Source organism: Bradyrhizobium sp. JR4.3 (genome assembly GCF_040547695.1).
Taxonomy (GTDB): domain Bacteria; phylum Pseudomonadota; class Alphaproteobacteria; order Rhizobiales; family Xanthobacteraceae; genus Bradyrhizobium; species Bradyrhizobium canariense.
Window position 1 is genome coordinate 337,429 of sequence record NZ_JBEPQF010000004.1, and the last position, 50,608, is coordinate 388,036.

The 50,608-nt window shown below is 63.7% G+C and carries 51 protein-coding genes (1 of these 51 cut by a window edge); 39 read left to right on the plus strand and 12 right to left on the minus strand.

The genetic code is table 11. The features are described 5' to 3' along the window. The 15 genes from fliK to ABIB91_RS10255 form a co-directional block, all read left to right on the plus strand. A protein-coding gene (gene fliK, locus ABIB91_RS10185; protein ID WP_354160458.1) for a flagellar hook-length control protein FliK crosses the window boundary here: on the plus strand, positions 1-749 show its 3' portion. 583 nt of this gene lie to the left of the window's left edge; the window shows 749 of its 1,332 coding nt (coding positions 584-1,332); its start codon lies beyond the left edge, outside the window; its stop codon occupies positions 747-749. Beyond that, positions 700-1,281, plus strand: coding sequence for a transglycosylase SLT domain-containing protein (locus ABIB91_RS10190; protein WP_026232641.1), 582 nt, complete (start codon positions 700-702; stop codon positions 1,279-1,281). Before fliK ends, ABIB91_RS10190 begins: the two co-directional genes overlap by 50 nt. Positions 1,282-1,376: 95 nt before the next feature. Next, on the plus strand, positions 1,377-2,624 hold the full coding sequence (locus ABIB91_RS10195) for a flagellar hook protein FlgE (protein WP_354160460.1): 1,248 nt from the start codon (positions 1,377-1,379) through the stop codon (positions 2,622-2,624). A 34-nt stretch (positions 2,625-2,658) separates the two neighbouring features. Continuing rightward, positions 2,659-4,137, plus strand: coding sequence for a flagellar hook-associated protein FlgK (gene flgK, locus ABIB91_RS10200; protein ID WP_354160462.1), 1,479 nt, complete (start codon positions 2,659-2,661; stop codon positions 4,135-4,137). 3 nt (positions 4,138-4,140) lie between these two features. After that, positions 4,141-5,187 (plus strand): flagellar hook-associated family protein, encoded by a 1,047-nt coding sequence (locus ABIB91_RS10205; RefSeq protein WP_354160464.1) that lies wholly within the window; start codon positions 4,141-4,143, stop codon positions 5,185-5,187. 67 nt (positions 5,188-5,254) lie between these two features. Continuing rightward, complete coding sequence (flaF, locus tag ABIB91_RS10210) at positions 5,255-5,599, plus strand: flagellar biosynthesis regulator FlaF (RefSeq protein ID WP_007595854.1); 345 nt, start codon at positions 5,255-5,257, stop codon at positions 5,597-5,599. Continuing rightward, positions 5,599-6,009 (plus strand): flagellar biosynthesis repressor FlbT, encoded by a 411-nt coding sequence (flbT, locus tag ABIB91_RS10215; RefSeq protein WP_354160466.1) that lies wholly within the window; start codon positions 5,599-5,601, stop codon positions 6,007-6,009. Before flaF ends, flbT begins: the two co-directional genes overlap by 1 nt. 12 nt (positions 6,010-6,021) lie before the next feature. Then, the gene (gene flgD / locus ABIB91_RS10220; RefSeq protein WP_007595852.1) at positions 6,022-6,444 is read left to right on the plus strand and encodes a flagellar hook assembly protein FlgD; all 423 of its coding nucleotides are present in this window, start codon (positions 6,022-6,024) and stop codon (positions 6,442-6,444) included. Beyond that, complete coding sequence (fliQ, locus tag ABIB91_RS10225; RefSeq protein ID WP_018453982.1) at positions 6,441-6,707, plus strand: flagellar biosynthesis protein FliQ; 267 nt, start codon at positions 6,441-6,443, stop codon at positions 6,705-6,707. Before flgD ends, fliQ begins: the two co-directional genes overlap by 4 nt. Positions 6,708-6,801: 94 nt before the next feature. Beyond that, positions 6,802-8,883 (plus strand): flagellar biosynthesis protein FlhA, encoded by a 2,082-nt coding sequence (gene flhA / locus ABIB91_RS10230; RefSeq protein WP_007595850.1) that lies wholly within the window; start codon positions 6,802-6,804, stop codon positions 8,881-8,883. Next, complete coding sequence (fliR, locus tag ABIB91_RS10235) at positions 8,880-9,632, plus strand: flagellar biosynthesis protein FliR (RefSeq protein WP_219681265.1); 753 nt, start codon at positions 8,880-8,882, stop codon at positions 9,630-9,632. Before flhA ends, fliR begins: the two co-directional genes overlap by 4 nt. 5 nt (positions 9,633-9,637) lie before the next feature. Then, positions 9,638-10,057, plus strand: coding sequence for a hypothetical protein (locus ABIB91_RS10240; RefSeq protein WP_035995241.1), 420 nt, complete (start codon positions 9,638-9,640; stop codon positions 10,055-10,057). Continuing rightward, positions 10,054-10,533, plus strand: coding sequence for a rod-binding protein (locus ABIB91_RS10245; RefSeq protein ID WP_219681263.1), 480 nt, complete (start codon positions 10,054-10,056; stop codon positions 10,531-10,533). The genes ABIB91_RS10240 and ABIB91_RS10245 overlap by 4 nt, the downstream gene beginning before the upstream one ends. 42 nt (positions 10,534-10,575) lie before the next feature. Next, a complete protein-coding gene (locus tag ABIB91_RS10250; protein WP_088940978.1) occupies positions 10,576-11,088 on the plus strand; it encodes a flagellar biosynthesis protein FlgN in 513 nt (170 codons plus the stop codon). Continuing rightward, positions 11,085-11,543 (plus strand): hypothetical protein, encoded by a 459-nt coding sequence (locus tag ABIB91_RS10255; protein WP_007595846.1) that lies wholly within the window; start codon positions 11,085-11,087, stop codon positions 11,541-11,543. Before ABIB91_RS10250 ends, ABIB91_RS10255 begins: the two co-directional genes overlap by 4 nt. A gap of 175 nt (positions 11,544-11,718) precedes the next feature. On the opposite strand, the gene ABIB91_RS10260 is transcribed toward ABIB91_RS10255, so the two are convergent. Continuing rightward, the gene (locus ABIB91_RS10260) at positions 11,719-12,489 is read right to left on the minus strand and encodes a response regulator transcription factor (protein WP_007595845.1); all 771 of its coding nucleotides are present in this window, start codon (positions 12,487-12,489) and stop codon (positions 11,719-11,721) included. An 818-nt stretch (positions 12,490-13,307) separates the two neighbouring features. Between ABIB91_RS10260 and ABIB91_RS10265 the strand changes: the two genes are divergently transcribed. Further along, the gene (locus ABIB91_RS10265; RefSeq protein ID WP_354160470.1) at positions 13,308-14,312 is read left to right on the plus strand and encodes a hypothetical protein; all 1,005 of its coding nucleotides are present in this window, start codon (positions 13,308-13,310) and stop codon (positions 14,310-14,312) included. A 17-nt stretch (positions 14,313-14,329) separates the two neighbouring features. On the opposite strand, the gene ABIB91_RS10270 is transcribed toward ABIB91_RS10265, so the two are convergent. Further along, on the minus strand, positions 14,330-14,908 hold the full coding sequence (locus tag ABIB91_RS10270; protein WP_354160472.1) for a MarR family winged helix-turn-helix transcriptional regulator: 579 nt from the start codon (positions 14,906-14,908) through the stop codon (positions 14,330-14,332). 426 nt (positions 14,909-15,334) lie between these two features. Here ABIB91_RS10270 and ABIB91_RS10275 point away from each other — a divergent pair, with 426 nt between their 5' ends. Both ABIB91_RS10275 and ABIB91_RS10280 read left to right on the plus strand, forming a co-directional pair. Continuing rightward, positions 15,335-16,624 carry an MFS transporter gene (locus tag ABIB91_RS10275; RefSeq protein WP_007595841.1) on the plus strand — a complete coding sequence of 430 codons (1,290 nt, stop codon included), beginning with the start codon at positions 15,335-15,337 and terminating at the stop codon, positions 16,622-16,624. 113 nt (positions 16,625-16,737) lie between these two features. Then, entirely contained in the window at positions 16,738-17,625 is an 888-nt protein-coding gene (locus ABIB91_RS10280; RefSeq protein WP_354160474.1) for a dienelactone hydrolase family protein, read from the plus strand. On the opposite strand, the gene ABIB91_RS10285 is transcribed toward ABIB91_RS10280, so the two are convergent. Next, a complete protein-coding gene (locus ABIB91_RS10285) occupies positions 17,600-18,487 on the minus strand; it encodes an SDR family oxidoreductase (RefSeq protein WP_354160476.1) in 888 nt (295 codons plus the stop codon). The two genes, ABIB91_RS10280 and ABIB91_RS10285, sit on opposite strands and share 26 nt — an antisense overlap. Positions 18,488-18,632: 145 nt before the next feature. On the opposite strand from ABIB91_RS10285, the gene ABIB91_RS10290 reads away from it, so the two are divergent. Beyond that, on the plus strand, positions 18,633-19,349 hold the full coding sequence (locus ABIB91_RS10290) for an HAD family hydrolase (protein ID WP_219681255.1): 717 nt from the start codon (positions 18,633-18,635) through the stop codon (positions 19,347-19,349). 66 nt (positions 19,350-19,415) lie between these two features. Here ABIB91_RS10290 and ABIB91_RS10295 read toward each other — a convergent pair whose 3' ends face one another. Next, complete coding sequence (locus ABIB91_RS10295; protein WP_018453996.1) at positions 19,416-19,823, minus strand: nuclear transport factor 2 family protein; 408 nt, start codon at positions 19,821-19,823, stop codon at positions 19,416-19,418. 99 nt (positions 19,824-19,922) lie between these two features. Continuing rightward, the gene (locus ABIB91_RS10300; protein ID WP_354160478.1) at positions 19,923-21,407 is read right to left on the minus strand and encodes a mannitol dehydrogenase family protein; all 1,485 of its coding nucleotides are present in this window, start codon (positions 21,405-21,407) and stop codon (positions 19,923-19,925) included. Between the two features lie 145 nt (positions 21,408-21,552). Here ABIB91_RS10300 and ABIB91_RS10305 point away from each other — a divergent pair, with 145 nt between their 5' ends. From ABIB91_RS10305 to ABIB91_RS10335, 7 genes are all read left to right on the plus strand, one after another. Then, positions 21,553-22,362 carry a FadR/GntR family transcriptional regulator gene (locus ABIB91_RS10305; protein ID WP_354160480.1) on the plus strand — a complete coding sequence of 270 codons (810 nt, stop codon included), beginning with the start codon at positions 21,553-21,555 and terminating at the stop codon, positions 22,360-22,362. A gap of 104 nt (positions 22,363-22,466) precedes the next feature. After that, complete coding sequence (locus tag ABIB91_RS10310; RefSeq protein ID WP_354160543.1) at positions 22,467-23,426, plus strand: sialic acid TRAP transporter substrate-binding protein SiaP; 960 nt, start codon at positions 22,467-22,469, stop codon at positions 23,424-23,426. 137 nt (positions 23,427-23,563) lie between these two features. Further along, entirely contained in the window at positions 23,564-24,142 is a 579-nt protein-coding gene (locus ABIB91_RS10315) for a TRAP transporter small permease (protein ID WP_354160481.1), read from the plus strand. A 4-nt stretch (positions 24,143-24,146) separates the two neighbouring features. Further along, positions 24,147-25,553: a TRAP transporter large permease gene (locus tag ABIB91_RS10320; protein ID WP_354160483.1), complete on the plus strand. Its 1,407-nt coding sequence runs from the start codon at positions 24,147-24,149 to the stop codon at positions 25,551-25,553. Continuing rightward, a complete protein-coding gene (locus tag ABIB91_RS10325; protein ID WP_354160485.1) occupies positions 25,550-26,599 on the plus strand; it encodes an L-idonate 5-dehydrogenase in 1,050 nt (349 codons plus the stop codon). Before ABIB91_RS10320 ends, ABIB91_RS10325 begins: the two co-directional genes overlap by 4 nt. 13 nt (positions 26,600-26,612) lie before the next feature. After that, the gene (gene uxuA / locus ABIB91_RS10330; RefSeq protein WP_354160487.1) at positions 26,613-27,803 is read left to right on the plus strand and encodes a mannonate dehydratase; all 1,191 of its coding nucleotides are present in this window, start codon (positions 26,613-26,615) and stop codon (positions 27,801-27,803) included. A gap of 262 nt (positions 27,804-28,065) precedes the next feature. Beyond that, positions 28,066-28,977: a lipase family protein gene (locus tag ABIB91_RS10335; RefSeq protein WP_354160489.1), complete on the plus strand. Its 912-nt coding sequence runs from the start codon at positions 28,066-28,068 to the stop codon at positions 28,975-28,977. A gap of 61 nt (positions 28,978-29,038) precedes the next feature. Here ABIB91_RS10335 and ABIB91_RS10340 read toward each other — a convergent pair whose 3' ends face one another. Beyond that, positions 29,039-29,977, minus strand: coding sequence for a LysR family transcriptional regulator (locus ABIB91_RS10340; protein ID WP_354160491.1), 939 nt, complete (start codon positions 29,975-29,977; stop codon positions 29,039-29,041). 213 nt (positions 29,978-30,190) lie between these two features. On the opposite strand from ABIB91_RS10340, the gene ABIB91_RS10345 reads away from it, so the two are divergent. The 6 genes from ABIB91_RS10345 to ABIB91_RS10370 are packed head-to-tail and all read left to right on the plus strand — an operon-like array spanning position 30,191 to position 36,104. Further along, complete coding sequence (locus tag ABIB91_RS10345) at positions 30,191-31,273, plus strand: ABC transporter ATP-binding protein (RefSeq protein WP_354160493.1); 1,083 nt, start codon at positions 30,191-30,193, stop codon at positions 31,271-31,273. 35 nt (positions 31,274-31,308) lie between these two features. Continuing rightward, positions 31,309-32,025, plus strand: a complete 717-nt coding sequence (locus ABIB91_RS10350) for an HAD family hydrolase (protein ID WP_354160495.1) — start codon at positions 31,309-31,311, stop codon at positions 32,023-32,025. Between the two features lie 16 nt (positions 32,026-32,041). Further along, positions 32,042-33,349 (plus strand): NAD(P)/FAD-dependent oxidoreductase, encoded by a 1,308-nt coding sequence (locus ABIB91_RS10355; protein ID WP_354127246.1) that lies wholly within the window; start codon positions 32,042-32,044, stop codon positions 33,347-33,349. 28 nt (positions 33,350-33,377) lie between these two features. Then, positions 33,378-34,436 carry an ABC transporter substrate-binding protein gene (locus ABIB91_RS10360; RefSeq protein ID WP_007595811.1) on the plus strand — a complete coding sequence of 353 codons (1,059 nt, stop codon included), beginning with the start codon at positions 33,378-33,380 and terminating at the stop codon, positions 34,434-34,436. A gap of 28 nt (positions 34,437-34,464) precedes the next feature. Continuing rightward, entirely contained in the window at positions 34,465-35,322 is an 858-nt protein-coding gene (locus ABIB91_RS10365; protein WP_354160497.1) for an ABC transporter permease, read from the plus strand. After that, entirely contained in the window at positions 35,319-36,104 is a 786-nt protein-coding gene (locus ABIB91_RS10370; protein ID WP_354160499.1) for an ABC transporter permease, read from the plus strand. Before ABIB91_RS10365 ends, ABIB91_RS10370 begins: the two co-directional genes overlap by 4 nt. Before the next feature lie 120 nt (positions 36,105-36,224). On the opposite strand, the gene ABIB91_RS10375 is transcribed toward ABIB91_RS10370, so the two are convergent. From ABIB91_RS10375 to ABIB91_RS10385, 3 genes are read right to left on the minus strand one after another with little or no spacing between them, the layout of a single operon-like run. After that, entirely contained in the window at positions 36,225-36,857 is a 633-nt protein-coding gene (locus ABIB91_RS10375) for a hypothetical protein (protein WP_354160501.1), read from the minus strand. An 8-nt stretch (positions 36,858-36,865) separates the two neighbouring features. After that, a complete protein-coding gene (locus ABIB91_RS10380; RefSeq protein WP_354160503.1) occupies positions 36,866-39,118 on the minus strand; it encodes a xanthine dehydrogenase family protein molybdopterin-binding subunit in 2,253 nt (750 codons plus the stop codon). 1 nt (position 39,119) lies between these two features. Then, entirely contained in the window at positions 39,120-39,584 is a 465-nt protein-coding gene (locus ABIB91_RS10385) for a (2Fe-2S)-binding protein (protein WP_354160505.1), read from the minus strand. A 411-nt stretch (positions 39,585-39,995) separates the two neighbouring features. Here ABIB91_RS10385 and ABIB91_RS10390 point away from each other — a divergent pair, with 411 nt between their 5' ends. From ABIB91_RS10390 to ABIB91_RS10420, 7 genes are all read left to right on the plus strand, one after another. Further along, a complete protein-coding gene (locus ABIB91_RS10390; RefSeq protein WP_354160507.1) occupies positions 39,996-40,160 on the plus strand; it encodes a hypothetical protein in 165 nt (54 codons plus the stop codon). Between the two features lie 267 nt (positions 40,161-40,427). Beyond that, on the plus strand, positions 40,428-42,089 hold the full coding sequence (locus ABIB91_RS10395) for a thiamine pyrophosphate-binding protein (protein WP_354160509.1): 1,662 nt from the start codon (positions 40,428-40,430) through the stop codon (positions 42,087-42,089). Between the two features lie 3 nt (positions 42,090-42,092). Further along, a complete protein-coding gene (locus ABIB91_RS10400; protein WP_354127250.1) occupies positions 42,093-43,358 on the plus strand; it encodes an NAD(P)/FAD-dependent oxidoreductase in 1,266 nt (421 codons plus the stop codon). A 9-nt stretch (positions 43,359-43,367) separates the two neighbouring features. After that, the gene (locus ABIB91_RS10405; RefSeq protein ID WP_354160511.1) at positions 43,368-44,111 is read left to right on the plus strand and encodes an aspartate/glutamate racemase family protein; all 744 of its coding nucleotides are present in this window, start codon (positions 43,368-43,370) and stop codon (positions 44,109-44,111) included. Positions 44,112-44,436: 325 nt separating this feature from the next. Next, entirely contained in the window at positions 44,437-44,976 is a 540-nt protein-coding gene (locus ABIB91_RS10410) for a thiamine pyrophosphate-binding protein (RefSeq protein ID WP_354160513.1), read from the plus strand. Continuing rightward, positions 44,976-45,566 carry a thiamine pyrophosphate-dependent enzyme gene (locus tag ABIB91_RS10415; protein WP_354160515.1) on the plus strand — a complete coding sequence of 197 codons (591 nt, stop codon included), beginning with the start codon at positions 44,976-44,978 and terminating at the stop codon, positions 45,564-45,566. The genes ABIB91_RS10410 and ABIB91_RS10415 overlap by 1 nt, the downstream gene beginning before the upstream one ends. A 57-nt stretch (positions 45,567-45,623) precedes the next feature. Continuing rightward, positions 45,624-46,406, plus strand: a complete 783-nt coding sequence (locus tag ABIB91_RS10420; protein ID WP_007595793.1) for an SDR family NAD(P)-dependent oxidoreductase — start codon at positions 45,624-45,626, stop codon at positions 46,404-46,406. A gap of 148 nt (positions 46,407-46,554) precedes the next feature. Here the strand turns inward: ABIB91_RS10420 and ABIB91_RS10425 are convergent, their stop codons facing one another. The 3 genes from ABIB91_RS10425 to ABIB91_RS10435 are packed head-to-tail and all read right to left on the minus strand — an operon-like array spanning position 46,555 to position 50,322. After that, positions 46,555-47,349 carry an IclR family transcriptional regulator gene (locus ABIB91_RS10425; RefSeq protein ID WP_354160517.1) on the minus strand — a complete coding sequence of 265 codons (795 nt, stop codon included), beginning with the start codon at positions 47,347-47,349 and terminating at the stop codon, positions 46,555-46,557. A gap of 17 nt (positions 47,350-47,366) precedes the next feature. Continuing rightward, complete coding sequence (locus tag ABIB91_RS10430; protein WP_354160519.1) at positions 47,367-49,100, minus strand: FAD-dependent oxidoreductase; 1,734 nt, start codon at positions 49,098-49,100, stop codon at positions 47,367-47,369. 7 nt (positions 49,101-49,107) lie between these two features. Further along, complete coding sequence (locus ABIB91_RS10435; protein WP_354160521.1) at positions 49,108-50,322, minus strand: ABC transporter substrate-binding protein; 1,215 nt, start codon at positions 50,320-50,322, stop codon at positions 49,108-49,110. Positions 50,323-50,608 lie beyond the last annotated feature (286 nt).

The window sequence follows — 50,608 nt, forward strand, 5'->3', positions numbered from 1 at the left end:
AGGCCGCGACTTCGCACGCCGGAGTTACCGACCAGGCGTCATCGCCGGAAAGCAGTGTGCCGCCGACGGCAACGGCACCCGGCTTCGAGGCCATCGCGGCCAATGTCGAGCGTGCCGCCAAGGCTTCGGCGCGGGATACATTGCCCGGAACGACCAAGGTCACCGTGGTCCAGCAGGAGACCCATCTGCCGCCGGCGCAGTTCAACGCTCCGCAGCAGGTTGCCAACGCTGTCGTCGCCGAGCTGAAAGAAGCTCCGGCACCGACGGCCTCCGCAGCTCCAGATCTTACCACGTCCCAAGCCAATGCGCCGGATCAGCCGCTCAAGATCCTGACTATCAATCTCGAGCCGGCCGCGCTCGGCAATGTCACCGTGCGCCTTCGTCTCGTCGGCAACGAAGTGTCCGTCCACCTCGCCGCCGAGCGCAAGGACACGAGCCAGATGCTGGACCAGCAGCGCGATTCGATCCGCGACCTGATGCAGTCGGCGGGCTACGTCGCCGATGTTGCACCCGTCCAGCACGGCTCGCTGGATGGTTTCCAGAGCGGCTCCGGCCAGTCGCAGCCGCAGCTTTCGGGCCAGCAACAGCCCTCGTCGCAGTCGCAAGGCACGTTCGACGGTACCAGCAATTCGTCGGGACAAGCGGACAGCGGCGCGAAGCAAGCCCGACAGGAGCGCCAGTCCAACCAGGAGACGCGTCATGACCAGGACGTGGCGCCGCAGATTCGTCGCGGCCCTGTTTATCTGTAACGCCGGCGCTGCGGCTGCAGCAACCGACAATTCGCGCCCGTGCGAGCGCGAGATGGCGCGTGCGTCCCAGCAGCACGGAATCCCGCTCGGCATTCTCTACGCGGTCGGCTTGACCGAGACCGGGCGGCGCGGCGCACTTTATCCTTACGCGCTCGGCGCCGAAGGACAGACCGTATTCGCCAAGGACATGAACGACGCGATCGCCAACTTTGAAGCCATGCGAGCCAAGGGGATCAAGCTGATCGACCTCGGCTGCATGCAGATCAACCATTACTATCACGGCGACAAGTTCGCCTCGGTGCGGGCGATGTTCGATCCCGCAGGGAATGTCGACTACGCCGCGCGCTTCCTGAAGGAGTTGAAGCAGCGCGAGGGCAGCTGGACCATGGCTGTCGCCCGCTACAATGCAGGCCCCAACAACCAGCCGGCACAGAAGCGCTACGTCTGTCACATCGTCGCGCATCTCGTCTCGAGCGGCTTCGGCGCGTGGACCGACAAGGCGCGCTCGTTCTGTCAGCCGAAGACGACCTGAAGGGCCGACACCAAGTTGTGCATTGGCCTCCATCATCAGCCCCGCGCAAGCAACAGCCTCCATTGTAACTGCAACCTATCAAAGGAGCCTAATTCATGAGCCTGTATGGTGTTATGCGCACCGGCGTTTCCGGGATGAGCGCGCAGTCCAACAAGCTGTCGACGGTTTCGGACAACATCGCGAACGTCAACACCACTGGCTACAAGCGGGCTTCGACCGAGTTTTCCTCGCTGATCCTGAAGAGCGGCTCGGGCAATTACGATTCCGGCGCGGTCGAGACCACGGTGCGTTACGCGATCTCCGATGCCGGCAATTACCAGTTCACGACCTCGGCGACGGATCTCGCGGTTCAAGGCAACGGCTTCTTCGTGGTGCAGGATCCGAACGGCAACAACTTCCTGACGCGCGCCGGTGCGTTCGTGCCCGACAGCACGGGCAATCTCGTCAACGCCGCCGGCTTCCAGCTGATGGGCTACAACATCCAGAACGGAGCCGTGCCCAATACTGTCGCCAACGGTTTCGGCAACCTGCAGGTCGTCAACGTCAACCAGATGGCGCTCCAGGCGTCGGCTTCGACCAAAGCGACGGTGGCTGCCAACCTGGATCCCAGTGCTGCGGTCGTCGCGTTTCCGGCCGCGCCTGCAGGTCCGGGCAACTATACGTCGAAGACGTCAATGGTGACTTACGACAACATCGGCAACCCGATAACTCTCAACGTCTATGCGGCAAAGACAGCGGCCGATACATGGGATATCGAGGTTTACGATCCGACGGGAGCTATGATTTCGACGCCGGGTCCTGCTACGACTTTCACTTTCGACGTCACAGCCGTCGGCAAGGGTGCGCTCGCTGCGGCGAGTACAAAAACGATGCCTCTGACCGTCCCCAGCGGTTCGACGAGTTTCCCTCTCACGATCGACCTCTCGGCGATGACCCAGGTCGCTTCCAGCTTCGACTTCAAGGCCACGGTCGACGGCAACGCTCCGTCCGCGGTGGACAAGGTGAACATCGACAGCAAGGGCGTGGTCACCGCCGTCCTCAAGAACGGCACCACGCTGCCGAGCTTTCAGATCGCGCTCGCGACCGTTCCGAGCCCGGACCATCTGACGCCCGAAGTCGGCAACGTCTATTCGCCGAACCTGGATTCTGGAAACGTGCAGGTCGATGTGTCTGGCAAGAGCGGGCTCGGCACGATCCAGTCCGGTGCTCTGGAAGATTCCAACGTCGATCTCGCGGACGAGTTGACCTCGATGATCGAGGCGCAGCGAGGTTTCACCGCGAATTCGAAATCATTCCAGACCGGCGCCGATCTGCTGGACGTCGTCGTCAACCTGAAGCGCTGAGTCTCTCAGCGCTCGTTCCCGGCAAGAGCAGATCATGAACCTTACCGCCGCTCTCGAATCCGCCCGCTCCTCGCTGATGGCGTCGGGCATCCAGTCGTCGGTCATTTCGCGCAACATAGCCGGTGCCAGCTCCACCGGCTATTCGCGCAAGATTGCCGTGCTGGACAACCTCCCGGGAACCGGCGTCTACGTGGCGGCGATCCAGCGCGCCGCGAGCTCGGGTCTCTACACCAACGTGCTGACCGCAACCTCGACGTCGGCCAAGCAGAGCGCGATCCTTGACGGTCTCCAGAAGATCGCGTCTGCCACGGTGGACGATCCGGAACTCGACCAGTCGCCGACGGCGCAGCTCAATGCGCTGAAGAAGGCGCTCCAGCAATATGCCAACGCCCCGGATAACACCACGCTGGCGCAGGCAGCGGTGACGTCCGCCAAGGACATGGCGACCGCGCTCAATCAGGCGACTCTGACCGTGCAGTCGGCCCGTGAGGGCGCGGATGCCGACATGCAAACGTCGGTTCAAAACATCAATCGGTTGCTCTCCCAGTTCCAGACCGTCAACACCGCGATCGTGAAGGGGACGATCTCCGGCGACGACATCACGGACTACCTCGACCAGCGCGACAGCATCGTCTCGCAGATGTCGCAGGAGGTCGGGGTCTCGATGTCGCTCCGTCCCAACGGCGACGCGGCGCTCTATACCGACAGCGGCGTCGTGCTGTTCGACAAGACGGCGCGAACGGTGAGCTTTGCGCCGACGAACGCCTATACGGCCGGCACCACCGGCAATGCCGTCTATATCGACGGTGTTCCGGTGACCGGCGCCAATTCCGTGATGCCGCTCAAGTCCGGCAAGCTTGCTGGCTTGGCGCAGCTGCGCGACAATGACACGGTTACTTACCAGAGCCAGCTCGACGAAATCGCGCGCGGCCTGGTCGACGCCTTCAAGGAAAGTGACCAGTCGGCTGTTCCGACGCTGCCCGATGTCCCCGGTCTCTTCACCTACCCCGGCGCGCCGGCGATGCCGGCGAGCGCCACCGTCCTGGTGGGCCTCGCTGGTACCATTTCGGTCGCTGCATCGGTCGATCCGGCCCAGGGCGGCAATCCCAATCTGCTGCGCGACGGCGCGATCAGCGGCAACGTCGCGTACCAATACAATACCGCCGGCAACGGCGGCTACTCGGCCCGGCTGCAGCAGCTCATCGGCGCCATGGATGCGTCGCAGCCGTTCGATGCGACCACGCAAGGCAAGCCGAGCGGCAGCTTGATCGACTTCGCGTCGTCGTCGGCGAGCTGGATCGAAAACCAGCGCAAGACCGCGGACTCCAACGTCACCTACCAGAAAACGCTGCTCGACCGCAGCACCGCGGCGCTGTCGAACGTCAGCGGCGTCAACATGGATGACGAGATGTCGTTGATGCTCCAGGTCGAGCGCACCTATTCGGCCTCGTCGAAGATCATCTCGACCGTCGACGAAATGTTGCAGAGTCTGCTGGCTGCCGTGGGAAATTAAGTCATGATGAGCGCGAACTACATCTCGACCTTGATGCTGTCTTCGTCGTTGAGATCCTCGATCACCAACAATCAGGCCGCGCTGGCCAAGGCTTCGAAGGAAGCCACCACCGGCCGCTTCGCCGATGTCGGCCTCGAGCTTGGTGCCACGACGGGAGGCGACGTCACCCTGCGGGCGGATTTGAGCTTCGCCGATCAGCTCGTCGATACCAATGGGCTCGTCGCGGGGCGACTGGACATAACGCAGAGCCGGATCACCCAGCTTGGATCGACCGCGACGGACTTCCTCAAGGACCTGATCGCGGCGCGCAGTACCGATGGCGGCGGGCGCATCATCCTGCCACCTGCGTCCTCCAACCTCCAGGATCTGATTGGCGCGCTGAACGTCTCCTATAACGGCTCGTCTCTCTTTGCGGGCATCAACACGCAGAACACGCCGATCACGGCCTACACCGCGGGCTCGGCCAGCAAGAACCAGGTCGACGCCGACTTCCTTGCGACCTTCGGCTTCTCGCAATCATCGCCCAGCGTGAACACCATCACCCCGGCCCAGATGCAGACCTTCCTCGACACCACCTTCGATGCCGAGTTCGCGAGCCCGGCCTGGAACACGAATTGGTCATCGGCGACCGACCAGGTGATGCAAAGCCGCATCTCCACGACCGAGATTGCCGATACCTCCGTCAGCGCCAATCAGCCGGGCTTCCGCAAGCTCGCCGAGGCCTACACCATGATGGCGGATCTCGGGAACGCGAACTTGGACCAAGCGACGTTCCAGGTCGTCGTGGACAAGGCCATCGGCCTTGTCGGAAACGCCATCACTGACCTTGCGACCCTCGGCGGCGACATCGGCACGGTCCAGCAGCGGATCACCTCCGCAACCGACAAGCTCAAGACCCAGCAGGACATTCTGAACAATCAGATCGTCGGCATAGAGAAGGTCGATCCGACGGAAGCCTCGGTCAGGGTCAACACTTTGCAGACGCAGATCCAGACGGCGCTTGCGCTCACCTCGCAGCTCCAGAAGATCAGCCTCATCAACTATCTCTGAATCCAGCTCCTTCGTAAGGCGCGTAACCCTTGTCTTGCTGTTCGGTCTCCTGCGCAGAGTTGTCCTGATGACGTTTGAAGCCTATGAATCGGTCGTCGACGAGAGCGGCTATGAGGCGCGGGGCCGCGAGCGGCAGGCGCTCAGCCTCGGCATCGACCGGCTCGAGCGGATCCAGTCGGACCGCTTCAGCCTCGAGGATCTGGTCGAGAGCCTGCTCTATGTGCGGCGGCTGTGGACGATCTTCATCGAGGATCTCGCGCATCCGGAAAACGGACTTCCGGAAAAGCTGCGCGCCGACATCATCTCGATCGGCCTGTGGGTGGTCAAGGAAGCCGACCGCCTTCGTGAAGAAAAGTCGAACGACGTGATCCAGCTCATCGAAATCAACCGCCTGATCCGAGACGCACTTTGATGAAGATATCCTTGCGTGCGGGCGAACGGGTCTACATCAACGGCGCGGTGCTGCGCGTGGACCGCAAGGTCTCCGTCGAGCTCGTCAACGACGTGATGTTCCTGCTCGAAGGGCAGATCATGCAGGCCTCCGACGCCACCACGGCGCTGCGGCAGCTCTATTTCATCGTCCAGCTCATGCTGATGAATCCGACTGACGTCCGCGATGCTTCGGCTCTCTACGCGCAGCATCACGCGGCCCTGCTCGCGGTGTGCGAGAGCCAGGAGATGCTGGTCGGGCTTGGCGCGGTCGACGACCTGGTCGGAGCGACCCGTTACTTCGAGGCGCTCAAGCGGATCCGGGCACTGTTTCCAGTGGAGCAGGCCATCCTGGCCGGCGCCACGATCGATTCCCCATTCGAGGCTGCCTGACAGGAGAACTACATGAACGTCACCAGCGCGACCGATAGCACCAGCAAGTCGTCCAGTTCGACCAGCTCGACGACGCCGAAGTCGAGCACCGGCGTCGACTACAACACGTTTCTTCAGCTCCTCATCGCGGAGATGAAAAACCAGGATCCGACCAATCCGATGGATACCTCGCAATATATGAGTCAGTTTGCACAGCTCTCGTCGGTCGAGCAGGCGATGCAGACCAATACCAAGCTCGACGCTCTGCTGTCTTCGCAGTCGCTGTCGCAGGCCGACGGGCTGATCGGAAAGACCGTCAGCTTCACGGACGCGACCGGAGCGAGCTTCAGCGGCAAGGTCGCTTCGATCTCCATCAACAGCGACGGCTCGGTCGCGACGCTCGAGAACGGCACCAAAGTCGCGATCGGCCCCGGTCTCACGATCAGCCAGTCATGAACGAACGGGATGCTCTCGACATCGTCCAGGCGGCGATCTGGACCATCATCGTCGCCTCCGGGCCTGCCGTCGGTGCCGCGATGCTGGTCGGCACCATCATCGCGCTGATCCAGGCGCTAACCCAGATCCAGGAGGTGACGCTGACCTTCGTTCCGAAGATCATCGTCATTCTCGTGGTCGTTGCCGTCTCCGGCTCCTTCATCGGAGCCCATCTCTCCACCTTCACCGAGATGGTCTATTCGCACATCGAGCGCGGCTTCTGATCCGGACGGTCCCGGCCGCCTCTGCCACCCCTGCCACCACCCCCGCGTAAGCTTTGCACGGCAGATTACGGGCCGGATCCTCTGCCGGTGACCCATGTCCGATACGTTAGCCGCTAGCCTGCCGACCCCGCGACGATTGGGCGCCGACGCCTTTTTCGCGGGCGGCATCGTGGCCATGCTCACGATTCTGTTCCTGCCCATACCGCCGATCCTGATCGATCTCGGCCTCGCGTTCTCGATCGCGCTCTCGGCACTGATCCTGATGGTCGCGCTGTGGATCCAGCGGCCGCTCGATTTCTCGGCCTTCCCGACCGTGCTCCTGATCGCGACGATCCTGCGGCTTGCGCTCAACGTCGCAACGACCCGTCTCATCCTGTCGCGCGGCGGGGAGGGGGAAAACGCCGCGGGCCATGTCGTTGCCGGTTTCTCGAAGTTCGTCATGGGCGGTGACTTCGTCATCGGCCTGATCATTTTCGCGATTCTGGTCACGGTAAACTTCGTCGTGATCACCAAGGGCGCAACGCGTATCGCCGAAGTCGGCGCCCGTTTCACTCTGGATGCCATCCCCGGCAAGCAGATGGCGATCGACGCGGATCTGTCCGCGGGCCTGATCGACGACAAGGAAGCCCAGCGCCGGCGCCGCGAGCTGGAAGAGGAGAGCGCGTTCTTCGGCGCCATGGACGGTGCCTCGAAATTCGTCCGCGGCGACGCCGTCGCCGGCCTGATCATCACCGCGATCAACATTTTCGGCGGTATCATCATCGGCGTGACGCATCACGGGTTGACGCTGGCACGCGCCGCCGACGTCTACACCAAGCTCTCCGTGGGCGACGGTCTGGTAACGCAGATGCCGGCGCTGATCGTGTCGCTGTCGGCGGGCCTGCTCGTCTCGAAGGGCGGCACCCGGGGTTCGGCCGAGCAGGCGGTGTTGCGGCAGCTCGGCGGCTATCCGCGCGCGGTGTCGGCCGCCGCGCTGATGATGTTCGTGCTCGCCTTGATGCCGGGGCTGCCGACGGCGCCCTTCCTGCTGCTCGGCGGCGTCATGGCCTTCGTAGGATACTCGTTGCCCAGGCGGCAGGCAGCCCTGAAGCAGAAGGAAGATGCGCGCAAGGCCGACGAACGTGCCCAGGTCGATGCCAAGGAATCCGTCAAGGAATCGCTCAAGACCGCGGAGATCGAGCTGGCGCTCGGCGGGCACCTCTCGGTCCATCTGCTCGGGTCGCGCAACGAACTGGCGCACCGCGTGGCCAAGATCCGCAAGAAGTTCGCCAAGCAGTACGGCTTCGTGGTTCCCGAGATCAAGCTCACCGACAATCTGTCGATCGATCCCAAGGGATACCAGATCCGGATCCACGACACTCGTGTCGCCCAGGGCGAGCTCCGGCTCGGCGAAGTGCTGGTGCTGGTCGACAAGGACGGCAAGCCCGACGTGCCCGGCGAAGAGGTGATCGAGCCGGCCTTCGGCATGAAGGCGCTGTGGGTGACGGACGCGTTCACCGACGAGGTCAAGCGTCAGGGCTGCAAGCCGGTCGACAATCTGTCGGTGCTGCTCACGCATCTGAGCGAAGTGATCAGGGCCAACCTCGCCCAGCTGCTGTCCTACAAGGACATGCGCGGCCTGCTCGACCGGCTCGATCCCGAATACAAGCGCCTGGTCGAGGATCTCTGCCCGTCGCAGATATCGTATTCGGGGCTGCTGGCGATTCTGAAGATCCTGCTGGCCGAGCGCGTGTCGATCCGCAACCTGCATCTGATCCTCGAAGCCATCGCCGAGATCGCGCCCCATGTGCGGCGCTCCGAGCAGGTGGCAGAGCATGTGCGTACGCGTCTTGCCCAGCAGATTTGCGGCGATCTCTCCGACAACGGCGTGCTCAACGTCGTCCGTCTCGGCAACCGCTGGGATCTCGCGTTCCACCAGAGCTTGAAGCGCGACGCCAAGGGCGACGTCGTCGAATTCGACGCCGATCCGCGCCTGATCGAGCAGTTCGCGACCGAAGCCAGCGCCGCGATCCGCAAGTTTACCGAGAACGGCACCAGCGTGGTGCTGGCCGTGACCCCGGAAGCGCGTCCCTACGTCCGGATGATCCTGGAGCGGGTCTTTCCGACACTGCCGATCCTGTCGCATGTCGAAGTCGCGCGCAGCACCGAAATCAGGGCCCTCGGAGCGATATCGTGATCAGCGGCCTCACCGACAGCGTGCTGGTGACGTTCATCGTGTTCTGCCGCATCGGTGCCTGCCTGATGCTGGTCCCCGGCTATTCCAGCGTCAATGTTCCGGCCCAGGTCCGCTTGTTCGTTGCGCTGGTGACGACGTTCGCACTGACGCCGATCCTGGCCGCCGTCCTGAAACCTCTCACGGACAACGCGGCGCCGCTGACGCTCGCGCTCCTGATCTGCTCCGAACTCGTGGTCGGTGCCGTCATCGGGCTCGGCGGTCGCGTGTTCTTTCTCGCACTCCAGACCATGGCCACCGTGATGGCCAGCGCGATCGGGCTGAGCAACATCCCGGGGACGCCGGTCGGCGACACCGATCCGGCGCCGGCCCTGGTGCCGCTGATCATGACGTCGGTCACGACGCTGTTCTTCATGACCGACCAGCACTGGCAGGTCCTGCGCGGGCTGATGAACTCCTACGACGTCTGGCATCCCGGCGACCGGCTCGGCGGCAGCATGCCGCTCGACCAGCTCGTCGGCCGGCTATCGGAGGCATTCGTGCTGACGCTGCGGATCGCCAGCCCTTTCATCGTCTATTCGGTCGTCGTCAACCTGGCGGTCGGCCTGATCAACAAGCTGACGCCGGCGATTCCGGTCTATTTCATCTCGGTGCCCTTCGTGCTGTTCGGCGGCTTCCTGCTGCTCTACCTCACCAGCGACGAGCTCCTGAGGCAATTCATGCTCGGCGTCTCATCGTGGCTGGCGGAGTGATCGCCATGACGTCGCGCGCGGACAAGCTCGGCCGGATGGTCTCGCTCGTGAAGCTCCAGCTCCGGTTGTCAGAGTGGCAGCTCGCGCAGCTGCGGCAGCAGGAGCGCAGCTTGCAGGACGAACAGGAATGGCTGGTCGGAACTCTCAACGAGGGGAAGCCGCCGGCGGGATCATCGAGCGAATCGATCGCGCGGCGCCTGACCAGAACCAGCGTCGGCGCGCGCGCGATTCAGGCCCAGGCCTCGCAGCAGCTCGACCAGGTTCGCGCGGAGAGCCGCCGTGTGAAGCAGTTCGAGCAGGTCGCGAAGGCGGCGCTCGCGGACAAGCTTCGCGACGTCGAGAAGCGATCGCTCGAGGAGATGACGGGAACAAGCCTCACCGTGCGCGAGTGGACGCCACGGCCAGCCAATCGGACCAAGACATGATCGTGACCGCGACACCCGACCTCGTTCTCGACGTCCTCGACGCCGCCGATCCCGTGACGCAGCGCGCGGCCACAGCGAAGCTCGACGCGCTCAAATCATCGGACACGGATTTCGCCGCCACGATGGATGCGGAGGTCGGCAAGGCCAAGGCGGCGGCAGCCGATCAATCCGCGACGAAGCTTTCGGAACCGCAGTCGGGTGCGGTGAACGGGGCGCCGGTGCAGGTGATCAAGGCGCCGGCATCCGGCGAGGTGTACCGCAAGTTCGAGGCCTTCATCCTCCAGACCTTCGTCGAGACGATGTTGCCGAAGGAGTCGGAGGAGGTCTTTGGAAAAGGCACGGCCGGCGGCGTCTGGAAGTCGATGCTGGCGGAGCAACTTGGTGCTCAGCTGGCAAAGGGCAAGGGCATTGGCATTGCCAAGCAGCTCGCCGCCGCGCATCCGGCGGGGCCGGATGCTACGGGCAAGGCCGGATGACGATCCGGGAATGGATGACAGAAGTTGAAGGGTGACTTTCCTATGCAGGCACAAGAAGGCGCGGCGGCCATGGTGATGGAACAGCCGGCCGTGGACACCGAGGCGACGACGATGGCAGCCGTGTCGGGCGATGGGCTGTTGCCCGTCCTGCTGCCGAATGTCGGTGGTGAGGTGGCGAACGACGGTGCGGACCCGGCGAGATCGGACGAGGTACGCGGCCTGTTAGCCGCGATCCGCCGGCTCGAAGCCATCGTCGAAGAGGAGACGGCAGCGCTCGCGACGGGCAAGAAAATCGACTTCGACGAGTTCAGCGCCCGGAAGAGCCGGAGCATGCTGGAATTCGTCCGCCTGATGCGGGCACGAATGCACCTCGGCGGCGAGGTCGAGATCACTGAGGAGATCCAGCGGCTGCGCGAGAAGCTCGAGCGAAACCGTTCCATCCTCGAAATGCATTACGATGCGGTGCGCGAGGTCGCGACCATCATAGTCAAGGCCATCAAGGACGCCGAGTCGGACGGCACCTATACCGGTCGCGCAGCACAGGACGGAAAATGATCAGACTCGTGCTAGCCGGGCTCTGGGTATGCATCCTCACCGCGGGAACGAGCTACGCCGTGGCCTATTGGAAGGAAAATGGCAGCCTGCTGCCGGCAAAGGACGAATACCTTGACGGGCTGCAGTACCAGAAGACGCGGGCGCTGAGCGTGCCCATGGTCGAGGGTGGCAACGTTCAGGGCTACATCGTCGCGCGGTTTGTCTACACCGTTGAGGCGCGAACCATGCACCAGCTCAACGTGCCGCCCGAGCCGTTCGTCGTCGATGAAGCCTTCCGCAGGATCTATGCCGACGACCGCCTCGATTTCAGAAAACTCGCTCGTTACGACCTCTCCATCCTCACGACGGCCATCAAGCAGCGTGTCAACGAGCGAATGCAGGCCGAAGTCGTCCAGGACGTCCTTGTCGAGGACTTCAATTACGTGTCGAAGGAAGAATTCCAGCAGAAGCCCTAGGGCATTACCGGTTCTGATTGAATCGGAAGCGAGCCTCTAGAATTATACTTAGACGCGAGCCGCAGCGCCGGTACTGCCGCGGCTCTGTTCGCCGTTGACGTCGCCGAAACTATAACGGCCTCTGCGAAGATGGTTCGCAGAGGCCGTTATCGGTTGCGTGGCAGCGCCCTGCCGATCAGTTTCCGGCTGGATACGCCACTGGGGCGGTATGCGCCCTGTTCAGCAGGATGCCGACCTCGTCGAGCTCCTGCATCGGCACGTCGATGGTTTCGCCGGCCGGGATGTCGAGGCGGTACCCGACGTAACGGCGGGCCACGATCGCATCGAAGCCGAGGCGGTCGCGGAGTTTCTTGCGCAGCTTGCTGACGTGGCTCTCGATCACGCTCTCGTCGAACGTCGCTTCGAAGATGCCGTAGACCGCGTTGAAGATCTGCGTCTTGGTGACCCACTTGCCGTGGTTGCTGACCATATATTCGAGAATGCGCAGTTCGCGGCGGGGCAGGGTGAGAGCGTGGCCAGCGATCTCGGGGTCACGTCCGTTGAAGAAGACCTGGATCCTGGTCTCGCAGGGCCGCGGCAGTTCCCCGACCCGGCGGCGCGCAATCGCGGCCGTTCGGGCGAGGATCTCGCGGAGGTGAATCGGCACGTGGACGACGTCGTCGACGCCCGATTCGAAGAGCTCCAGCGTGTTCTTGAGCATCTTCTGGCCGCTCATGGCGATGATGGGAGCCGAGGAGCGCTTGCGCATCGCCCGCGGCAGGCTTCCGCGGGTGTCGCAATCCCCGAGGAGGAAGGCGTCCACCGCGGCCAGATCCGATTCACTCGCAGATTGCAGCCAGTCCCAGAATTCTCCGGAGGAGAAGCCGATCGACGATACACCTTCGCGAACGAGCCCTCCGACATAGCTGTTCGTGACGCTCTCGCGATCATCAACGATAATATACATCAGTTTTTCGCCCCTGTTTCGCACTTGTTACGGCCGGTTGGTTGTTGTGATGCCCGGCTCGGCAACTGTGCTGTTTGACGATATTCCTTCCCGCGAACCGTTATTATGGTTTCGATATTCGCGGGCAGCCCTACGCATTCAGTGCCTGCGTCTCGCAGGCCTGCTACTTCGACTCGATACTGAACGCTTACTGCGTGAGGCTCGGCGGGTGTCTTGCGGATCACCTCGCGGAGCGGATTGAGAAAGCGACCTAGAACAGTTGCGCCAAGTTGCTCATGCGTCCGAACGCCACTGTACTTTGTCGATCTCCTCGCTAACTGGCGAGAATCACTTGAGTAGGACCGTAACAATTGCCGATTTCCGATCAAGCGTGCGCAACTAAGCGTTTGCTACACGTGCTTGATGCTGTTGATTCGTTTCGAGTTGTTTCTTTGTATGTTCAATCGCATCAGTTGATTTGGAATTCGAACTAGTTTTGCACCTTGGCGGTTCTAAAGTTCCGCATCCCCGTATGATTACAGCTATTTTGGGCGGTGCTGCGCTTCATGCAAATTGAGAAGTTTTCAACCCGGGATTGACTCCCGTCATCGTCTTTCCACATGCGACAATTCGACTCATGTATGGCGAGGCGACTCCAGCTTGGCGAAATCTTGGCGAGGGTGTGTCTTTCGAGTCGCACTCTCGCCACGTGCGTGACGCGTTTGACTCATGTGACGTCGCACCGCGCGTGATGAAGAGTTTTCGATGCGCACGTTTCAGGCAAGCTTCGGCAAATAACGTCACCGTTCGACAGATCGAACCGAACGGAGCATTCTCGCATGTTGTCCGATGGACAAGCTCGTCCCAACGCGACCGCGGATGTCTCCGCAGCGGCGAAACCGGCTGCGGAGACGCGCGATGCCAAAGACAATGCGGCGCCGACGGCCAAGCCTTCTGCAAATACCAAGCTTTTTGCAAACACCAAGCCTTTTGCAAATACCAATCCTTCTGGGACTAGCAAGCCTGCTGCGAACACCAAGCCTGCGCCGGCAGCAGCGAGTGATGAAACTCTGGCGAAAGAGGCGCTTGAGGGTCTGAAGCGTATTCGCGCCAAGGCGCGCCTCGACAAGATGGCAATCCCCAAGCCTACGCCCATCGTGATCAAGCCGGCCGTGATCGTGGCCAAGCCGCCGCCGCCGCGTCCGACATGGGTCGCGCCGCTCGCGACATTGGCGGTCGCTGCGATCCTGGTCGTCTGTGCCTGCACCGGCGTGATCGCCTATTTCGCCATGCAGCCCGCCCAGAACAACGTCGCGGCCAATACTGAGATCAGGAATCTGCGCGAGACGGTGGCACAACTGCGCAGGCAGGTGTCGGGCGTGTCCGACAATCTCGACGGCCTGCGCACCGCGGTCGATCAGTCGAGCAAGGCGACCAATGACCGTTTTGGCCGTTTTGGCGAGAATCTGGATCGCATCGAACGGGTGAGCTCGTCCTCTACGGTGAAGCTCGACAAGCTTGCCCAGGTGCAGGCCCAGGCTCCGGCGCCCGTCGCTTCACAGCCAATGCCGATGATGGCCTCGGCCGCTACGCCCGAGGTCACGGGATCGGTAGCACCGTCCGAGCGCATTTCGGCTCCGCGCAAGACGGTCAAAGGCTGGTCGGTCCGCCAGGCCTACGAGGGGATTGCGATCCTGCAAGGCCCGAACGGCGTCGTCGAGGCGGTGCTGGGGCAGCAGGTGCCCGGCCTTGGCCGCATCGAGGAGATCAAAAACGAGAACGGACGTCTGGTGGTCGAGTCCAGCGGGGGCGTCATCTATTCGTCACGCAAGGCAACGCCCTGATCAAGGGCCGCCGCCTTCTATTTACGGTGATGCTCGAAACTGGTGCATAGCAGATCGACCTCAGCCTCCGCGATCGGCGCGCGAAACAGGCGGCAGCTGAACTCGGCGGTCGTCCTGCTGTCCGTGGTGCTGCGATCTTCGCGGAGGAAGATGCATCGCTTGCAGACGTCGGTATGGTGCCGCTGTTCGGCTGCGTCCGACTGATCCAGCACGTGGCGGAGCGCGTCGCGGAAGCTGACTTTCGCCTCGTCCTCGAGCACGGCGATGGACTCGACGAGGACGTTGACGGGGTCGCGCACCAGGAACTTCTTGCCCTGTTGTGTCACGCTCAGCATCACTGACCGCTTGTCCTGGGCCGAGCGCTTTCGCTCGAGATAGCCGAGCCGCTCCAGCTCGCCAATGATGAACGAGGCGGTGCCGCGCGTGGTGCCGACGTAACTCGCGAGCGCCGACGGCGTCCGGGAAAACCGGTTGGCGCGGGAAAGGAAACGCAGCGCCATCCACTCGCGGTCGCGCAAGCCGTGCTTGGCGCCTTCGAACCACAGGATACGGGCGACCTGTTCCAGCAGTTCGATCGATTCGCGAGCCAAGTTCATTTCAATTCCAGGTCGGATAAATCTTGATTCAATTGAGCTTTTGGTAGCGCAATCCGGGCGGCTGATAATGAAGATCCCGAGGGATGCGGAACCTTCCGACCGTGGAACTAGAGTGTCACGAAGAAAGTTCGAGTAAATCGCCCGGCTCAACTCTTCTGAAAATTTCAGTCAAATGACCGCGGCTTTGCGTGCAAATTCCGCTAGCGCGGGATGTGCGTGCGGCACGATGTGTCGTTGCGACTACCGCAAAGCCCATTTGTTGCGCGATGGGCCTCGAATTGCGCGAGCGGACGGGGCGGCCGCAACTGGGGCAGCGGAAAAGGGGACGGGGGAACCACCGTTTTCGGTTAATGAATGTTGCGTTGCAATGCGGCCAGGCGGTTAAATCGAAATAGGATCGAGCCCGGGAATGCCAGAGTGTCGTCCGTGATCGAGCAAGTGAAGCCGTTCAGCGTCAAGCGCGCAGCATTGGCCGCCACCGTCGGCAACATGCTCGAATTCTACGACTTCATCACCTACAGCTTCTTCGCCATCCAGATCGGCCATACCTTCTTCCCGACGGGAAGCGAGTACGGCAGCCTGATGCTGTCGCTGGCGACCTTCGGCGCCGGCTTCGTGACGCGGCCGATCGGCGGAATCGTGCTCGGGATCTATTCCGACCGGATCGGCCGGCGGCCTGCCATGCTGCTGAGCTTCGCGCTGATGGGGCTATCGATCCTGACCATCGCGCTCACGCCGTCCTATCAATCGATCGGCCTTGCAGCGCCCGTCATCGTGATCGCGGCGCGTATGGCGCAAGGCTTTGCTTTGGGCGGGGAGGTTGGACCGACCACCGCCTATCTGATCGAGATCGCCCCGCCCCAGCATCGCGCGCTGGTGGTGGCTTGGCAGCCGGCGAGCCAGGAGATCGCCGCGACCGCGGGCGCACTCGTCGGCGTCATCCTGAGCAGGACGATGGCGCCAGAGATGCTCGACGCCTATGGCTGGCGGGTGGCGTTTCTGATCGGAGCGGTGTGCCTGCCGTTCGGGTTCTGGATGCGCCGGACGCTGCCCGAGACGATCCCGCAGGCCGAAGCCGGTGCCCGCACCGTCGAGCACACCAGTCATCTTTCGCAGGCGAGACGGCACCTTGGCGTCATCGGACTTGCACTGATGATCCTGGCAAGCGGCACGATCTCGACCTACGTCACCCAATATATGACGACCTATGCGCAGAACACGCTGCATGTGTCGTCGACACTGGCTTTCGCCGTGTCGCTGGTCAGCAATGGCATCCAGTTTGTCGGTGCGCTGGTCGGGGGCTGGCTGGCAGATCGTCTCGGTCGCAAGCCGGTGATGATCTGGCCGCAGCTCGCAACGCTGCTGCTGACCTACCCGACCTTCCTGTGGATCGTCCATGCCCCCGGCGCGTTGTCGCTCCTGGTTGGTTTCGGTGTCCTGTCCGTCATCGGCTCGCTGCCGTTCACTGCGTTCTACGCGACCTTCACCGAGGCGCTGCCCCAGAGCATCCGCGGCGGTGTGTTCGCGACCGTCTATGCGGTCGCGATCGCCAGCTTCGGCGGTACGGCGCAGCTCGTGGTCACCTGGCTCCTCCACGTCACCGGCAATCCGCTGGCGCCGGCCTGGTACCTGCTGCTTGCGGCGATCGTCGGACTAGTCGCGATGAGCCTCATGCCCGAGACTGCGCCAGTGAAACAGCGTCAGAACAAGACCTGAAAACAAGGCCTGAAAGCGGCGCGCTCGCAGGCTGGTGATTTGCGTTTCGCTGGCAATTATTGGCGAATGCGTCGCCTGAAGGATCAGGGGCACGCATCAGGAAGGACGAACCGATGAGTATCGAGACCACCATGACATCCGACGTCGTCGGGCTGACCAAGGTCGCCCCTGTCTCGCGCCGCGGGTTCATGAGCGCGACTGCGGCCGTCGCCGCCGGCTACACGCTTGCAGCCGGGCCCGTGCGCGCCGAGGCGATCACGACCGACACCGGCGGCCTCCAGACCGGCGACGCCAAGATCAAGGTCGGCTCCGAGCAGATGCCTGCGTATTTTGCCCGCCCCGCCGGCAACACCAATGCGCCGGTGATCATCGTGGCGATGGAGATTTTCGGCCTGCACGAATACATCAAGGACGTGACGCGGCGCCTCGCCAAGCTCGGCGCATTCGCGATCGCGCCCGACTATTACTTTCGCAAGGGCGTCGATTTGACCAAGGTCACCGAGATCAAGGACCTGCTGCCGATCGTCAATGCCAAGCCGGACGCCGAGCTGCTGTCCGATCTCGACGCGACCGTGGCGTGGGCGGGATCGCAAGGCGGCGACACCGGTAAGCTCGGCATCATCGGCTTCTGCCGCGGCGGACGCACCGTGTGGGAATATGCCGCCCACAGCGGCACGCTCAAGGCCGGCGTCGCCTTCTACGGTCCGCCCGTCGATCCAGCCAATCCGCTGTGGCCGAAGAGCCCGATGCAGCTCGCACCCGAGATGAAGGCACCGGTGCTCGGCCTCTATGGCGGCGCCGATACCGGCATTCCCGTCGCCCAGGTCGAGCAGCTCAAGACAGCCTTGGAGCAGAACAAGAAGACGGCCGAGTTCAAGATCTATCCGGAAGCGCCGCACGGCTTCCATGCCGACTACCGCGGCAGCTACCGCAAGGACGCCGCCGAAGATGCCTGGAAGCAGGCCCAGGCCTGGTTCAAGAAGTATGGCGTGTTGAGCTGAGGTCGAAGCATGATCCTCGTTCCCCCGCTTGCCACAACGTCTCTAGGGCGTGACGGTAGGTCGGATAAGCAAGCGTGACGCCGAGCTCGCGCTTCATTTTCGCGTTGGAGACGCGGGCGCTGCTGGCATAGAAGCTGCGGGCCATCGCCGACATCTCGGCGGTCTCGAACGGCTCTTCCGGCGGCGGTGCAACGTTCATCAGCTTCGCCGCGTAAGCGATCACGTCCTGCGGCGGCGCCGGCTCGTCGTCACAGACGTTCCAGATGCCGCCGCTCGGGTGATGAATCGCGGCCATGATCGCGCTTGCGATGTCGTCGACGTGGATGCGGTTGAACACCTGTCCCGGCTTGATGATGCGCCGGGCCGTTCCAGCGCGCAGCGTCACCAGTGCGTTACGGCCGGGGCCATAGATACCCGCAAGCCGCAGGATCGCGGCGTCGCCACCGGTCGTGTCGGTCCATGCCTGTTCCGCCGCGACCCGCATGCGCGTGCGGTCGAGGCCGGCCTGCGGCGGCGTGCTCTCGTCGACCCATCCGCCGGCGTGATCACCATACACGCCGATCGTGGAGAGATAGATGATCCTGCGGTGGCGGTCCGCCGCCAGGACGTCCGAGAAGGTCGCGATGGCAGGATCGCCGGCGCTGCCAGGTGGGATCGATATGAGAAGGACGTGGGCGTCTCTCATACGTTCGACCGTCTCGCGTGCCGGACTGCTCCCGGAGAAGGCGTGTACCTCGATGCCGGCGAGGTCGCCCCGCTGCGCGGGATCGCGCACCGTGCCGGCGATATGCGAGAAGCCGCCACCGAACAGGCGGACGAAGTGCCGGGCACTGTAGCCGAGACCCAGGATAAAGAGCCGCATACGTCTTCCTTGCAGGTCGGAGTTCCCGTTCGCGCCGCAGCGCGCCCTCCGCTCATAAGAGATTTTTGGGTCCGGCAAAAGATATTGCGATTTGTCCCGCCCGCCTGTGCGGGCGATGGTCGCTCGTCGGAGGGACGCATCGAACATGCAGGCAGAAGCGCCCGCCATAATGGTATCTGACGCGGCTGAGCTGGTCCGCCGCGCCGCCGCGCTGATCTTCGATGTCGACGGCACGTTGGCCGAGACCGAAGAGCTGCATCGGCAGGCCTTCAACCATGCCTTCGCCCGCCACGGTCTCGACTGGCAGTGGGACCGGGCCGTCTACAAGGACCTGCTGCGGGTCACCGGCGGCAAGGAACGGATCCGCGCCCATCATGAAAGGCTGAGGATCGCCGCGCCATTATCGGATGTGGACATCGCGGAACTCCACCGCATCAAGACTGCGCATTTTGCCGAACTGGTCGAGACCGGCTGCTGCCCCTTACGGCCCGGGGTGACGGATCTGTTCGCTGCTGCCAAGGCGCGCGGCCAGCGGCTCGCGATCGCGACGACCACGTCACACGGCAATATCGATGCGCTGCTGTCGCGGGCCTTGGGAAAAAGCTGGGCCGCGGATTTTGATGCGATCGTGGCCGGGGATGACGTGCGGCATAAAAAGCCTGCGCCGGATGTCTATTTCGAGATCCTGGCGCGGCTGAAGCTCAACGCGTCCGACTGCATCGCGATCGAGGATTCCGCCAACGGCCTGATCGCGGCCTCACGAGCGAACATTCCCGTGCTCATCACCAGAAGCATGTTCTTCCGGGACGACGATTTTAGCCAGGCGCGGGTCGTGCTGGATGATCTGTCCGGGCTCGGGTGAGGCCAAAACAAAAAAACCGAAAAACAACCCCATGCACAGTAGAATGTGCCTGCGGGCCGGCCGCCCTCAATGGACGCGGTGGCTCGCTCTATCGTCCTCAGCTTGCTCGACAATCTGCGCGATCGGGCTGGACTGGTGGTGCACCAGGCGCCAGTCGTCGCCGACGCGCCGAAAATGGTTGGCCGCAGCCAATGCCGTGCCGTCGACGATCTCGATGCAGAGCACGCGCGCGCTGTCGCCATCGACGATGGCCTGCGGTTCCGCGCACACGATCTGCGGCCGTTCCGGGCTCTGCAGGATATCGCGCCAGCTTCCGATCACCGTGGCCCGGCCGATGATGGCCGGCCAGCCGGGATGAATGCAGGAAATGGCGTCATCGTCCGCCCACATCCGCTCCATTTCGTCGAAATCGCCGGTCGAAAAGGCGGCGTAGAACGCTGCGTTCGCCGCGATCACCTTGCTGTCCTTTGCCATGCCTCTCGGGTGGGGCAATGACAGACAAAAATCAAGCAAGACTTCCGTCGACTTTCCGTCGATCTGGACCGCAATGCAGCATTGCTGCCCGTTTTGTGGTCACGCCGAGACCAGAGTCTCCACCGCACGCCGCGCGCCATCCTGGTAGAGTCGGCCGAGTGCTCCGGTCACGGCCTCGCGCAGGCGCGGCTCCGCGCCCAGCGACCCGAACACTTTTCCGACGCCGAGCAGTGCGGGCGCCAATCGTTCGGCAACGGGACCTGCCTCGCGCGCCAAGCCACCGAATTCGGCGGCGAGCGGATCGCGCACGTCGATGGTGCGGCCGTTCTCGTCGAGACCGGTGACGTAGCGCATCCAGCCGGCCACCGCGAGCGCATGCGTCGCGATCGGTAGGTTGCCGGCGAGACGATCCTGGATCGCGCCGAGCAGGCGCTGCGGCAGCTTTTGGGAGCCGTCCATCGCGATCTGCCAGGTGCGGTGATGCAGTGCCGGATTGGCGAAGCGCTTGAGCAGCGAGGCGCGATAGGCGGCCAGATCGGTGCCCGCGGGCATCGTCAGCGTCACCGCGGCCTCTTCCATCACCTGCGCGGCGAGGCGCGCGAAATGCGGATCCTGCATGGTGTCGGCGATGGTCTCGTAGCCGGCCAGATAGCCGAGATAGGCCAGCGCCGAATGGCTGGCGTTGAGCAGCCGCAGCTTCATCAGCTCGAATGGCTTGACGTCGTTCACCAGTTCGACCCCGGCGGCGGCAAGATCGGGCCGGCCCGCCGTAAAGCGATCCTCGACTACCCATTGCGTGAACGGCTCGGTCATGACGGGCCATGCGTCGCGCAAACCGAGCGCCGACGAAACCACGTCGCGGTCACCATCCGTCGTCTCCGGCACGATGCGGTCGACCATAGTCGAGGGGAAGGCCGCCGTATCCGCGATCCACTTGCCGAGATCCTTCGAGCGCAGCGCGGCGAATTGCGTCACGATCCGCTGCACGGTGTGGCCATTGGCGGCGAGGTTGTCGCAGCTCAGCACGGTGAACGGCGGCGCGCCCAGGGCTCGCCGGCGCGCCAGCGCTGCAACGATGAAGCCGGGAGCCGAGCGCGGCGCGTCGAAATTGTTGAGGTCGTGCACGACATCAGGATGGCGTTCGTCGAGATCGCCGGTCTGCGGCGTGTGGCAATAGCCTTTCTCGGTGACGGTGAGGGAGACGATGCGAATGGCGGGATCGGCCATTCGCTCGACCAATCGTGCCGGGCTTTCGCGCGCGACCACGCTGTCGAGCAGCGCACCGATGATGCGGTGTTCGGTGGCTTCGGCTGCACGGACGGCAACCGTGTAGAGATGATCCTGCGGGGCGAGGGCGTCGCGTGTGTCAGGGCTGCGCAAGCTGGCGCCGACGATGCCCCACGAGGTGGCGCCGGCGGCAAGGCAATCGTCGATGACCACGGCCTGGTGGGCGCGATGAAACGCGCCAAGGCCGAGATGCACGATGCCGGGCGTGACCCGCGAACGGTCGTAGGCCGGGCGGCGGATGCCTTGTGGCAGCCGGTCGAGATTGGCGCGGCCAAGGCGCGTTGGATCAGGGCGCATGGTCGTCTCTCCCCTTGTTTGGCCGCTGCTTGACATGGCGCCTGTCCTCGGTCAATGCTGCGGTCAATTGGTAAGACCAATTTTCCAAAATTGGCGGGCCGCGGGCAGCGAGAGCTGCCGGCATGACCCTTTCGGGAGGACCAGCGTGCCGCTGGAAGCTGTGGAGGCGAGACGGCTTTATCGCCAGGTCGCCGATCAATTGCGAAGCCTGATCGACAGCGGCGAGTACGCGGTCGGCAGCCGCTTGCCGACCGAACGCGAACTCGCCGAGCAGCTCAAGATTTCCAGGCCGACGGTGCGCGAGGCCCTGATCGCGCTCGAAGTCGAAGGCCGCCTCCGCATCCGCGTCGGTTCCGGCATTTATGTGATCGAGCCCGCGGCGGTTGCGGCGACCGCGCCTGCTTCCGTCATCGAGGGTCCGTTTGAGCTGCTGCGCGCCCGCGAGTTCCTGGAAAGCGCCATCGCCGAAGAAGCCGCGCGCGTGGCGACGAAGGACGACGTTGCTCGCATCGATGCGTCCCTTGTCGCGATGGAGAATGTAGAACACCCTGGCGAAGCCTCGATGGTCCACGACCGCGCCTTCCACGTCGCGATCGCCGGAAGCCTCGGCAATGCCGTTCTGGTGCGCGTCGTCGGCGAGCTGTTCGACCAGCGCCTCAACCCTTATTTCGCGCAGCTTGCGCATTATTTCGAAAGCCCGGGCACGTGGCGCACTGCGCTCGACGAGCATCGCGCGGTGCGCGACGCGATCGCGGCACACCATCCTGAAGCGGCTCGCGATGCCATGCGCGATCATCTCGCGCGATCCCAGGAGCGCTTTGCGCAAAACTTCGGCGCTGAGAACGCGGCAGGACCGTCTTCCGGGCGCGCGGGGCGATCGACGGCAAAGCCGTCAAAACCGGAACGTGCGCCGAAGAAGAAGCGAGTCACGAGCAGCAGCGCGCGACCGCGATGAGATTGTGCGGCTCGCATCCGCGTTGGGAGCGGGCGGACAAGAAGCAGATTTAAAAGAAGCAGACTTGAAAAATGGAGGAAAAATCAGTGCTGAAAAAGATGACAATGGTGCTGGCGGTTTCGGCCGCGGCGATGTGTGCGGCGACCGGTTCCGGCATGGCGCAGACCAAGCTGAAATGGGCTCATGTCTACGAGACCTCGGAGCCCTTCCATACCGCGTCGGTCTGGGCTGCGCAGGAAATCGGCAAGCGCACCAATGGGCGCTATGCGATCGACGTCTATCCGGCGTCGCAGCTCGGCAAGGAGGCCGACATCAACCAGGGCCTCTCGCTCGGCTCGGTCGATATCATCATCTCCGGCTCGAGTTTTGCCGCGAAGAGCTTTCCGCCGATCGGCGTGACCTATTATCCCTACACTTTCCGCGATGCCGATCATCTGCTCGCCTACACCAAGAGCGACATCTTCAAGGAGCTTACCAAGGGTTATGAGGACAAGAGCGGCCACCACATCGTCGCGGTGACCTATTACGGGGTGCGCCAGACTTCGTCGAACAAGCCGATCAAGACCTGCGCCGACCTCAAGGGCCTGAAGATGCGCGTGCCCGACGTGCCCGCTTATCTGGCGATGCCGCGCGCCTGCGGCGCCAACACCGCGCCGATCGCGTTCGCCGAAGTCTATCTGGCGCTCCAGAACGGCACCGTCGAGGCCCAGGAGAATCCGCTCACCACGATCGAGGCCAAGAAGTTCTACGAAGTGCAGAAGCACATCGTGCTGACCGGCCATATCGTCGACCATCTCAACACGGTGGTAGCGGGTGCGCTCTGGAATAAGCTGAGCGACGAGGACAAGAAAATATTCACCGACGTCGCGCAGGAAGCCGCCGCCAAGGCGACCGCGGAGATCAAGCAGAACGAGGCCAAGCTGGTCGCCTTCTTCAAGGAGAAAGGCTTGACCGTGACCGAGGTCGACAAGAACGAGTTCCGCGACACGGTGCTGAAGAACGTCGCATTCGAAACGTTTGGCTATCGCAAGGCCGACTGGGAACGCATTCAGGCGGTGAAGTGACGACGTAGTCGTCATCCCGGGACGGTCCGCAGGACCGAACCGCAGGTGCGCAATTGCGCACCTGAGAATCTCGAGGTTCCGGGTCTGGTGCTAACGCACCATCCCGGAACGACGTGACCAGTTTGGAGAGCACACCCATGTCCACCGCCGAAACGCACCGGCAGATCACCGCGGACGAGATCGCCCACACCTTCGAGGAAGAGGCGGCACCCAAGGTCGATCTCGGCATCTACGCTTTCGAGGACTGGGTCGCGCTGGCGATCTTCTGGGTGATGGCGCTCGCCGTCTTCCTGCAGTTCTTTACCCGCTACGTGCTTAACGACAGCTATGCCTGGACCGAGGAGATCGCGACCTACTGCCTGATCGGCGTGGTCTTCATCGGCTCCTCGATGTGCGTGCGGCTGTCGCGGCACATTCAGGTCGATCTCATCTACCGCTATCTGCCCCACCTCGTGGCGCGCGCGTTGTCGACAGTGATCGACCTGATCCGGATCGTCTTCTTCGGCTACGCCATCAAGCTGGTCTGGGTCTACATCCAGATCATCGGCGACGAATCCATGACCACGATCAATCTTCCCAAGGACTACGTCTATTACGCGGTGCTGCTCGGCTTCGTGCTGATGTTCGTGCGCTCCGTGCAGGTGGCCGTGCAACATTTGCGACAGGGCTATTCGATCCTCGAACGTCCGGGCGCCTACGACGGTTTTGAAGGATAAATTCATGTTGTTGTTGCTTGGAGGCTTTCTTATCCTGATGCTGCTCGGCGTTCCCGTGGCGATTGCCATGGCGTCGTCGTCGCTGCTCTACATCCTGGTCAGCGGCGTGACGCCCGACGTCACGCTGGCGCAGCGCATGATCGCCGGGGTGGAGAGCTTTCCGCTGCTCGCCGTGCCGTTCTTCATCCTGGCCGGAAATCTCATGAACATCGCCGGCGTCACCGGACGCATCTACAAATTCGCCGTCGCGCTGGTCGGCTGGATGCGCGGCGGCCTCGGCCACGTCAACATCATCGGCTCGGTGATCTTCTCCGGCATGTCCGGCACCGCGATCGCGGATGCCGCGGGTCTCGGTACCATCGAGATCAAGGCGATGAAGGATCACGGCTACACCACGGAGTTCTCGGTCGGCGTCACCGCGGCGTCCGCCACGCTCGGCCCGATCATCCCGCCGTCGCTGCCTTTCGTGATTTACGGCATGATGGCGAACGTCTCGATCGGCGCGTTGTTTCTGGGGGGCGTCATTCCAGGCGTCGTGCTGACGCTGCTGATGATGGCTACCGTCACCTACTTCGCGCACAAGAACAAATGGGGCAGCGATACGCCGTTCTCCTGGCCGCAATTGGGATCGGCGGGGCTCGAGATCCTCGTCGTACTGAGCTTCCCGATGGCCGTCTGGCTTCTGACGGTCGCCGGCCTCTCCACCAATTGGGCAGTTGGGCTTGGCCTGGTCGCGCTGCTCGCGCTCGACTGGTACTTCGACTTCTCCGCGGTGATGGCGCTGATGGCGCCGGTGATCCTGATCGGCGGCATGACGCTCGGCTGGTTCACCCCGACGGAAGCCGCGGTCGCCGCCGTGATCTGGTCGCTGTTCCTCGGCCTGGTGCGCTATCGCACCATGACGATGAAAACGGTCGCGAAGGCGACTTTCGACACCATCGAGACCACGGCTTCGGTGCTGTTCATCGTCACGGCAGCCTCGATCTTCGCCTGGTTGCTGACGGTGTCGCAGGCAGCCCAGATGCTGTCGGACTGGATGCTTAGTATCACCCATAACAAATGGGTGTTCCTGGCGCTCGCCAACGTCCTGATCCTGTTCGTCGGCTGCTTCATCGACACCACGGCCGCGATCACCATTCTGGTGCCGATCCTGCTGCCGATCGTGCTCAAGCTCGGCATCGACCCGATCCATTTCGGTCTGATCATGACGCTGAACCTGATGATCGGCCTGTTGCATCCGCCGCTCGGCATGGTGTTGTTCGTGCTCGCGCGCGTCGCGAAGCTTTCGGTCGAGCGCACGACGGTGGCGATCCTGCCCTGGCTGGTGCCGCTGATGCTCGCGCTGATCGCGATCACCTACATTCCCGAACTGACCCTCTGGCTGCCAAAATACATGGGACTTTCCAAATGATATCCACAGCTCTCGCCGCAACCCTGTTCGGCCCCGAAGATTTGCGTATGGTCGAGCATCCGCTCGACAAGCTCGCTTCAGGCATGGTGCGCATCCGCTTCGGCGCCGGCGGCATCTGCGGCTCGGACATGCATTACTTCCGCCACGCCCGCACCGGCGATTTCGTCGTGAAGTCGCCGCTGGTACTCGGCCACGAGATCTCGGGCGAGGTCGTGGAGATCTCCGGGTCTGCCGCCAATCTGAAGCTCGGTGACCGCGTCGCCGTCAACCCGTCGCGCTGGTGCGGCCATTGCGTCGCCTGCCGCGAGGGCCGGCCGAATCTGTGCGAGAACATCTACTTCATGGGCTCGGCGTCGAAGACGCCTCACATGCAGGGCGGCTTCGCCAACTACTTCGACGCCATCCCGGCGCAGTGCGTCAAGATTCCCGATCACGTCTCCTATCAGGCCGCGGCGCTGGCCGAGCCGCTCGCGGTCTGCCTGCACGCGGTCGCGCGTGCCGGCAACATCGAAGGCAAGCGCGGCATCATCTTCGGTGCCGGTCCGATCGGGCTTCTGACCATGCTCGCCGCGCGCCGCGCCGGCATGACCGACGTCACGGTGGCCGACATCGCGCCGGCGCCGCTGGCCTTTGCGACCCGGCTCGGCGCCTCTCACGTCGAGAATGTCGCAGCCGGCGAGGAAGGCCTGAAGGCGCAGGCCGCGTCGCGCCCGTACGATGTCGCTTTCGAAGTCTCAGGCACGGCTGCAGGCCTTGCCAGTGCGATCGGTATCGTCAGGCGCGGCGGCGTTGTGGTGCAGATCGGTAATTTGCCGGGCGGTCAGATTCCGGTGCCCGCGAATGCGGTGATGGCCAAGGAGATTGACCTGCGCGGTTCGTTCCGCTTCGGGCTCGAGTTCATGACGGCGGTGGAGCTGATTGCGGACGGCAGCATCGACGTGCTGTCGCTGGTCACCGCCGAGCGGCCGCTGTCCACCGCGCCGGACGCGCTGCGGCTGGCGCTCGACCGCTCGCAGAGCGTCAAGGTCGTGCTGACCGCGAACTGATTGGAGAGGCCGCATGATGCTCGAAGGATGGCGCTGGTACGGGCCGGACGATCCGGTCTCGCTCGACGATGTCAGGCAGGCCGGGGCGAGCGACATCGTCTCGGCGCTGCATCAGGTGCCGATCGGCGAAGCCTGGACCCGCAAGGCGGTCGAGGAGCGCAAGAACTTCATCGAGAACGGTCAGCCCGGCCGTTCGCAGCTGACCTGGTCGGTGGTGGAATCGATTCCGATCCCCGACGACGTCAAGCGTCTCGGGGCTAAGGCAACGCGCTCGATCGAGACGTGGATCGCCAGCCTGGAGGCGGTTGCCGCGGCCGGTATCAAGATCATCTGCTACAATTTCATGCCCGTCGTGGATTGGTGCCGCACCGATCTCGAATGGGAGCTGCCGAACGGCGCCCGTGCCATGCGCTTCGACCAAGACCGTTTCGCCGCCTTCGAGCTGCACATCCTGAAGCGGCCGGCCGCGACCGCTGAGTATTCACCGGAGCAGCAGGGGCGCGCGAAGAAGCTGTTCGATGGGATGACCCAAGCCGATATCGACTATCTGGTCATGGTGATCGCCAGCGCGCTGCCGGGCTCGACCACCGAGCCGATGACCATCCCGCAATTCCGCGACCGGCTTGAGACATATCGCGACGTCACGCCAAAAATCCTGCGGCAGCATCTCGCCGAGTTTTTGGGGCGCGTCGCGCCGGTGGCCGAGCAGCTCGGGGTGTCGTTGACGCTGCATCCGGACGATCCGCCGCGTCCGCTGTTCGGCCTGCCGCGCATCGCCTCCAGCGCCGACGATTACCAGGCGCTGTTCGACGCCGTGCCGTCGAAGGCCAACGGCATCTGCCTGTGCACGGGGTCGCTCGGCGTGCGGCCTGAGAACAATCTCCCCGCCATGGCCGAGCGCTTCGGCCCGCGCATCGCCTTTGCACATCTGCGCGCGACCAAGCGCGAGGCCGACGGCCTGTCGTTCTACGAGTCCGATCATCTCGACGGTGACGTCGACATGGTCGCTGTGCTCAAGGCGCTGTTGAAGGAGAACGCGCGACGTTCGCCCGACAAGAGGATTGTGTTCCGGCCCGATCACGGCCACCGCATGCTGGACGATCTCGCCGCGACCAAGCGCACCAATCCGGGCTACACCGCGATCGGTCGCCTCCGCGGTCTCGCCGAGCTGCGCGGCGCAATCCGCGCGATCGAGCATCAATAGGGGCCAAAGCTCTATCCGCACCGTCATTGCGAGCGCAGCGAAGCAATCCAGAATCCCGCCGCGGAAAGACTCCGGATTGCTTCGCTGCGCTCGCAATGACGTGGAGGAGAGGTGCCTCGTCTCAACCTTGTCCTCTTAAGCGCGACGGCAGAATACGTCCCGGGCACGCGCACAGATTGTCAAAGTTCCAGCCATATGCGAAGGTAGCGCCATTCCGTTTTCGATCGACGCATTGCAGCAATAAGCCATTTAGGAGCTTGATGTGAGCATTCTGGTCGAACTTCCTCCCGATCAATATGACCGACGGGCATTTGCAAAATTCAACGAGACATCAACCGGCTTTGATCTCGACATCGCTCGCGCGATGATGTGGATGTCGCAACTCGCCTACGAGACCCATGTGCCGGACACGATCAACAGGGTCTCTCCGTTCTTTGATCTGTCCGGTGTCAAGCTGCTGAGCCAGCCGGCGCATTCGACGCTGCCGCTGACCGACACGCGCGGGATCATCGCGAGCAAGGGCGACGCAACAATTGTCGCCTTCGCCGGCACCGACCCGCTTCATCTCCTGAACTGGGTCAGCGATTTCACGCTTGGCCGACCGAAGGCGCCCGTGCACCAGGGGTTCGTCGATGCGGCGGCAGCCGTGTGGGACGACGTGAAGAGCGCACTGGCGGCAGCGCTGGCGCGCAAATCACCGATCTTCATCACTGGGCACAGCCTCGGCGCCGCGATCGCGGTGGCAACGGTGGACTTCGCGCGGGAGCAGCTCCAACTCGCGGATGCGCAGATCTATCTTTACGGTTGTCCGCGCGTGGGCCGCGACGATTTCGTCGCACTCTACAACGGTACGTTCGGCAGGATGACCTATCGTCTCGTGCACGGCACCGACATCGTCCCGACCGTGCCTCCGCCCGGGCTTGGCTTTCATCACGTCGGCCGTTATCTCGCCTGTGCACGCGGCGCCAAATTCAGCGCCAGCCAGCTCACGACGAATGTTGGTTCGGATGAGCCAATGGCGAATGCTGGAATTGGTGAGCAGGTCCGCAATCTCCTCAGCGGCGTATCCGAGAACACGCGGTCGGATGTCGTCGGCAGGCTTACGGTGCTGCTCCCGGCGGGCATCGGCGATCACCTGCCCGATCGTTACTGTGCCGCGCTGACACCCGCCTAGACTCCGGTTTTGACGCGTTTTCTTCACGCGAGCCGGTATATCCACTTCGCCCGAAAACGCTCTAGTAGCACGCAGCCATCGCGCCGAGCTTTGGATAGAGCCGGTCGATCGCGGCGATCTCGCTTTTCATCTGGGCGGTGATCCAGTCGCGGATCTCGGCGGCGATGGGGCGCATCGGCCGGTTGCGCGGTGGCAGGAATTCGCAGATGCGGCGCGTCGTGGTGAGCGTGTCGGACGCCGGCACCAGCGCGCCCGTCAACAGCCAGTGCGAGGCGACCGTCAGCCATCCGAGCGCGATACCCTGGCCGAGCAGGGCGGCCTGCATCACGACGGCATAGTCCGTGAAGCTCAGCGCCTTGGCCGCACCGCGACGCCCGGTGAGAAGCGATGCGTAATCCGCGGCCCAGTCGCCCGGCGTCTCGGCGAGCCTAATGATGGTGTTGCCCTCGGCGGGATCGGTTTCGCCGAGATAGGCAGGGCTGCACATCGGCAGCATGACCTCCTTCATCACCAGCGTGCCGCCGGATGATGGTTCTTCGCGATCGCGGAAGCGCATTCCGAGGTCGACATTCTCCACCGGTCCGCGCAGCGCGCCGGAGATCAGTTGGAAGCGCAAATCGACCTGAGGAAATTGCTTCTGCAGCTTGTCGATGCGCGGCATCAGCCAATGCGTGGTGAAGGCGGAGGAGACCGACAGTGTCACCGTCTCGGTGCCCTTGCGGCGCCGCTCGATCTCGACCAGCCCGCTTTCGATGCTGCGAAAGCCTTCGAGCACGCGGCGATACAAGAGTTCGCCTTCCTCGGTGAGCACCGCGCGTCCCGCCTTGCGGTCGAACAGGCGGACGCCGAGATGGTCCTCGAACTGACCCAGCATCCGGCTCACCGCAGGCTGGGTGACGTTCAGTTCGGCGGCAGCCGCAGTGAAGCTGCCATTGCGTGCCGCTGCGTCGAAGACGAACAGGGCGTTACTTGAGGGCAGCATCCGGCGCAGCTCGAGCATAACCTCATGTTATGAGCCAAGTGAGAATTTGGCAATTGCCGAGTTTTGCCAAGTCTGGTGTCATTGGCGTCACAGCCTAAAGACAGGGCTTGCGAGCGAAGATGTTGGTGCGGTGCACAGCTTCGACCGTGAGTGTTCAAATTTCCTGTCTATAAAGCAGGCTTATGGCGTGCAGTGAGGCACGCCGTTGCAGGGACATCGCGAGGTCGATCGTTGGACAAACGAGCGGAAAGCGTCGAGATCAGATCCGCGAGCAAGGCCTATGGTGCCGTTCGCGCCCTCGACGACGTGTCCCTCAATGTCGCCGCCGGCGAGTTCGTCTCGCTGCTGGGCCCCTCCGGCTCCGGCAAGACCACGTTGCTAGGCATCCTCGGCGGCTTCATCCTGCCATCGAGCGGAACGATCCTGTTTGGCGGCCGCGACGTCACCTGGATGCCGCCGCACAAGCGCGACATCGGCGTCGTTTTCCAGAATTACGCGCTGTTCCCGCATATGAGCGTCGGCGAGAATGTCGCCTTTCCCTTGCGCGCGCGACGGCTGCCGAAGGCGGTCTGGCCGGACAAGGTGCGCACGGCACTTTCGATGGTTGGCCTTGCCGGCTACGAAGAGCGCGGTATCGCGCAGCTCTCCGGCGGCCAGCGCCAGCGCGTGGCGCTCGCACGCGCCATGATCTTCGAGCCGCGGCTGATCCTGATGGACGAACCGCTGTCCGCGCTCGACAAGCAGCTGCGCGAATCCATGCAGATCGAGCTGCGCGCGCTGCACAAGCGCATCGGCGCCACCATCATCTACGTCACCCACGATCAACGCGAAGCACTGACCATGAGCGACCGCGTCGCCGTGATGAAAGACGGCAGGCTGATCCAGATCGACGCGCCCGAGCGTCTGCACGATCATCCCGCGGATTCCTTCGTCGCGAGTTTCATTGGCGAAGCCACGATGCTTCCCGTGCGACGCGTCGATGCCTCCGGCGTTGCGCTCGGCAATGTGCTTCTGCGCAGCGCCCGCGCCATTCCCGACGGAGACGCGCTGATGCTCGCCGTGCACAGCGAAAAGCTGCTCATCGACGACGGCGCGCCGGACTCAGCCTGCAATCGGCTCACCGGCACGGTCACCGACATTGTCTATCAGGGCGAGAGCCTGCGCATCTTCCTGGCGCTCGCCGACGGCATCGTGCTCAGCCTGCGCCAAGCCAGTCATCACGAAGCCTACAGCCGCATCCCGCCACTCGGCGGCAGCCTCACCGTGACCCTTCACCCCGAGGACACCATCGTCGTACCCAGGGTGAGGGACTGAACCCAAGCCTTGTCCAACCGAGAGAAGAAGCCAAAATGTCGTCAGCAGCCTCGTTCAGCAATTTCAAGGTTCTCACCTTCGACGTCGTCGGCACCTTGATCGATTTCGAGACCGGCGTGCTCTCCGCGGTGCGCAGGATCTCGGGCAAGTCGCCGGCCGAGCTCAGCGACGACAAGATCTTCGAATCCTACAAGCGTGGCCGCGACAAGCACCATGAGCGTTCGAGCGAGGTGATGTTCCATGTCTATCGCCATCTCGCCAAGGAGCTCGGGCTGCAGGCCGATGACGCCTCCTGCGACGTCTTCCAACTCGCGGTGCTGCGCTGGGGACCGTTCCCGGACTCGGTTGAGGCGCTCAAGCGCCTGCGCACCAAATTCAGGCTGGTCGCGATGACCAACGCCGACCGCGTCGCGCTCTCCTGTTACGCGCATGCGCTCGGCAATCCCTTCGACGATACCGTGTGCGCCGACGAGACTGGCGTGGCGAAACCCGATCCGGAGTTCTTCGCGTACAACAAGGGGCGCCAGTCTGCTTTCGGTTACAAGCAGTCCGATATCCTGCACGTCGCGCAGAGCCAGTATCACGACATCGGGATCGCGCGGAAGCTCGGTTACAAGGTGTGCTGGATCGAACGGCGTCAGGGCATGGCAGGCTTCGGCGGCACGCCGGCCGTGGAGACGCTGACCAAGCCGGACTTCCATTTCCCGACATTGAAGGCACTCGCCGACGCGGCGATCGGGCCGGCGGTGTAACTTTGTGAGCGCGGAGATGACGCAGAACTGGGGCGCATTGCCGTCGGCCAACTCGCTGTGGGAAGCCACGGCGGAGCCGGCGCGCGCGTTTCCGGTCCTGTCCGGCGAGAGCCAGGCTGACGTGGTGATCATCGGTGCCGGCTATACCGGCCTGTCCGCGGCCCACCACATCGCCAAGAGCGGGCTCAGCCCCATCGTGCTCGAGGCCAACCGCCCGGGCTGGGGCGCCAGTGGGCGCAATGGCGGCGTGATCACCGCAAAATTCCGTCTCTCGTTCCGCGAGATCGACGCCGTGCACGGCCGCGCCATGGCGCGGCGAATGTACGAGATCGCGCATGAATCCACCGACATGGTCGAGGAGCTGGTCTCCGAATTCGGCATCACCAGCGCTCAGCTTGCCCGCACCGGCCAGGTCAAGGCCGCACACAATGAGACCACGCTGAAGGCCGCGATCGACGAAGCCAACTGGATGACGCGCGAGATGGGCTCCGCCGAGGTCCGTATTCTCGACAAGCGCGGCGTACGCGACGAGACCGGCTCCGACAGCTTCGTTGGCGGCGTGCTCAATCCCGGCTCTGGCGGCATTCATCCGCTGAACTATTTGCGCGGTCTCGCCGACGGCGTCGCGCGCCGCGGGGTGCCGATCTTCCAGGAGTCGCCGGTCGTAAGACTCCGGCGCGACAACGGCGGCATCGTCGCGGAGACGCCGCAAGGCGCGGTGCGGGCGAAGCAGGCGATCATTGCCACCAACAGCTATTCGGACCTGACGGATGCCACCGCGCAGATGCAGCGCACCCTGATTCCCTTCCGCAGCGCCATGGTCGCTACCGAGCAGCTGCCGCGCAATCTCGCGGGCAAGCTGATGCTGACGGGCCGCACCTACACCGAGACCAAGCGCATGATGCGCTGGTTCCGCATGGTCGACAATCGCGTCATCTTCGGCGGCCGCGGCGCCTTCGGCAGGCAGGACTCGGAAGCCGCATTCGATGCGCTGCGCAAGGCGATGGTCGGCATCTTTCCGGACCTGGCCGATGTGCCGCTCGCGTACAAATGGTCGGGCCTCGTTGCCATGACGCTGGATTCGGTGCCGCATCTCGGCCGGCTCGACGACCGCACGCTGTTCTCGATGGGCTACAACGGCGCGGGCGTCGCGATGTCGAGCCTGATGGGCCGCTATCTTGCCGCCTTCGTCCGCGGCGAGACACCGGAGGTCGGGCTGCTCGACGCGCGGCGCCTGAGGGCGATTCCGTTCTATCCGCTGCGCGAGCCCGCCGTGCGCATGATCGCCGGCTGGTACCAGTTTCTCGATGCGATCGGACAGTGACATTCAATTGGTGACAGAGGAGGCGAGGATGACGACGAAACGAGATATTCGATTTGGCTACGCATTGTTGGGCGGATCGCTCGGATTGTTCGCAACAACCGGCACCGCCGCCGCTGCCGAACAGATCACCTTTGTCTCGCAAGGCGGCGCCTATCAGCAGGCGCAGACGGTGGCGATCCTCGATCCTTCCGCCAAGAAGCTCGGCATCACCATCAACCAGGATTCCATTCCCGATGCCTGGCCGGCGATCAAGACCCAGGTCGGCAGCGGCAAGCCGATCTGGGACGTCGTGGATACGCCGACCGGCAACTGCCTGCGTGGCGGCGAGCAGGGGCTGATCGAGAAGCTCGACTTCTCAAAGATTCCGAATGGCGCGGCGATGCCGGAATCCTATCGCAGCCCCTATTCGGTTTCCTACGAGTTCTATTCCAGCGTCCTGGCCTACAGTCAGAAGACCTTTCCGAAGGACGCGCCGAACAGCTGGGCCGATTTCTGGGACGTGAAGAAATTTCCCGGGCGCCGCGCACTGCGCAACCACCCGTTCGCCACACTCGAGGCGGCACTGATGGCCGACGGCGTCGCGCCCGATAAGCTCTATCCGCTCGACGTCGACCGCGCCTTCAAGAAGCTCGAAGAGATCAAGCCGAATATCACGGTGTGGTGGACCTCCGGCGCGCAGTCGGCGCAACTGCTCAACGACGGCGAGGTCGACATGGAGATGGCCTGGAACGGGCGCGTCAGCGCGGTCGCCAAGGAGGGTGCCAAGGTCGCCTTCACCTACAACCAGGGCGTTTTGCAAAGCACCTCGCTCTGCATCCTCAAGGGCGCGCCGAATCTCGAGACGGCCGTCAAGTTTCTCAACGAGGCCGTCGATCCCGTGCACCAGGCCAATCTGCCGCTGCATATCGACTATGGTCCGGGAAATCCAAAGGCGTTCGAGACCAACGTGATCAAGCCCGAGCGCGCCGCGCAATTGCCGAGCGAGCCGGCCAATGCGGCCAAGCAGGCGCTGATGTCCTACGCGTGGTGGTCGTCGCCAGCCGGCGAAGCGGCGGAGAAGCGTTGGGCGTCGTTCATGCAGAAGTAAGCGAAGCGAGGCTGCGTTGACGACATCAATGCCAGATCCCTCCCAAAAGCATCAGCGCCGCGAGCATGCGCTGATGCTGGCATTGGTGTCGCCGGCGCTGCTGGTGATCTTGGCTCTGATCGTGCTGCCGGTCGGCTGGCTCGCCTGGCAGTCGATCTACCATGACGGCTTCACGCTGGAGAATTATCGCCGCGTCTTCACTGAAGACATCTACTGGCGCAGCTTTGCGCTGACCTTCGAGATCAGTCTCGCGGTCACGGCAATCGCGCTGCTGCTCGGCTATCCCGTGGCCTACCTCGCCAACTCGGTGCCGAAAGGATGGAGCATTCTCATCCTCTCGCTGGTCGTGCTGCCGTTCTGGACCAGCGTGTTGGTGCGAGCCTACGCGTGGCTGGCGCTGCTCCAGCGCACCGGTGTGATCAACCAGCTTTTGCGATATCTCGACGTGACGAGCGAACCGCTCGCGCTGGTGCACAACACCTTCGGCACGGTGGTTGCGACGGTACACATCCTCCTGCCGTTCATGGTGCTGCCGCTCTATGCCACCATGCAGAAGATCCCGAGCGATCTCATGCAGGCCGGCGCCAGCCTGGGGGCGAGCCCGTCGCTCACCTTCGTCCGCGTCTTTCTGCCGCTGTCTCTGCCCGGCGTGCTCGCAGGCTGCACCATGGTGTTCGTGCTCTGCCTCGGCTTCTACATCACGCCGGAACTGCTAGGCGGCGGCCGCACGGTGATGGTGTCGATGCTGGTGAGCCGCAATGTCGAGCTCTACAACCAGTTCGGCGCTGCGAGCGCGGTCGCCGTCGTGCTGCTCGTCAGCGTGCTCGCGATCTTTTTCGCCGTCAGCCGCTTCATCTCGCTCGATCGCATATTGGGGCAGAAATGACGCGATTGTCGCCCGCCCGCATTTCCCTTTATGTGATCAGCGCGCTGGTGCTGGTCTACCTGATCCTGCCGGTGCTGATCATCGCCCCGATCTCCTTCTCCAGCGCGCGCTTTCTGACCTTTCCGCCGCCGTCGTTCTCGCTGCGCTGGTATCAGCAGTATTTCTCCAACTCGGCCTGGATGCAGGCGACGCGGGTGACGCTGACGGTCGCGCTTCTGACCGTGTTTATCGCAACGCCGCTCGGCGTCGCCGCCGCCTATGGCATCAGCCAGTCGAAGCTGCGGATCATGCGGCTGATCCACATGATGCTGCTGTTGCCGCTGGTGGTGCCGATCATCATCACTGCGGTGGGCATCTTCTTCCTCTATGCGAAAGTCGGCTTGGTCGCGACGCTGCCGGGCCTGGTGCTGGCGAACGTCATGTTGGGCCTGCCATACGTCATCATCTCGGTGCTGGCGGGCCTGCAAAGCTTCGATCCGGCGCAGGAGATGGTCGCACGCAGCCTCGGCATGAACCGCCTGCGCAGCTTCTTCGCGGTGACCTTGCCGCAGATCAAGTCCAGCGTGGTCGCAGGCGGCATCTTCGCCTTCATCTCGGCGATGGACGAGACCATCGTCGCGCTGTTCATCTCCGGCGGCCAGTATCAGCCGCTGACCAAGCGTATGTTCACCGCGCTCCGCGACGAGATCGACCCAACCATCGCCGCCATCTCGACACTGATGACGGCGGCCTCGTTCATGCTGGTGCTGCTGGCAAGCGCTCGGCAGAAAAAGGGCGGGTGAGTTTTGTTCGTCGTCCTGGCGAAAGCCCACTGGCGCTAAGATAGTTTGATCATGGTCTAATAGCGCCGCTTGTGTCTGGGCGGCTCGCATAGGTGTCGCTGGCATGCGTGCTCGTCGCCGTCAGTCCGGACAGGGCTGTCCGGCGGCGCCCCACACGGCCATGTCCTTGACGTGATCCTCAAACGTGCCGGGCGGCGTCGTACGACCCGCCCCGGGCGCCCATCCGCGCGGGATGAAGCCGTTCAGCGATGCATCGTGCCTGAGATGCTCGAGGAGACCCACGGCGTCGCGACCGCCATTGCGCTTGGGGTCCTTCAGCTGCGCACAGATCTCGGCGCCGCTCTTGCCGTACCAGATGAACTCGACCGGGGCGAGCTGCCAGTCGATGCCGGCGCGCGGCGGCGACGGTGCCGGTTCGTTGGCCTGGGTGGAGGTCATATGACAGGTCGAGCAGGCGATCTTCTCGGCGCCGATGCGGCTGTCGCCGCCGTGGATGTTCATGCCATGGACGCGCGGCTTGGTTTCGCCTGCCGGCGTCCAGATCGGGATGGCCTTGATGTCGACGTGGCAATTGGCGCAACGCGGATGCGTCACCACGGCCTCGATGCGCTTCCAGGCCTCCAGCCCTTCGGTGCGGCTGACGCTGCCCGGCGGCAAGGCATCCTTCCTGGCTTCGTCCTTGGCCACGACGATTCCGGTGAGGGCGGCAACGGCCGACGCGGCAAGGGCTGTCGCAATCAAAGATCTCTTCATGGCCCGCCTCAGACGAAATCGATAAACTTGTTGAAGGGCATTTCGCGGATGCGCTGTCCGGTCGCCGCGAAGATCGCGTTCGCAAGGGCGGGCGCGGCCGGCGGAACAGGCGGCTCGCCGACGCCTCTCACTTTCGGATCGTTCTCGAGCCCGCGAACCTCGATCACGGGGCATTGGTAGATCCGCATCGCTTCGTGATGATTGTAGTTGGTCTGCTGTACCGCGCCCTTGGCGTAGGTCAGCTCGCAATTGATGGCGTGGCCGAGCCCCCAGATGACGCCGCCCTGCACCTGGTTCTCGAAATTGACGGGATCGACGACCTTGCCGACGTCGACCGCGATCCACACCTTGTCGATCCGGATGCCTCGCTCGGTCTTCGTCACTTCGACGACTTCAGCCGTCGGTGTGCCGAAGGATTCCACGAAGGCGACGCCGCGGCCCCTGCCGTTGCCGAGCGGTCCCTTCCAGTCCGACATCTCAGCGACCGTCTCGAGTACCTTGCGATAGTGCGGCACAGTGCACATCGCGATGCGCGCCTTCATGGGATCGAGACCTGCCGCGTGGATCAACTCGTCGATGAAGCTCTCGGTGAAGAACCCTGACGTCGAGGCGCCGACCGACCGCCACGTGGTGCTCGGCGACAATCCTTGCGCCTCGTAGCTCGTGGCCCGGAAGTTGGGGATATCGTAATAGACGTTCCACAGGCCGGCGGCCAACTGTCCGTCGGGATCCTTCGACGGCGTGCCCGAACGTTCGAGCAGCCCCTTGAGTGGGGCGGTCGAGGCCAGTTGCAGATCGGCCGAGACGATCTTGCTCTTGTCGACGCTGCCGCGGTGCCGCGCGATCGCGATCTGCCGCGGAATGTCCTGGAGGAAATCCTCCTCGCGCGAGAACACCAGCTTGATCGGTGTTCCCTTCATCTGATTTGCGATCTCCGCAAGGACCCGTACGTTCTCGTATTCGAGACGATGGCCAAAACTTCCACCAGCCCATTGATTGTGGAAGGTGACCTGCTCCGGCTGGAGGCCGATCGCTGTCGCCGCGACGTACTGCACGAAACGGGGGCTCTGATGACTGACCCAGATCTCCATCCCCTTTTCGGTGACGAGGCCGATCCCGTTCAGCGGCTCGAGCGGCTGATGCCCCACGTAAGGAGCGCGATATTCGGCCTCGACGAGCTTGCCCGTCTTCAAGCCGGCCTCGATATCGCCGATTTTCCGCCACTCCTTGCCGAGGAATTCCGGCTTGAACGAGGATTCCAGCACCTTCCAATGGTCGGCCTGCTCGGCGGGATACGCCGAGGGCGCCCATTCGCAAGCGATGGCATCGACCGCCTTCATGGCGTACCAGCTGTTCGTCGCGATCACGGCGACGCCGTTCTTGATTTCGAGGATGTTCTTGACCCCCGGCATCGCGCGCGCCTTGCTGGCGTCGTAGGACTTCAGCGGCTGGCCCTTGCCAGGGTTCAGCTTGACGGCGGCATACAGCATGCCGTCCATTTTCATGTCGATGCCGAACTTCAGCTCGCCCATGACCTTGTCGCGGATGTCGAGGCGCGTCATCGGCTTGCCCAGCATGCGCCATTTCGAGGGATCGCGCGGCTTGGCATCGAGTACGGGCGGAATTTGTGCGGCGTCCGCAGAGAGATCGACATAGGCGATCTTGGTGCCGTTGGGCAGGATCACATGGCCCGATTGGGTGCGCAGGTCAGCCACAGCGATGCCCGACCGCTTGGCGGCAGCCGCCTTCAGCGTCTCGCGCGCGACCGCGCCGGCAACGCGCAGCTTTTCATAGGTGTCCGGCAGCGTGCTCGACCCGCCGGTCATCTGGAGGCCGGACTGCCTGAGCCATTCGAGCGTCTTGGCGCGCGCTTCCTCGGCGGCGGGACTTTGGTCCGCAGCCACGAACGGCGCGAACTCGTCTGCGAAGCCGGTATTGAAATAGGCGGGGCTGGGTCCGGCGAAGCGAACTTCGAACTGGCCGGGATCGAGATCCATCTCCTCGGCGATCATGATCGGCTGTATCGAGCCGACGCCCTGACCGATGTCGGCATGCTGCGCGATCAGCGTAATTTTCTCCGGGCTGATCTCGACCCAGGGATTGAAGCTTGCGGAATTCGGTCCGAGCCCGGCGGACAAGGGATTGTCACCGGCCGCCGCGGCTTGCGCCGCGTCGCCGTAGGAGCCGAATGCAATGCCGCCGGCCACCGCAGCGGAGCCGAAAACGAATGCGCGGCGGGACAGCCTCTGCAATTCGCCCATCTCACTTCTCCGCCATCTTCTTTGCAGCGGCCGCGTGGATCGCGGCGCGGATGCGCGGATAGGTGCCGCAACGGCAGAGATTGCCGGACATCACCTCGTTGATGTCCTCGTTGGTCGGCTGGGAGATCAGGTTGAGAAGCGAGATGGCCTGCATGATCTGCCCGGTCTGGCAGTAGCCGCACTGTGGAACCTGATGCTCGATCCAGGCCTGCAGAACCGGGTGCTGGTCCCGCTTTTCCAGCCCTTCGAGCGTGACGACCGACTTGCCTGCAATCTCGCCGATATGCGCCTGACAAGACCGGACCGCCATTCCGTCGATCTGCACGGTGCAGGCTCCGCATTGCGCGACCCCGCAGCCGTATTTGGGACTGGTGATAGCGAGCTCGTCGCGGAGCACCCAGAGCAGGGGCATCTCCGGAACAACATCGACCTGGCGCTTGATCCCATTGACCGTGAGCTCGATCATGTCAGTGTCCTTTCGTGCGTCCTCGCGGGACGTGAGGTCGAACGAGTACGCTCCAGCGAGCGTCGTCGAATTGTTGTACCGGCATACTGAGCGTGTCGCTGATGCGCCTAAGTTGTCAAACCGTACCGCCGCGGGATTTGCAAAATCGCACGAGGACGACGGTGTGTGATTTCGCCGCGCCCTTCAGGACGATCAAATAGAAATCAGAAATAGATCCAATTGTCGTTGATCGTCCGGTAGGTAATCAGCGCAAGAACGGCACCGGATTGGCCGCGCGGTAGAACAGATTGATCAGCGTGTTGGTGTCGAACACCGGCAGGCACGATACCTCGGCCACGTCCCTCGAGAACGGGCACATGTTGGTGCATTCGAACAGGATGGCGCCGGGAGTTTGGAGGACGCCATGAAGGCTTGCGTCATCTCGATCATCTTGGCGTGCCGCACCTCGATGTCCAGTTCCTCGCGGCCGAGGATGTAGGTCGCAGGAAATTGCGCATCTGGCTGCATGCCTTGGACCTGAACGGGAATCTGCTGCTGCGACCACCCGACGCCGCGAAATGCTCGTCGTTCATGTGATGGCCGCGTTCGGTGAAGACGCCGATGACCTTGTCCGGCGGCAGCATGGCGTGGATCAGCGGGCGCCTGGATCAGGCTCGAGGTGAAGACAGGGATGTTCATCATCGCTGCAGGGCGGTAGTGCAAACGGCAGGGGCGGGCATGACGCCTGCGCAGGGTGCGAGAAGCCTTTCGATCTTGCGCGCCCTCTCGGCCTGTCCTACGCCAGCTCCGAACAAAGTTTCGCGAAGCTGCGAAACGCATCGCCAAAGCCTTGAGGGAGCCGTCATGACCATTCGCAACACCCGCACCGGGGGCCAGATCCTGATCGATCAGCTGGTCGCGCAAGGCGTCGAGCGCGTCACCTGCGTGCCGGGCGAGAGCTACCTTGCGGCGCTCGATGCGCTGCACGACAGCCCGATCGACGTCATGATCTGCCGCGCCGAGGGCGGTGCCGCGATGATGGCGGAGGCCTATGGCAAGCTCACCGGCCGTCCCGGTATCTGCTTCGTCACCCGCGGCCCCGGCGCCACCAATGCCAGCCACGGCGTGCACATCGCGATGCAGGATTCCACGCCGATGATCCTGTTCGTCGGTCAGGTCGACACCGGCATGCGCGAGCGCGAGGCGTTCCAGGAGCTCGACTACAAGGCGGTGTTCGGCACCATGGCGAAATGGGCGGTCGAGATCGATCGTCCCGACCGCATTCCGGAGCTGGTCGCGCGCGCCTTCCGCGTCGCCATGCAGGGCCGTCCCGGTCCCGTGGTGATCTCGCTGCCCGAGAACATGCTGACCGAGACCGCAGCCGTTGCGGACGCAATGCGGATCGAGCCGGCGATGAGCTGGCCGGCGCCCACCGATATCGAGCGTGTCGGCGCCATGCTTGCGAGCGCCAAAGCACCGCTCGTCATTCTCGGCGGCTCGCGCTGGACCGATGAGGCGACCAGGAGCATCGCGCGCTTTGCCGAGCGGTTCGACCTGCCGGTCGCGACCTCGTTCCGCCGCGCGTCGCTGATCGACGCCGATCACTCGCATTATGCCGGCGACCTCGGCATCGGCCCGAGCCCGGGCCTGAAGGCGCGGATCGACGGCGCCGATGTCATTCTTCTCATCGGCGGCCGCATGTCGGAGATGCCGTCCTCATCCTACACGCTGCTCGACATTCCGACCCCGCGGCAGAAGCTGATCCACGTTCATCCCGGCTCCGAAGAGCTCGGCCGCATCTATCAGCCTGAGCTCGCGATCCAGGCCACGCCCGCTGCGTTCGCGGCCGCGGTCGAGACGCTGAAGCCGGCAGGCGCCGTTGCCTGGAAGGGCGAGGCCGCCAAGGCGCATGCCGATTATCTCGCCTGGACCGACAAGGCGCGCGAGCTGCCCGGCACGTTCCAGTATGGCCAGGTCATGACCTGGCTGCGCGATCGCCTGCCTGAGGACGCGATCGTCTGCAACGGTGCGGGCAATTATGCCGGCTGGATTCATCGCCATCACCGCTTCCACAGCTTTGCCTCGCAGCTCGCGCCGACGTCGGGCTCGATGGGCTATGGCGTGCCGGCCGCGGTGCTCGCCAAGCGACAATATCCGGACCGTACCGTCATAGCCTTCGCCGGCGACGGCTGTTTCCTGATGAACGGACAGGAGTTCGCGACCGCCGTGCAGTACGACGCAGCCCTCGTCGTCATCGTCGTCGACAATGCGCAATACGGCACCATCCGCATGCACCAGGAGCGCGACTATCCCGGACGCGTGGTCGGCACCCAGCTCAAGAACCCGGATTTTGCGATGTACGCAAAAGCATTCGGCGGCCATGGCGAGCGCGTCGAGCGCACCGAAGAGTTCGCGCCGGCGTTCGAGCGTGCGCTCGCCTCGGGCAAGCCGTCGATCCTCCACTGCATCATCGATCCGCGTGCGATGTCGGTCGGCAAGGACTTTGCCCCTGCGGTGAAGGCATAGCCGATGCCGCAAGGCCGTCACGTCGCCATCATCGGTGCCGGCGCGGTCGGCGTGATCAGCGCGATCGAGGCGCTGCGCGAGGGACATCGCGTCACGCTGATCGATCCGGGCGAGCCCGGTGGCGAACAGGCGGCGAGCTACGGCAATGCCGGCTGGCTCTCCTCGCATTCGGTGATCCCGCCGGCCGAGCCCGGTGTTTGGAAGAAGGTGCCGGGTTATCTGATGGATCCGCTCGGACCGCTCGCGATCCGCTGGTCTTATCTGCCGAAGGCGCTGCCCTGGTTGATCAAATATCTGCTCTCGGGCTGGACCGAGGCGCGGGTCGAGAAGACGGCATTTGCGCTGCGCGACCTCCTGAAGGACGCGCCGCTATTGCACAGGAAGCTCGCGGAGGAGGCGGGCGTCCCTGAATTGATCGAGCGTAACGGCGTGATGCATGTCTTCCCGTCACGCGGCAATTTCGACAATGATCTCGGCTGGCGCGTGCGCAAGCGCGTCGGTGTCGAATGGCTGGAGCTTTCGGCCGACGAGATGCGTCAGCGCGAGCCCGATCTGCATCCGCGCTACACTTTTGGCGTGGTGGTGGAGGAAGCCGGTCGCTGCCGCGACCCCGGTGCCTATGTCGCGGCCCTCGCGCAACATGCGCTGGCAAGCGGCGCCGAGCTCGTGCGGGCCAAGGCAATTGGGCTGAAACTATCCGGCAACAAGCTCGTGGCTGTCCTGTCCGAGGCCGGCGAGATTGCATGTGATGCCGCGGTGATTGCCGCCGGTGCGCATTCGAAGCGGCTCACGGCGTCCATCGGCGATCCGCTGCCGCTGGAGACCGAGCGCGGCTATCACGTGATGATCGAGAATCCGGAAACGGGCCCGCGCAGCTCGATGATGGCCTCGGATGCGAAGATGGTGGTGAACTGGACCGACAAGGGTTTGCGCGCCGCCGGCACGGTCGAGATCGCAGGCCTCGAGGCCGCGCCGAACTGGAAACGTGCCGAGATTCTGCGCAACCATCTCGTCAGCATGTTCCCAAAACTGCCCAAGGACATTCCGGCCTCCCGCATCAAGACCTGGTTCGGTCATCGGCCGAGCATGCCAGACGGACGTCCCTGCATCGGTTACGCGCGGGCCTCGCGCGATATCGTCTATGCCTTCGGCCACGGCCATATCGGCCTGGTCGGCTCGGCCCGCACCGGTCGTCTCGTCGCCCAGCTTCTGAGCGGCAAGCCGCCGGAAATTCCGCTGGCACCGTTTTCGCCCGATCGTTTTCTCTGAGATCGTACCATGACCCATCCTGCCAACTTGCCTTCTCGTATCGCCCGCGGCGGCAAGGCCATCTATGGAGCACCGCTCGGCATCCTGATGTTGGAGGCGCGCTTTCCCCGCATTCCCGGCGACATGGGCAACGGCACCACCTGGCCTTTCCCCGTGCTCTATCGCGTGGTGAGCGGTGCCTCGCCCGAGAAAGTGGTGCTGAACGGTGCGGCCGGTCTGCTGCCTGATTTCATCGATGCGGCGAAGGATCTGGTGCGGCTCGGGGCGGAAGCCATCACCACCAATTGCGGCTTCCTCTCGCTGTTCCAGAAGGAGATCGCAGCCGCGGTCGGCGTTCCCGTCGCGACCTCGTCACTGATGCAGGTGCCGTGGGTGCAGGCGACCTTGCCGCCGGGCAAGCGCGTCGGCCTCGTTACGGTCTCAGGTTCATCCTTGACGCCGGCTCATCTCGAAGGCGCCGGCGTGCCGCTCGATACGCCGCTGGTCGGCACCGAGCACGGCAAGGAATTCTTCCGCGTCCTGATCAAGGCCGAGAAGGACGACATGGATATCGCGCAGGCCGAACGTGACGTGGTCGAGGCCGGCAAGGAGCTGGTCGCCAGCAACCCGGATGTCGGCGCGATCGTGCTGGAATGCACCAACATGCCGCCTTATGCGGCGGCGCTTCAGGCCGAGGTCGGATTGCCCGTCTACGATATCTATTCCATGATCACCTGGTTTCATGCAGGACTGCGGCCGCGCCAGTTTGGCTAGAGGTCGAGAAGTTGCCTATGGCTCCTCTTCCTTCTACCCTTGTGGGAGAAGGTGGCGCGAAGCGCCGGATGAGGGGTATCTCTCCGCGCATATAGATGCGGATGAGTGCACGGAGAGATACCCCTCATCCAAATGAGTTTGTATCTGTCAGCGGTGATGCCCTCTCCCGCAAGGGGAGAGGGCGCAGCCATGCGCATCGTGCGCTGTCCCACCGGCAGCGGAAGAGGCAGCTATACAATCCCTCGATACCTGATCGCGCCAGACGGTCAGAGCTTTCGCGCCTGAACATCGCTAGAGTGCCGCTCGAAATCCACGGAGACATGCGGTGCACAGCCTTCAATCCAATCCCGACACGCGCGCAGACAATTGGCCGTCCGAGCTCTACCGCATCCTGAAAGCCGCCGACGTGCGGCAGATGTCATACGTCCCCGATGCCGGCCACAGCCAGCTCATCAGCCTGTTCTCGGCCGATCGCGACGTCACCACCAACGTGCTGACGACGGAAGAGGAGGGCGTCGCCATCGCCGCCGGCGCCTGGCTCGGCGGCCAGCGCAGCGTGCTCTTGATGCAGTCGAGCGGGGTCGGCAATTGCATCAACATGCTGTCGCTGTCGGCGATCGGACGATTTCCACTGCTGATGCTGGTGACGATGCGCGGCGAATGGGCCGAGTTCAATCCCTGGCAGGTGCCGATGAGCCGGGCGACGCAGCCCTCGCTGGAAGCGATTGGTTTGAAGGTGATGCGGGCGGAGACGGCGGAGGATCTGGTCGAGACGGTCGAATCGGCCGCAGCGCTCGCCTACGATTCCGATCAGCAGGTCGCGGTGCTGATCGGGCAGCGCCTGATCGGCAAGAAGATGTGGTGATGCCAATGCAAGCCCAACTCGACCGCCGCGCCGCCGTCGCCGCGCTCCTGAAGAATCGCAACGACACTCTGGTCGTCTCCGGCCTCGGCTCGCCGACCTATGACCTTCATTCGGTCGGCGACCACGACGGCAATTTCTATCTCTGGGGCGCCATGGGCGGCGCCGCGCTGATCGGGCTTGGACTCGCGCAAGCCCAGCCGGGAAAACGCGTCCTCGCCTTGACCGGGGATGGCGAGCAATTGATGGGCCTCGGCGGCATCGCCACCATCGGAGTCGCGCGCCCGCGCAATCTCGACATCGTCGTGATCGACAACCAGCATTTTGGCGAGACCGGGATGCAGGCCAGCCACACCGGGCGCGGCGTCGATCTCACCGCAATCGCCGTGGCTTGCGGCTTTGCCGCTGCCGGAACCGTGCGGACGATCGAGGAGGTGCAGCGCCTCGCAACCCAAATCGCCGAGCCGGCCGATGGCCCGCGGCTGTTTGTCATCAAGGTTCTGGCGGAAAATCCACCGCGCTCGCTGCCCTCGCGCGATGCTGTCTTTATCAAGAACCGGTTCCGTGCTCATCTCGGCTTCGCGGCGGCCTGAGCCGGGTTTCTCACCCGGCGACAGTCTGCTGTGAAGCAGCTATCCTGGAGTGAGACCATGAAATTATCCGGCAAGGTCGCCGCCATCACCGGCGCGGCGCGCGGTATCGGCAAGGCTTGCGCAAAGCGATTTCTGGATGACGGCGTCAAGGTCGTCATTTCGGACGTCGATGCCGAGGGTTTGGCCGCGACGGCCGCCGAACTCGCGCGGCCGGATGCCTTGCGCACTGTCGTCGGCAATGTCGCCAAGCGTGTCGATGTCGACCAGCTGGTCGCAACGGCTGCAAGAGAGTTCGGCCGGCTCGACATCATGGTCAACAATGCCGGCGTCGCCCGCAACCGGGACCTCCTGGAGATATCCGAAGAAGAATTCGACGAGATCATCGGCATCAACCTGAAGGGCGCCTTCTTCGGCGTGCAGGCGGCGGCCAAGCAGATGATTGCGCAAGGTAGCGGCGGCGGGGTCATCATCAACATGTCGTCGGTCAATGCACTGCTGGCAATCCCGGCACTTGCGACCTACGCCATGTCCAAGGGCGGCATGAAGCAGCTCACATCAGTGGCCGCCGTCGCGCTCGCGCCGCACAACATTCGCGTCGTCGCGGTCGGGCCGGGCACGATCCTGACCGACATGGTGGCGTCGTCCATCTACACCTCGGAGGATGCCCGCAAAACCGTGATGTCACGCACGCCGGCCGGCCGTGGCGGCGAGCCGAGCGAGGTTGCCTCCGTCGTCGCGTTCCTGGCGAGCGACGATGCGTCCTATATCACGGGGCAGACGATCTATCCGGATGGCGGGCGGTTGATCCTGAACTACACGGTGCCGGTGAAGGAGAAGTAGGACTCGGAAGGTTGTCCCACACTCGCTGTCATCGCCCGGCTTGACCGGGCGATCCAGTACTCCGAGATAGCAGCGACAGGGCCGATGGGCCGCGGCGTACTGGATGCCCCGCCTTCGCGGGGCATGACAGCGGTGGTTGCAGGCAACCTCACTCCGCCGCAACCGTCATCCCGTAACCGAGCCGCTTCGAGATCCCGCCGGCGCAGTCGCGTAGCGCGTGGGCGATCGCGCTGTCCCAGCGGGCATCGAACGTGCCTTCCGGCCCCATCGCGGTGATCACCAGTGCGACATGGCCGGAATGGTCGAACACCGGCGCGGCGAACGCATTGACGCCGGGCAGGGGGTCGCCGAGCGCGCGGGCGAGGCCGTGCTTGCGCACTTCGGTGAGCATGTCGGCGAGCTTCACGCCCTTGATCGGCCGCTTCGGATTATAGCCGACACCGTGACGATCGAGACCGCTTGCGAGTGCGGCGTCGATGGTCTTCTCCGGCAGGAAGGCGGCAAAGGCGCGGCCGGTCGCGGTCTCCAGCAGTGCCATCACCGAGCCGGCCCGCATCACGATGTGCACGGGCTGGCCGGGTTCTTCGAGCTGCACCACGGTCGGGCCATGCGTGCCCCAGACCGCCAGCGAGACCGCGTGCCCAATCTGGCTCGCAAGCGCCGCGATCTTTGGTCCGGCGATACGCACGCCGGAGAGGCGGCGCAGGCTGATCAGGCCGAGCTCCAGCGCCAGCGCGCCGATCTCGTAGCGGCCGGTGGTCTCGTCCTGCTCGATCAGGCCGATGCGGGAGAAGCTGGCGAGATAGGGATGCGCCTTGGCCGGCGTCATGCCGGCCTCGCGCGCGAGATCGCGCAGCATCATCGGCCCGCCGCTGCGGGCGAGCGCGCGGAGCAATTCGCCGCCGACCTCGATCGACTGGATGCCGCGGCTTTCTCTCTTCATGCGCCTCCTGGCGTGGCTTACGCCGCGTTGCGCTTGGCGGCGCTGTCGGCGAGATGACGGCCGGCAATGTAGCCGAAGGTCAGCGCCGGCCCAAGCGTGATGCCGGCACCGGGATAATTGCCGCCCATGATGCTGGCCATGTCGTTGCCGGCGGCATAGAGCCCCGGAATGACCCGTCCTTCTGCATCCAGCGCCCGCGCGTTCTCGTCGGTGACAATGCCGGCATAGGTGCCGAGATCGCCGACCACCATCTTGATGGCGTAGAACGGACCGTTCTCGATGGGCGCGACGCACGGGTTCGGGCCGTGCAGCGCATCGCCCTGGTAGCGGTTATAGGCCTTTGAGCCCTTGCCGAAGGCCGCATCATGCCCCTGTGGTGCGGTCGCATTGAACTGCTTGACGGTCTCGACGAACGCCATGCTGTCGATGCCCGCCTTTGCCGCGAGCGCCTCCAGCGTCTCGCCGCGCATGAGATAGCCGGTCTTGAGGTGATGACCTAGCGGCATCGGGAATGGCGGCACGCAGCCGAGGCCATATTTGCGCAGGGTCTGGTGATCGCAGACGAGATAGGCCGCGATCTCCTCGCCGGGCTTCGCAGCCTTCACCATGGCCTGGACGAAGTCGTGATAGGAATTCCCCTCGTTGGCAAAGCGCCTGCCGTCACGCATCACCGCGATCACGCCGGGTTTGGCGCGGTCGATGAAATGCGGCATCACGCCGTGTGAGCCGTCCTTGCGCTTGGTGACCGAGACCGGGACCCAGGCTGCCGCGTTCGGCAGCCGGTCCTCGACCTGTCCGCCGGCGCTTTCCGCAAGGCGCAGGCCGTCGCCGGTATTGCCGGTCGGTCCCGGCGAAAAATGCTCGTTCCCAGTCGGCGCGTGCGGGAACAGCTTTTTGCGCCGTTCGACATCATGCGGGAAACCGCCGCAGGCGAGCACGACGCCTTGTCTGGCACGAATGCGGACGTCGCGTCCCTCGCGGGCGACGATGGCGCCGGTGACAGTGCCGTTCTCGACCGTCAGCTCGCGTACCGGCGCGGACAGCCACATCGGAATCTTCAAATCCTGTGCGGATTTCGCGAGGCGCCCGGCCAATGCGTTGCCATTGGTCAGCGTCATGCCGCGGCCATAGCGCAGCACGTCCATCAGATGCCGCGACAGGCGCTTTGCGACATAGACCGCCGAATTCAGCGACTTCGTCGCGCGCATGAAGTGGACGATGTCCTTGCCGGATCCAAGCATCATTCCGAATACGGTCAGCTCGGGCAGGGGCATGCCGAGGGTCTTGATCTGGTCGCCGAGCTCGCGGCCGTCGAACGGGCGTGCCACCATCGAACGACCGCCCTGGGCGCCGCCGGGCGCCTCGGCGTGGTAGTCCGGGAACACCAGCGGCATGTCGAAACGGAGCGCGGTCTTGCTGGTGAAAAAATCGACCGCCTCGGGCCCGGCGCTCAGGAATGCATCGACGCGGGCGGCGTCATAATTGTTGCCGGCTTCGTGCCGCAGATAGGTGCGGGCCTGCTCAGGCGTCTCCTCGATGCCATAGGCCTTTGCCAGCGACGTCCCGGGAATCCACAACCAGCCGCCGGAGCGAGCGGTGGTGCCGCCGAAGCGCGGCTCCTTTTCGACGATCAGGACGTCGAGGCCGCGATAGCGCGCGGTGATCGCGGCCGACATGCCGGAGCAGCCCGATCCAGCCACGAGCACATCGCACTCGTAACTCTCAATTGCGTTGCGCTCGTTGCCGGTCATGCAGGCCTCACTTCTTGAGCAGCGGACATTTGGACTCGGAGACCGGGCGGAAGGCGTCCTCGCCCTTCACCGTCTTGATGATCTCGAGGTAATCCCACGGCTCCTTGGACTGCTCGGGTGTTTTCACCTTGGCGAGATACATGTCGCGAATGACGCGGCCGTCCTCGCGCAAGCGTCCGCCATGAACAAATGTATCCTCGATTGGCAGCTCGCGCATCTTGGCCATCGCCTTGGCGGGATCATCGGTGCCGGCGGCCTTGATGGCCTTGAGATAATGCAGCACCGAGCCGTAAACGCCGGTCTGGATCATGGTCGGCATCACCTTGGTGCGCTCGTAGAATTTCCGCGACCAAGCGCGGGTCGCCTCGTCCATGTTCCAGTACGACGCCGTGGTCATGTAGGTGCCCTGCGCGGCCTTGAGGCCGACCGCATGCACGTCGGTGTCGAACATCAGGAGGCCGACCAGCTTCTGACCACCCTGGACCAGGCCGAACTCGCCGGATTGTTTGATGGCATTGTCGGTGTCCTGGCCGGCATTCGCGAACGCGACGACCTCGGCTTTCGAGCTCTGCGCCTGCAGCGCGAAAGAGGAGAAATCGGCGGTGTTGGTCGGGTGCTTCACGCCGCCCAAGACCTTGCCGCCCATCTCGTTGATGAAGCGCGTGGCGTCCTTCTCGAGCTGCTGGCCGAAGGCGTAGTCGGCGGTGATGAAGTACCAGGATTTGCCGCCTTCCTTGATCACGGCGGAGGCCGTCACCTTCGACAGCGCGTAGGTATCATAGGTGAAGTGCACGGTGTTCGGGCTGCAAAGCTCGTCGGTCAACGAACTCGCGCCGGGGCCTGACAGCAGCGCGATCTTGTTGCGCTCGCGCACCATGTTGTGGACGGCGATCGCGATGCCGGAATTGGGAATGTCGACGACGGCATCGACCTTGCCGTTGTCGAACCAGCCGCGCGCGATCTGCACGCCGACGTCGGTCTTCATCTGATGGTCGGCGCTGATGATCTCGATCGGCTTGCCGAGCACGGTGGGCCCGAACTCCTCCACCGCCATTTTCGCGGCCTCCACGGAGCCTGGCCCGCTGTTGTCGCGGCCCCAGCTCGACAGATCCGTCAGCACGCCGATCCGCACAGCGTCGTCGGAGATTTGCGCGTTCGCAACGGTAGTTATGGCAGCCGAAGTCATGGCCCCGAGCATAGCGCAGGCCAAAAGCCCTCTCATCGTCGTTCCCTCTCGTTTATGGGCCGCTTGGCGCGGCTGGTTATTGTGAGAGCAAGTTAGATAATGTTGAATAAGTTTGTCAATGGCGAATAAAGGGATGCAGGTTCCGTGAAGGCCGCGAAGAGGTTGCGGAGCGGCGCACGCGACTGTTTCAACAACGTCATTGCGAGCGAAGCGAAGCAATCCAGGTTTGAGCCTCCCCTAAATCGGTGGACACCTATAGCTTAGACAGCAAGAGGTGTCAGATGACGAAACGGCAGCGACGTTCTTATTCGGACGAGTACAA

Bases quoted from the DNA above. Each gene is read 5' to 3' on its own strand.
- ABIB91_RS10295 (WP_018453996.1), bottom strand. From the start codon at position 19,823: ATGGCAAAGGACAGCAAGGTGATCGCGGCGAACGCAGCGTTCTACGCC.
- ABIB91_RS10360 (WP_007595811.1), top strand. From the start codon at position 33,378: ATGACGACGAAACGAGATATTCGATTTGGCTACGCATTGTTGGGCGGA.
- ABIB91_RS10195 (WP_354160460.1), top strand. From the start codon at position 1,377: ATGAGCCTGTATGGTGTTATGCGCACCGGCGTTTCCGGGATGAGCGCG.
- ABIB91_RS10325 (WP_354160485.1), top strand. From the start codon at position 25,550: ATGATATCCACAGCTCTCGCCGCAACCCTGTTCGGCCCCGAAGATTTG.
- ABIB91_RS10315 (WP_354160481.1), top strand. From the start codon at position 23,564: ATGTCCACCGCCGAAACGCACCGGCAGATCACCGCGGACGAGATCGCC.
- ABIB91_RS10270 (WP_354160472.1), bottom strand. From the start codon at position 14,908: ATGAACTTGGCTCGCGAATCGATCGAACTGCTGGAACAGGTCGCCCGT.
- ABIB91_RS10435 (WP_354160521.1), bottom strand. From the start codon at position 50,322: ATGAGAGGGCTTTTGGCCTGCGCTATGCTCGGGGCCATGACTTCGGCT.
- ABIB91_RS10370 (WP_354160499.1), top strand. From the start codon at position 35,319: ATGACGCGATTGTCGCCCGCCCGCATTTCCCTTTATGTGATCAGCGCG.
- ABIB91_RS10310 (WP_354160543.1), top strand. From the start codon at position 22,467: ATGGTGCTGGCGGTTTCGGCCGCGGCGATGTGTGCGGCGACCGGTTCC.
- ABIB91_RS10355 (WP_354127246.1), top strand. From the start codon at position 32,042: ATGACGCAGAACTGGGGCGCATTGCCGTCGGCCAACTCGCTGTGGGAA.
- ABIB91_RS10430 (WP_354160519.1), bottom strand. From the start codon at position 49,100: ATGACCGGCAACGAGCGCAACGCAATTGAGAGTTACGAGTGCGATGTG.
- ABIB91_RS10285 (WP_354160476.1), bottom strand. From the start codon at position 18,487: ATGCGGCTCTTTATCCTGGGTCTCGGCTACAGTGCCCGGCACTTCGTC.
- uxuA (WP_354160487.1), top strand. From the start codon at position 26,613: ATGATGCTCGAAGGATGGCGCTGGTACGGGCCGGACGATCCGGTCTCG.
- ABIB91_RS10425 (WP_354160517.1), bottom strand. From the start codon at position 47,349: ATGAAGAGAGAAAGCCGCGGCATCCAGTCGATCGAGGTCGGCGGCGAA.
- ABIB91_RS10320 (WP_354160483.1), top strand. From the start codon at position 24,147: ATGTTGTTGTTGCTTGGAGGCTTTCTTATCCTGATGCTGCTCGGCGTT.
- ABIB91_RS10190 (WP_026232641.1), top strand. From the start codon at position 700: ATGACCAGGACGTGGCGCCGCAGATTCGTCGCGGCCCTGTTTATCTGT.
- ABIB91_RS10280 (WP_354160474.1), top strand. From the start codon at position 16,738: ATGAGTATCGAGACCACCATGACATCCGACGTCGTCGGGCTGACCAAG.
- ABIB91_RS10265 (WP_354160470.1), top strand. From the start codon at position 13,308: ATGTTGTCCGATGGACAAGCTCGTCCCAACGCGACCGCGGATGTCTCC.
- ABIB91_RS10350 (WP_354160495.1), top strand. From the start codon at position 31,309: ATGTCGTCAGCAGCCTCGTTCAGCAATTTCAAGGTTCTCACCTTCGAC.
- flgK (WP_354160462.1), top strand. From the start codon at position 2,659: ATGAACCTTACCGCCGCTCTCGAATCCGCCCGCTCCTCGCTGATGGCG.
- ABIB91_RS10375 (WP_354160501.1), bottom strand. From the start codon at position 36,857: ATGAAGAGATCTTTGATTGCGACAGCCCTTGCCGCGTCGGCCGTTGCC.
- ABIB91_RS10405 (WP_354160511.1), top strand. From the start codon at position 43,368: ATGACCCATCCTGCCAACTTGCCTTCTCGTATCGCCCGCGGCGGCAAG.
- ABIB91_RS10340 (WP_354160491.1), bottom strand. From the start codon at position 29,977: ATGCTCGAGCTGCGCCGGATGCTGCCCTCAAGTAACGCCCTGTTCGTC.
- ABIB91_RS10400 (WP_354127250.1), top strand. From the start codon at position 42,093: ATGCCGCAAGGCCGTCACGTCGCCATCATCGGTGCCGGCGCGGTCGGC.
- flaF (WP_007595854.1), top strand. From the start codon at position 5,255: ATGACGTTTGAAGCCTATGAATCGGTCGTCGACGAGAGCGGCTATGAG.
- ABIB91_RS10385 (WP_354160505.1), bottom strand. From the start codon at position 39,584: ATGATCGAGCTCACGGTCAATGGGATCAAGCGCCAGGTCGATGTTGTT.
- flgD (WP_007595852.1), top strand. From the start codon at position 6,022: ATGAACGTCACCAGCGCGACCGATAGCACCAGCAAGTCGTCCAGTTCG.
- ABIB91_RS10205 (WP_354160464.1), top strand. From the start codon at position 4,141: ATGATGAGCGCGAACTACATCTCGACCTTGATGCTGTCTTCGTCGTTG.
- ABIB91_RS10380 (WP_354160503.1), bottom strand. From the start codon at position 39,118: ATGGGCGAATTGCAGAGGCTGTCCCGCCGCGCATTCGTTTTCGGCTCC.
- ABIB91_RS10415 (WP_354160515.1), top strand. From the start codon at position 44,976: ATGCCAATGCAAGCCCAACTCGACCGCCGCGCCGCCGTCGCCGCGCTC.
- fliQ (WP_018453982.1), top strand. From the start codon at position 6,441: ATGAACGAACGGGATGCTCTCGACATCGTCCAGGCGGCGATCTGGACC.
- ABIB91_RS10365 (WP_354160497.1), top strand. From the start codon at position 34,465: ATGCCAGATCCCTCCCAAAAGCATCAGCGCCGCGAGCATGCGCTGATG.
- ABIB91_RS10300 (WP_354160478.1), bottom strand. From the start codon at position 21,407: ATGCGCCCTGATCCAACGCGCCTTGGCCGCGCCAATCTCGACCGGCTG.
- flhA (WP_007595850.1), top strand. From the start codon at position 6,802: ATGTCCGATACGTTAGCCGCTAGCCTGCCGACCCCGCGACGATTGGGC.
- ABIB91_RS10420 (WP_007595793.1), top strand. From the start codon at position 45,624: ATGAAATTATCCGGCAAGGTCGCCGCCATCACCGGCGCGGCGCGCGGT.
- ABIB91_RS10290 (WP_219681255.1), top strand. From the start codon at position 18,633: ATGCAGGCAGAAGCGCCCGCCATAATGGTATCTGACGCGGCTGAGCTG.
- flbT (WP_354160466.1), top strand. From the start codon at position 5,599: ATGAAGATATCCTTGCGTGCGGGCGAACGGGTCTACATCAACGGCGCG.
- ABIB91_RS10250 (WP_088940978.1), top strand. From the start codon at position 10,576: ATGCAGGCACAAGAAGGCGCGGCGGCCATGGTGATGGAACAGCCGGCC.
- ABIB91_RS10260 (WP_007595845.1), bottom strand. From the start codon at position 12,489: ATGTATATTATCGTTGATGATCGCGAGAGCGTCACGAACAGCTATGTC.
- ABIB91_RS10245 (WP_219681263.1), top strand. From the start codon at position 10,054: ATGATCGTGACCGCGACACCCGACCTCGTTCTCGACGTCCTCGACGCC.
- ABIB91_RS10255 (WP_007595846.1), top strand. From the start codon at position 11,085: ATGATCAGACTCGTGCTAGCCGGGCTCTGGGTATGCATCCTCACCGCG.
- ABIB91_RS10240 (WP_035995241.1), top strand. From the start codon at position 9,638: ATGACGTCGCGCGCGGACAAGCTCGGCCGGATGGTCTCGCTCGTGAAG.
- ABIB91_RS10395 (WP_354160509.1), top strand. From the start codon at position 40,428: ATGACCATTCGCAACACCCGCACCGGGGGCCAGATCCTGATCGATCAG.